Source organism: Nocardioides sp. (assembly GCF_036267815.1).
Lineage (GTDB): Bacteria > Actinomycetota > Actinomycetes > Propionibacteriales > Nocardioidaceae > Nocardioides.
In genome coordinates, this window is sequence record NZ_DATAVI010000001.1 from 1 (window position 1) to 52,258 (window position 52,258).

The window sequence follows — 52,258 nt, forward strand, 5'->3', positions numbered from 1 at the left end:
CGAGCTGTGGAGCTTGCTGACCGCTGCGCTGGCGAGCGAGGCGAGCCTTCTGGCGCCGCGTGACGTCGGTCGCGCCATCGACCTGGTGACCCAGTCCGCCACCAACCAGGCCGAGCATGGGCTGCCGCCCAACCTGGTGACCGAGGCGAACCTGTGCAACTGGTACTGGCTGGCGGGCCACTGGGAGGAGCTGGACGAGTTCCTGACCACCTCGGCCCTCCTTGCGACCGAGACGTCGCTGATGGCCAAGGTCGCGGCGGGGGCTGATCACCTCTTGGTCTGGGCCGGCCTGCGTGAGCGGCGGCTCATCGAGAAGTACCCGGGAGAGCAGGCGCCGGCCCTGCCGGGCATGGCGGCCATCGAGCAGTCCCGTCTGCTCTGTGCGTCGCTCTCGAGGCGAGACCACGCGGCTGCTGTCGAGCTGGCGAAGGGAATGATCGCCGCGGAGCTGGAGATGAGCGGCGTCAACGAGGACCTGCACGTGTACTGGCCGCTCGCCCTGTGCGCGGTCCTCGAGGCCGACGACATGGACGCCTTGCGTGAGCTGCTGGACGGGCTCGCGCCGTACCAGGACAAGGCCCTGCCGCTCGCAGTGCGTGGTCACCGCCGGGTCGGGCAGGCGCTGCTCGACATGCGGGCCGAGACGCCGGACGACGACGCGATCGTGGCCAGCCTGGAGGCCGGCATCGCGGAGCTGGCCGGTGCCGGCAGTCTCGTCTGGCAGGCCCATGCCGACGAGGACCTCGCCGCGTGGCATCTCTCCCGGGGCCGCGCCGAAGGAGCCGAGCCGCACTTCGTCGCTGCCCGGGCGACGTACGTCGCGCTGGGTGCGCGAGACTGGCTCGCGAGGCTGGACGCGCTCGAAGCGGGTCTGCCTGCTCGCAAGAGGTCGGGAGGCTGAGTGGCCGCTCAGCGACCGCGCATCTGCCCGCGCATCCCCTTCATCGACGTCGGGATCGGGCCCTTGGGCATCGGCAGGATCGGCCGGGAGGCGTCGATGGCCTTCAGCCGCGCCAGGATGTCGGTGATCTCGGCAGGCTGCACCTGGCGCTTCATCTTCTGCACGTGGCGGGCGAGCTTGGGCAGTGGCACCTGGCCGTCGTCCTTGCCGACGACGATCTCGTGGACCGGTGTGTCGACGGCCACCCGCTCGTGCCGCTTCCGCTCGGCGGACAGCAGCCCCTTGAGCCGGGCCGAGCTGCCCTCTCCGACCAGCAGGATCCCCGGGGGCCCGATCACGCGGTGGACGACGTCCTGCTGCTTGGTGAACGCGATGGCGTTGTCGACGTGCCAGCCGCGCTTGAGCAGCCCGAGCGCGCCGGCGGCGGCGCCGACCTGGCCCTCCATCTGGCCGTAGACGGCCCTCTGAGCCCGGCGGGAGAAGACGGTCAGCCCGGCCAGGGTGGCCAGCATCAGCGCGCCGACGATCGTCACGACGAGCCCGATCACGCTGTTGCGGCCCACGATCAGCCAGAAGACGGCGAAGCCGACGACGAGTCCGACGAGGCCGGCCCCGAGCACCCAGCGCCCGATGGTCGGGTCGGACTTGCGGGCCATCTGGTAGGTCTGGGCGAACTGCTGGCGACGCTTGAGGGCCGGCGGTTCGGCCGGCTTGGGGGTGGCGCTCTTGGCCATGCGGCGATGCTCCGTGGACGTGTGTTTGGGGTGTCGGTCAGGCGGGCGTGCGCGCCGCCATCGCCTGACGGTACAACCGACCCGCTCGGTACGACGAACGCACCAGAGGTCCGGACATGACTCCGGAGAAGCCGATCTCCTCGGCCTCGGCGGCCAGCTCGACGAACTCCTCGGGCTTGACCCACCGCTCGACGGGGTGGTGGCGGGCCGAGGGGCGGAGGTACTGGGTGATCGTGACCAGCTCGCAGCCGGCGGCGTGGAGGTCGCGCAGAGCCTGACTGACCTCCTCGCGCGTCTCGCCCATGCCGAGGATCAGGTTGGACTTGGTGACCAGCCCGAAGTCGCGCGCCGCGGTGAGCACGTCCAGCGAGCGGTCGTAGCGGAACGCCGGGCGGATCCGCTTGAAGATCCGCGGCACGGTCTCGACGTTGTGCGCGAGCACCTCCGGCCGGCTCTCGAAGACCTCGGCCAGCAGGTCGGGCTTGCCGTTGAAGTCGGGGATGAGGTTCTCGACACCGGTGGCGCCGCCGTCCAGGTCGGCGGTGAGCTCGTGGATCGCGCGCACCGTCTCGGCGTACAGCCAGGCTCCGCCGTCCGGCAGGTCGTCACGGGCGACGCCGGTGATCGTGGCGTACTTCAGGCCCATCGTCTGCACGCTCTCGGCGACCCGGCGGGGCTCGTCGCGATCGAGCGGCTGTGGCTTGCCGGTGTCGATCTGGCAGAAGTCGCAGCGCCGGGTGCACTGGTCGCCGCCGATGAGGAACGTCGCCTCGCGGTCCTCCCAGCACTCGAAGATGTTGGGGCAGCCGGCCTCCTGGCACACCGTGTGCAGGCCCTCGGACTTCACCAGGCCGTGCAGCGCGCGGTACTCGGGGCCCATCTTGGCGCGGGTCTTGATCCACTCCGGCTTGCGTTCGATGGGGGTCTGCGCGTTGCGGACCTCCAGGCGCAGCAGCCTGCGGCCGTCGGGGGCGATGTCGGCGCCGTCGGTGTTCGATCCTGTCGAGACCAGAGTCACCCGTCCATCGTACGTGGGCGCTCATCGGGTCGAGTGCCTGAGCCCGCGGCAGGGCGCGGCAGGGCGCGGGGAAGAGGCACACGGCCCGGAGCCGTTGTCAGAAGCGACGGTAAGGAGTAACTTACGGTAAGTCATGACTGACCAAACAGCCCTCGTCCTCGCGGCCCTCGCGGACCCGACCCGGCGGGAGATCTTCGAGCGCGTCGCGTCCCGGTCACGAGCCGTGGGCGAGCTCGCGAGCGAGCTGCCGGTCAGTCGCCCGGCCGTCTCGCAGCACCTCAGAGTGCTCGCCGAGGCGGGGCTCGTGACCGCTCGTGCCGACGGCACCCGGCGGGTCTACGAGCTGGACCCGCAGGGGCTCGCCGGTCTGCGTGACTACCTCGACGGCTTCTGGAGCCGCTCGCTGGCGGCGTTCGCGAAGGCCGCCGGCCGGGCGTCGACCATCCACGACAAGGAGCAGAGATGAGCGCCGGTACCAGCACCTCGGTCCACGCGAGCACCACCGTGGACCTGCCGATCCAGCAGGCCTTCACCCTGTTCACCCGTGACATCGGCACCTGGTGGAACCCCGACCACCACATCATCGACACGCCGTACAGCCACATGGTCTTCGACGGCTTCGTCGGGGGACACGTCTACGACGTGGGCACCGACGGCAGCGAGTGCCGCTGGTCGCGGGTGCTGGTCTACGAGCCGCCCCGCCGGGTCGTCTTCAGCTGGGACATCGACACCCAGTGGCATGTGGAGACCGATCTGGCGCGGTGCAGCGAGGTCCACGTGACCTTCTCCGAAGACGGGTCGGGCAGCACGACCGTGTCACTGGAGCATCGCCACCTCGACCGGCACGGTGAGGGGTGGGAGAGCCTGGCCGCGTCGATCAGCGGCGGATGGCAGTCCGACGTACTCGACCTGTACGCGGCGGCGGCCGCCCGGTCCTGAGGTCGGGCGCGCCGGACGGCCGGGCGGTCAGCCCGGCAGGCCCAGCACCGGGATGCGGGGCTCGCGTCCCGGCTCGGGGCGGGCGTCGTAGTCCGCGGTCGCGGCGTACGGCGTCCACGCCAGCAGGTCCGCGAGGTGACGCCGGACGCTCGGCAGGACCTCGGTGACGGTCACCTCGCGTCCGAGCTCGGCGCTCAATGAGGTGACGCCCGCGTCGGCGATGCCGCACGGGACGAACCGGTCGTACCAGCTCAGGTCGACGTCGCAGTTCAGCGCGAAGCCGTGCATGGTCACGCCCCGGCTCACCCGGATGCCGAGCGCGGCCACCTTGCGCTCGGGGCGGGTGGCGTCGGCGCGCAGCCAGACGCCGCTGCGGCCGGGGACCCTGGCGGCCCCGATCCCGACGTCGGCGCACACCCCGATCAGGGCCTCCTCGACGCGCCGTACGTAGTCGACGACCTTGACGTGGTCGGGCAGGCGCACGATCGGGTAGCCGACGAGCTGGCCCGGGCCGTGGAACGTGATCATCCCGCCGCGGTCGACGTCGATCACCGGCGCACCGCCAGGATCCAGGGGCCGGTCACCGGGCGCGGTGCGCTTGCCCGCGGTGAAGACCGGCGGATGCTCCAGGAGCCAGACGGTGTCGGGATCGAGGCCGGTGGCGACACGGTCGTGAAGGCGTCGCTGGGCCGCCCACGCGGCGAGGTAGTCGACGGCCTCGCCGCCGAAGCCGCCCTCGCGGAAGACCGGACCGCTCACCTCGTCGACTCTAACGCGTGGCCGACGAAGGCCAGCTGCTCGGGCATCATCCGCGTCCAGTACGCGGCGTCGTGCCCGCCGTCCTCGAACGTGGAGGTGACCGGACGCGTGAACCCCGCGACGTACGCCTTGTCGTCGGGATAGAAGGGATCCTCCGACCCGCAGTCGACCCGCACCCGCATCCCGTCGAGCTGGCGCTGCCGGCCGAAGACGGTGTAGCGGTGGTACTCCGCCGCGCTGGAGAACCCCGAGGCCGAGTAGGTGTCGGGGTCGCTCCAGATCGCGGCGCTCAGGACTGCCACCGCCGGCACCCGGGCCCGGCCGACGATCGGGGCGAGCCGCAGCGCGCCGTAGCCGCCCATGGAGTAGCCGTGGAAGGCCACCCGGTCGGTGTTCAGCCCCCGCCTGGCCAGCAACGGCAGGAACTCCCGGACGACCATCGCGCCGGCGTCCTCGCCGTCGGGACGCGGGTGCCAGTACGTCGTACCACCGTCGACCGTGGCGACCGCGAAGCGCGGCACGCCGCCGGCGACAGCCGCAGGCAGGAACCGGTCGACACCGAGCTCGTCGACGAACGACCGATGGGTTCCGCCGAGGCCGTGCAGCGCCACCACGACCGGCAGCGGCTCCGGACTTGGGCCGGGGTAGATCACCGACCAGCCGGTCTCGGCCCCGAGGCGCAGCCGGGAGACGAAGGACCCGCTCACGACGAGTCCCGGCGCGACGTCGGGGATGTGGCCGGCCGGACCTGTCTGGCCCAGGACCCGCCGCAGACGTGCCCGGCCCGGCAGCCGGCCTTCGTCGACCGCGACGCCCGCCGCCGCCGCTGCGACAACGGCGCCACCTGCTCCGGTGATCAGCCGGCGGCGGGTGAGGGTCACGCGCCCACCCTAGGTGCCTGTGGACAACGTCTGCGGGGGACCCTCCGGTGACGCCACAGTGGTGGGATGCGGACTCGGACGCTGGTGTTGCTCGCGACCCTGACCACCGTCGTCGCCGTCTGGGCCGCGGGTCTGGTGCGCGGGGGAGGCTCGCCGGACCCCGTGCGCGCCGCGGTGGTCTCGCCCGTCGCGGGGGGCGCGACGACGCGGCGCGTGCCGGAGGCGCGGGCGGTGCGGGTCCTGCACCGGTGGGAGGCCGCCCGCGCCGCCGCCTGGAGCACGACGGACGCCCGCGCGCTGGCGCGGCTGTACGTCGCGGGCTCTCGCACCGGGCACCTCGACGTCGACGCCCTGGCCGGGTGGCGACGGCGCGGGCTCCGCGTCACCGGCCTGCGGGAGCAGGTCTCGTCGATGCGCCTCGTGGTCGAACGTCGGAGCCGGATCGTCGTCGACCTGACGGTGCGCACCGTCGACGGCGTCGCGGTCGGGCGGCGTGGCGCCAGACGGCCGCTGCCGAGCAGTGCGTGGTCCAGCGTGCGGCTCGAGCTGCGTCGTACGCACGGCTCCTGGCGGGTCGTCGAGGCCTCCGCGAGCCGCCGTTCCCACCCGGCGACCTGACCCACCCCCTGGCGCTTCGGGGCTGTCAAATCCCCCGCTTCAGCGGGGGAGTTGACACTTCTTGGGGGTTGCAGCGGCCAATAAGTGCCAAATCCCCCACTGAAGCGGGGGATTTGACACCCGGCTCAGCCAGCCGGGGGGAGGGCCGCGGCGAGGACGGCGGAGACGTCGTGGTCGCGGAACTCGTAGCCGTCGTCGAGCAGGGCCTGCGGCACGAGGTTGACCGATCCGAGGAGCTCGGGGGCGAGCGGCCCGGCGCCCAGCCGGATCGCCACCGACGGCACCGGCAGGAACGCCGGCCGGCGTACGGCGTGGGCGAGGGCCCGGGTGAACTCCGCGTTGGTGGGCGTGCGAGGGCAGCAGAGGTTGACCGGGCCGTGGGCGCTCTCGCTCTCGGCGAGATGGACGACACCGCCGATCCAGTCGCGCAGCGACACCAGCGGGAAGTACTGCCGACCGCTGCCGACCCTGCCGCCGAGACCGGCCAGGAAGAGCCGCCGTAGCGTCCGCAGCGGCTCGGACGCGCGGTCGATCACCGGAGCGGTGCGCAGCACGCACACCCGCGAGCCGGCGTCGACGGCCGGCCGCGCGGCCGCCTCCCAGACCCGGGTCACCTCGGTCATCAGGGTGTGGCCCCGACTGTCGCCCGCCTCGGTGACGCGGGCATCGCCGTGGTCGCCGTAGACGGCGATCGCGTTGCCCGCGAGGAACGCCGGGGTGTCGCCGGACCGGGCGATCGCCTCGGCGAGGGTGCGGGTGGTGCTCACGCGCGACTCGCGCAGGTTGCGTGCCCATCGACGCGAGTGCGGGTTGCCGATCGTGGGGCTGCCCGCGAGGTTGACCACCAGGTCGGCCGCGTCGACCACGGCCTGGTCCACCGCGCCCGCCGCGGGGTCCCACCGCGACTCGTCCGGAGCGGCCGGCTCACGGCGTACCAACGACGTGACGTGGTGGCCCCGCTCGCGCAGGGCCGTCGTCAGGTGCCGGCCGAGGAATCCGGAGGTTCCTGCGACGACGACTTCCATGCGATCCGCCTCTCCGTTGGGGTCAACCCCGGACGCCGTCAGACCCAGCCGCGCTCAGACCTCGAACTGGCCGGCCTCCAGGCGCGCACGGACGTCGCCGAGGAAGCGTGCGGCGTCCGCGCCGTCGACGAGCCGGTGGTCGTAGGTCAGCGCGAGGTAGACCATCTGCCGGACGGCGATCGTCTCTCCGAGGTTGGCGTCGTCGATCACGACGGGCCGCTTGACCACCGATCCGGTGCCGAGGATGGCCACCTGCGGCTGGTTGATGATCGGGGTGTCGAACAGCGCACCGCGGCTGCCGGTGTTGGTCAGCGTGAAGGTGCCGCCGGACAGCTCGTCGGGGGTGATCTTGTTGGTGCGGGTCCGCTCCGCGACGTCGGCGATCTTGCGCGCCAGCCCGGCGATCGACAGGTCTCCGGCGTCCTTGACCACCGGTGTGAGCAGCCCGCGCTCGGTGTCCACGGCGATCGCGAGGTTCTCGCGGTCGTAGTAGGTGACCTCACCCTTGTCGGTGTCGATCGCGGCGTTGAGGCTCGGGTGCTCCTTGAGCGCGTCGATGGCGGCCTTGGCGAAGAACGGCATGAACGACAGCTTCACGCCCTCGCGAGCTGCGAAGTCCTCCTTGACGGAGTCGCGCAAGCGCGAGATCCCGGTCACGTCGACCTCGACCACGGTGGTCAGCTGGGCACTGACCTGCAGCGACTCCACCATCCGCTGGGCGATGACCTTGCGCAGGCGCGACATCGGCTCGGTCTTGCCGCGCAGCGGTGAGGGAACGGGCGCACCGGGTGCCACCGGGGCGCTGGGAGCCGCCGGAGCCGGGGTGGCGGCCGCCGCGGCCGCCGCGGCCGGCCGGGTCGGCGTGGTGTCCTTGCCCTGCGACTGCGCGGCGTCCAGGACGTCCTGCTTGCGGATGCGCCCGCCCACGCCGGTGCCGGTGATGGCGGCGAGCTCGACGCCGTGCTGGGCCGCCATCTTGCGCACGAGCGGAGTGACGTACGACGCGGACTCGCGTCCGCCTCCGGTCGGGGCCGGCGCCTCGGCCGCCTCGGGACGAACCGGCGCCTCGGGCTCCGCTGCCGGCTCCGGCTCGGGCTCGGGCTCGGGCGCGGCGGCAGCCTCGACCGGCGCCTCGGGCTCCGGCTGGGCTTCGGGCTCCGGCTGGGCTTCGGGCTGGGCCTGCCCGGTGTCGCCCGAGTCGTCGCCCCCGGCGTTGCTCGGGGCCGCGTCGGCAGAGCCGATCACCGCGAGCTCGGCGCCGACGTCGACGGTCTCGTCCTCGCTCACCTTGATCTCCAGCAGGGTGCCCGCGGCGGGGGAGGGGATCTCGGTGTCGACCTTGTCGGTGGACACCTCCAGCAGCGACTCGTCGGCGGCCACCTGGTCGCCGACCTGCTTGAGCCATCGGGTGACCGTGCCTTCGGTGACGGACTCGCCGAGCTCGGGAAGCCGGACGATCGTCTGCTCACCGGAGGTCCGGGCCGCACCGGTGACGGCCTCTGCCACCTCCTCACGCGGCGCCTCCTGCGACTGCTCCGGCTCGGCGGACTGCTCGGCGGGCTGCTCCGGCTCGGCAGGGGAGTCTGCCGCCTCGGCCTGCTCGTGGGCATGGTCCCGCTCGTCGGCCTCCTCGTCGAGGGGCGTGGCCTGCCGGTCAGCCGCCGGCTCCGCGTCGGGCGCCGCCTGGCCTGAGTCCTCGCCCGAGTCCTGGCCCGAGTCCTGGGGCCCGGCGTCGTCCGACGCCTCGTCCGCCGACCCGATCAGGGCCAGCACCGCGCCGACGTCGACGGTGTCGTCCTCGTTGGCCCTGATCTCCAGCAAGGTGCCGGCGATCGGGGAGGGGATCTCGGTGTCGACCTTGTCGGTCGAGACCTCCAGCAGCGGCTCGTCGACCGCCACCTGGTCGCCGACCTGCTTGAGCCATCGGGTGACCGTGCCCTCGGTGACCGATTCGCCGAGCTCGGGGAGGTTGACTTCGGTGGCCATGTGGGTGGGGGCCCTTCCTGGTCTGGGTGCGTCGTGCCGGGTCGGCCTGACCGGGAGGTCAGGAGTGGGCGTGCAGGGGTTTGCCGGCCAGGGCCAGGTGGGCCTCGCCGAGAGCTTCGTTCTGAGTCGGGTGGGCGTGGACGAAGGGGGCGACGTCCTCGGCGTACGCCTCCCAGTTGTAGATGAGCTGGGCCTCGCCGATCAGCTCGCCGACGCGGTCGCCGACCATGTGCACGCCGACCACCGGCCCCTCGCTGCGCCGGACCAGCTTGACGAAGCCCTGGGTCATCAGGATCTGGCTCTTGCCGTTGCCGGCGAGGTCGTAGGTCACGGTCTCGACCGCGTCGGCGCCGTACCTCGCCCGCGCGGTCGCCTCGTCCAGCCCGACCGAGGCCACCTCGGGGTGGCTGTAGGTGACGCGCGGGATCCCGGCCTCGTCGATCGGTGCCGGCGAGAGCCCCGCGATCTCCTCGGCGACGAGGATGCCCTGCTGGAAGCCGCGGTGGGCGAGCTGGAGCCCGGGGACGATGTCGCCCACGGCGTACACGCCGTCGAGGTTGGTCCGGCAGCGCTCGTCGGCGAGGACGAAGCCGCGCTCCATCGCGACGCCCTGCTCGGCGTACCCGAGCGCGTCGGTGGTCGGTCCGCGCCCGACGGCGACCAGCAGCAGCTCGGCCTCCAGGACGTCGCCGCCCTCGACCGTCACGGCGACGCCGTCGTCGGTGACCTTCAGGCTCTGGAACGGCGTGCCGGTGCGGACCTGGATCCGGCGCTTGCGGAACGCGCGCTCCAAGGCCTTCGACGACGCCTCGTCCTCGACCGGGACGAGGCGCGGCAGCGCCTCCACGATGGTGACCTCGGACCCGAAGCTCGCCCAGACGGAGGCGAACTCGCAGCCGATCACGCCACCTCCGAGGACCACGACCGACCTCGGGACCCGGTCGAGCCGGAGCGCGTGCTCCGAGCTCAGCACCCGGTGACCGTCGATGTCGAGACCCGGCAGGCTGCGGCTGAAGGAGCCGGAGGCGAGCACGAGGCTCTTGCCGGAGTACGCCGTCGCCTCACCCGACTCGGTCGCGGTCACCGTCACCTCGTGGGGACCGGTCATCCGACCCTCCCCCTGGAGGATCGTGACGCCCCGGCCCTTGACCAGGCCGGTCAGGCCCTTGAAGAGTCGCTCGACCACCTTGTCCTTGTAGGCGTTCACCCCGGCCATGTCGACACCCTCCAGGGCGGCGTTGACCCCGAACCTGGCCGACTCGCGGGTCTGGTCGGCGATCTCGGCGGCGTGCAGGAGGGCCTTGGTCGGGATGCAGCCGACGTGGAGGCAGGTGCCGCCGAGGTTGCCCTTCTCGACCAGGCCGACCGACAGACCGAGCTGAGCCGCTCTCAGAGCGCACGCGTACCCACCAGAACCTGCCCCGAGAATGAGTACGTCGAACTCGCCGTCGGTCACACAGTCATCCTTGCACTCCTGGCCAGGCGGGTCGCAAGGAGGCGGCACGCATCAGGCGACCGTCGGGAGATGGCCGGGTGCGCTCGGGTCACCGGGCATCATGGCTCCATGAAACTCTTCGGACGCGGCCGTGGGCCCCGCTTCCGTCGACCCGGCGCGGACGCTGCCCGGACCGGGTCGACGCGGGTGCGTGCCTCGAGTGGGGACGACGAGCAGCACCTGGACTCCTTCGTCTCCTCCCGGGAGGGCGTCGAGGGCTTCGTGGAGCCCCGCACCGCGGTCAGCGACGTCACGCTGCTGCTGGTCGCGTGGGACGGCGAGTACACCCGGCGCCGGGTCCCGTCGGCCGACTGGGCCTACCGGTTCTGCCAACGCCGCGGCGTGCGTGCCTACGAGGCCGGCGTCGTGGGGATCCCGACCCGGATGCGGGAGTACATCAAGCGTCAGAAGGAGCGGGAGTCAGGGAGCTGAGCGTACGGGCGTAGTCGACCAGCGTGCTCAGGGCGAAGCCCGTCCCGCCCGGCGTCCAGTGCCCGTTGGCGAGGCCGGGGTTGAACCCCGGACCGGCGATGTCGAGGTGGGCCCAGGGCCGGCCGTCGGTGAACTCGCGCAGGAAGGCAGCGGCGAAGAGCCCGCCGCCCCAGCGGTTCCAGTCGTGCTGGGCGAGGTCGGCGACCTTGCTGCCGCGCACGCGGTCGACCACGTCCGGCGGCATCGGCATCCGCCAGTGCTTCTCGCCGCTCTCGCGCCCGGCCTCGACCAACGCCGCCACGACCGGGCCGCTGCCGAACACCGCGCCCACCCGGGTGCCCAGCGCCTGCACCATGTGGCCGGTCAGGGTCGCCACGTCGACGATCACGTCGGGTTCCTGCTCCACCGCGCGCTGGAGCCCGTCGGCGAGCACCAGCCGCCCCTCGGCGTCGGTGTTGAGCACCTCGACCGTCGTGCCGCCGTAGATGGTGAGGACGTCGCCGGGACGCATCGAGCTCCCCGAGACCATGTTCTCGGCCAGGCAGGCGTACGTCGTGACCCGGAGCGGGAGCCCGAGCCGCGCGATCGCCAGGGTCGCCTGGACGACGGTCGCGGCTCCGGCCATGTCGCACTTCATGGTCTCCATGCCGGGAGCGGTCTTGATGCTCAAGCCGCCCGAGTCGAAGGTGATGCCCTTGCCGACCAGCGCGAGGTGGGCCACGGCCTCCGCAGGCGAGTAGCGCAGCTCGACCAGCCGCGGTGGGGCACTCGAGCCCCCGCCCACGCCCAGGAGCCCTCCGCACCCGAGCTCCGCGAGGCGGGTCTCGTCGAGGACCTGCACCTTGACCTTCGCCCCTTTGGCCGGTCTGACCGCCTTGACGGCGCCGGAGATCTCGTCGGCGAACACCGGCGGGGTGAGGTCTCCGGCCGGGGTGTTCACCCAGTCGCGCACGGCGAGCACGGCGTCCGCCACGACCTGGGCCTCCTCGAAGGCGGTGGCCACCTCCTGACGGCGGGCCACCGGGCTGAGCACCGTCACCGTGCCCGCGCCCTTCTCGGCCGCCTTGGACTGGTAGCGGGTGAAGGAGTACCCACCCAGGAGGTATCCCTCGAGGACGTTGCGGACCAGGCCCGCGTCACCGGCGGGAAGCGCGAGCGCGACGGAGGCGGCGTTGCCAGCCGACCGGGCCGCGACGCCGGCCGCGCGGCGGCAGGCGAGGAGCTCGGCCGCCCGGTCAGCGGGCTGCTCGCCGAGACCGACCACCGCCAGCAGCGAGGTCGCCACCTTGCCGGCGCCGGGCACCCTGGCGACCTCGCCGGCCTTGCCGGTGAAGCCGAGGGTGCTGAGCAGCGGCCGCAGCGACCGCCCGAACGCCGAGGCCACGTCCTCGGCACCGTCGGCGAGGGTGAGACCCTGGGGATGCTTCCAGGCTCCGACCACCACGACGTCCGCCCGGGTCTTGGCCGGGCTCGCGCCCCGCAGGTGGTAGCTGGTCACCGGCTCACCCTAGTCATCGCCCAGGACGCCTCCGGAGTCACCGCCCGGGTCGTCGGGCCGCTCAGCGCGCCCGCGGGGGTCCGCGCCAGGGGGTCCGGACCGGTGTAGGTTCGCGATCATGGTCGACGACACCGCCGACGTGTCGGCCCCAGCCATCGCCGAGGAGGCGGGTGCCGCCGCCGGGGCCGGGGGCCCCGCTCTGCTCCAGTCGCCCCTGCACGACCGGCACGTCGCGCTCGGCGCGAAGTTCGCGGCGTTCGGCGGCTGGTCGATGCCGTTGGAGTACCCCAGCGGGGTCGTCAAGGAGCACACCGCGGTCCGTGAGGCGGTCGGGGTCTTCGACGTCAGCCACCTCGGCAAGCTGATGGTCACCGGGCCGGGGGCGGCGGCGTACGTCAACCTGGCCCTGACCAACGACCTGGGCCGGATCCGGCACGGGAAGGCGCAGTACACCCTGTGCTGTGACGCCGAGACCGGTGGCATCGTCGACGACCTGATCGCCTACTTCCACGACGACGAGCACGTGCTGCTCGTCCCGAACGCCGCCAACTCCGTCGAGGTCGCTCGGCGCCTGGCCGCCCAGGCGCCCTCCGGGGTCAAGGTGCTCGACCACCACCGGCAGTACGCCGTGCTGGCGGTGCAGGGCACCAGGTCGGACGAGGTGCTCGACGCGCTGGGCCTGCCCTCGGGACACGAGTACATGTCGTTCCAGGAGGCGGAGTTCGAGGACACCGGCGTGGTGGTGTGCCGCACCGGGTACACCGGAGAGCGCGGCTACGAGCTGATCGCGCGCAACGAGGTCGCCGGGACACTGTGGGACCGCCTGCTCGACGCCGGCCGGTCCCTCGGGATCGCGCCGTGCGGGCTGGGCGCGCGCGACACGCTGCGCACCGAGATGGGCTACCCGCTGCACGGTCAGGACATCACCCTCGACGTGACCCCCAACCAGGCGCGGCTCGGCTGGGCAGTCGGCTGGAAGAAGGACGCGTTCTGGGGGCGCGACGCGCTGGTCAGGGAGAAGGAGGCCGGACCGCGGCGGCTGCTGCGCGGACTGCTCGCACTCGAGCGCGGCATCCCGCGGCCCGGCATGATCGTGAGCCTGACGGCGGACGTGCCGTTGTGCGAGATCACCTCCGGGACCTTCTCGCCCACGTTGCGCAAGGGCATCGGGATGGCGCTCGTGCCGTCGTTCGTCGACCCGGAGGCCGAGCTCGGCGTGCAGATCCGCACGCGCCGCGAGATCTTCTCCTCCACCAAGCTGCCGTTCGTCGACACCTCAGTGCGGGAGTCGTGAGGCGCAGATGAACCTTCCCGAGCAGCCGGCGACGTTCCGTCCGCCGTCGCCCGCGGAGCGGCCGTGGTGGTGGCGGCTGCTGGACGCGGCCGGTGCCGAGGTGCGGGTGCCGGAGGAGTACTCCGACCAGCGCTTCGTCTCGCAGGCGGACGCCGAGTCGTGGGTCGGCGAGGTCTGGGCCGAGCTGTCGGCGGCCGGAGTGGACGCGGTCACCCTCGTCGAGCACGACCGAGAGGTCTACGGCCCGATGTCGCTGTCTGCGTGAGGTCCGCATGACCGCCGTGCCGGAGCCCGTCGTCGCGGTCTGCTCGACGTTCCTGGGCGCCGTGCCCGACGACCTGGTGACCGGTCTCTACCTGCGCGGCGGCCTGGCGTTCGGTGAGTGGGTCGAGGGCCACAGCGACGTCGACTTCACCGCGACGCTCGGTCGTCGTCCGACCCCCGAGGATGTCGCGACGCTCCGGACCGCGCACGAGGAGGTCGCGGCGGCGCACGGCGGCTCGCCGTACCTCGACGGGACCCATGTGCTCGTCGACGACCTGAGGCGTCCGCCTCAGGACTGCCCGGACGCGCCCGACGTGCACATGGGGACGTTCTCCGACGCGGGCCGCTTCGACCTGAGCCCGGTGTCGTGGCACGAGCTGGCCCGCCACGGCGTCGCGGTGCGGGGACCTGCTCCCGACACCCTGGGCATCTGGACCGACGACGACGTCCTGCGCGACTTCACGCTCACCAACCTCGACACGTACTGGCGCGGGCAGGCCGCGCAGTGCCGGGCCAACCCGGCCGGCGCGTCCGTGCCCTACGCCTGCGAGTGGGTGGTGCCGGGCGCGGCACGGTTGGACCACCTGCTGGTGACCGGTCAGCAGACCGCCAAGTCACGCGCGGCGTGGTGGGGCCTGACCTTCTACCCCGAGGAGTTCCACCGGGTGCTCCGCGAGTCGCTGGCGATCCGCGAGGGTGCCTTCGGGCCGCAGTACGCCGACCCGCTGGAGCGGGCCCGCGACGTGGCGGCCTTCGCGACCCACGTCGTGGCTCAGTGGGAGCCGACGACGCCGAGCTCGCCCACGGGGATCTCCGCGTCGACCCGGTTCCCGAGCGGCGCGAGCGGGCAGGCCCAGGCGGGGTCGTAGGCGCAGGAGGGGCTGTAGGCGAAGTTCAGGTCGACCACCCACAGGTCGCCCTCATGGCCCAGGTCGGCTCCCTTGACGGTGTCGAGGAGGTAGCGGCCGGCCCCGTAGGTCGTGCGCCCGGCGGTCGCGTCGCGCAGCGGCACGAAGAACCCGTTGCCGTAGGACCCGAGCCACCACACGTCCAGCTGTCCGACGTCGGGGACGTCGAAGCGTCCGGCGCGCTCGAACGGGACGACGCCGTCGGTGCCGGTGGTGTAGTCCCACCGCTCCGCCTCGGCGGGCTCGAGGGGGAGCAGGAACCGGTATGCCGGGTCGTAGGGGGCGTGCCGCAGCTCCTGCCCGGCCTGTCGGGCGCTGGCCGGGTGCTGCTCGAACAGCGTGGTCCGGCGCGCGACCCACGCGGCGTGGCCGGCGGCGAGGTCGCGGTTGGCCCGGACGTCGGCGTAGAGGTCGTGGACCTCGCGGCGCCACGAGGCGACGTGCTGGGACCAGTCGAGGAGCTCGGACATGTCGGCCAGCATGGCAGGCGAGTCCGGCAGGACGTGGTCCGGCGGGTCGTCGCGCGGGGCGCTGCACTTTGGACCGCGCGAGCGCCGCCTGCTGTCGATCGAGGTCGGGGCCGGCATATCTGCACAAGGCCTCCGCGAGGTAGGAGTTCACCGACTCGCCGCCCTCCAGGGCGCGGATCCGGGCGCGGCGCAGAGTCTCGGGGCCCACCGAGATGGTGAGGTTGGTCATGCCTGTGGTCTACGCCGTCAACCGGTGCAGCACGGGACTCGTGCTACACCGGAGCCAGGGAGGTCTCGGAGTCTCCCGCCGCTGCCGGGCCGTCCAGACCGATGCCCTCGCGCTCCAAGAACCGCTCCGCCAGGTGGACCGAGGGGTGCATCCCGGCCACGGCCAGGACGGCGACCCCCGCGATCACCAGCCAGCCGGCACCCGGCAGGGCGGCCGGGTGCCAGGACATGGCCAGGAACGTGTACGCCGCAGGAGCCCAGCGGCCGCCGAGCGTGCTGAAGACCTCGGCGACCCCGCCGTACTCCCCACGGCGGGCGGGATCCATCAGCTTGGCCTGGAACGCCCAGCTGGCCCCGGAGATGTAGAGCTCGGCTCCGGTCACCGCGACGTGGCCGAGCCACACCAGGAAGATCGTGAGGAAGCCGGCGGTGCTGTGGGTGGCCATGGTGATCAGGCAGGCGACCACGAAGAAGACCCCCGAGATCCGCACCGAGCGCAGGGCGTCGGACAGGGTCGCGACGCCACGCGAGGTGTAGGCCGGCAGGAAGATGCAGAGCACGGTGTTGGTGCCGAACAGCCAGGCCAGCAGCCAGTGCGGCGCGTCGGTGGCCTGGACCAGCCACAGCGGGATCACGACGTTGAGCAGCACCTGGTTGGTCCACAGGGTGCCGTTGCACATGCTGGCCAGCATCCAGCCGACGTTGTGGAGCGGGCCGCGTCCCCGCGGCGCGGGCGCGGGCTCGGCATCGGCCGCGGTCGCGGTCGCGATGTCGTGGGGCGCGCGGGGAAGGCGTGCGATGAAGACCGCGTTCACGAGCCCGACCGCCAGGGTGAACAGCGGCATCCACCGCATCACGGTCAGGTCGTCGAAGGCGAGCGCGATCCCGCCCACGATCGCCCCGAGGGTGAAGCCGACGTTCAGGGCGGAGTACATGTAGGCCTGGGTCGCGACGCGCTCGTCCTCGGGCATCACGTCGAGGATGTAGGCGTTGCGGCCGGCACCCCCGGCGTTCTCCACGATCTCGAAGACCACGACCATCGCGAGATAGCCGACGAAGCTGTCGATGAAGGGCCACGCCGCGAACATCAGGGCGGTCACCATCGCCCCGGCGGCCCACATCCGCTGGGGCCCGAAGCGGTCGGTCAGCTTGCCGGCGGGGTAGGCGACCAGGAACGACACGACCCCGGCTACGGTCAGGCCGAGCCCGACCTGCGCAGCCCGGAGGCCGACGACCTCGGTGAAGAAGACGGCCGAACCGGTGAGGAAGGTGCCCTCGGCGGTCGCGAACAGCAGTGACTGCATCGCCAGCCGCCGCGAGAGCGGCGTCGGCGGGACGAGTCGTCGCAGTGACTGTCCGAGACGTGGCACGGAGCCATCTGACCAGGAACCACCCCCGGTCCTCACCCCATTTCGGTCGCCGATCCCGCCGGTGCCGCGGTGACCGGGTCAGCCAGGAGTGGCTAGCGTGCCGTCATGCGCCGCTTCTCCCAGGTCGACGTCTTCTCCTCCGAACCGCTGGCCGGCAACCCGGTCGCGGTGGTCCACGACGCCGACGGGCTGGACGCCGCCCAGATGCAGAGGTTTGCCCAGTGGACCAACCTCTCCGAGACGACGTTCCTGCTGCCGCCGTCGGACCACGCCGCGGACTACCGGCTGCGCATCTTCACCCCGGGCGGCGAGCTGCCGTTCGCCGGGCACCCGACCATCGGCAGCGCTCATGCCTGGCTCGAGGCGGGGGGAGCGCCGAGGTCCGCCGTGGAGCTGGTGCAGGAGTGCGGGGCGGGGCTGGTCCGCGTCCGCCGCGGCCAGCGGCTCGCCTTCGCGGCGCCGCCCCTGCTGCGGGAGGGTCCCGTCTCGGCCGAGGAGCGGGTCGCGGTGCTGACCGCGCTGGCGCTCACCGACGACGACGTCGTCGACCTCTCCTGGGGCGACAACGGGCCGGGCTGGGTCGTCGCGCTGCTGAGGGACGCGAGCGCCGTGCTCGCCGTTCGACCCGACTGGTCGTCGTTCGGCGACCTCGACATCGGCGTCGTCGGGGCCTACCCGGCCGACTCGCCCTGCGCGGTCGAGGTGCGCGCCTTCAGCCCCGGCCTCGGTGTCGTGGAGGACCCGGTGACCGGCAGCCTCAACGCGAGCATCGGCCAGTGGCTGGCCGGCGACCGGCTGCCGACGTCCTACGTCGCCTCCCAGGGGACCGCACTCGGCCGGGCCGGGAGGGTGTACGTCGAGCGGGACGGCGACACCGTCTGGGTCGGCGGCGACGCCACGACGACGGTGTCGGGCACCGTCGAGCTGGGCCCCTGACCAACCGCGAGATCCGCAGCGCGTGGGGTACCCAGACCGTCGGCGCACCGCCCTAGATTGACCTCATGCAGGTCTACCTCGATCTCCTCCAGCGGATCCTCGACGACGGGGTCGAGAAGTCCGACCGCACCGGCACGGGGACGCTGAGCGTGTTCGGCCACCAGATGCGCTTCGACCTGCGTGAGGGCTTCCCCCTGGTGACGACCAAGCGGGTCCACACCCGGTCGGTGTTCGCCGAGCTGCTGTGGTTCCTGCGCGGCGACACCAACGTCAAGTGGCTCCAGGACCGCGGGGTCACGATCTGGGACGAGTGGGCGGACGCCGACGGCGACCTCGGCCCGGTCTACGGCTACCAGTGGCGATCGTGGCCGGCGCCCGACGGCCGGCACGTCGACCAGATCTCGCAGGTCGTCGACCAGCTCCGTCGCGACCCCGACAGCCGGCGCCACATCGTCTCGGCGTGGAACGTCGCCGACATCCCGCGGATGGCCCTCGCGCCCTGCCACACGATGTTCCAGTTCTACGTCGCCCCGGCCGACGACGGCCCCGGTCGGCTCAGCTGCCAGCTCTACCAGCGCTCGGCCGACGTGTTCCTCGGCGTCCCGTTCAACATCGCGTCGTACGCCCTGTTGACCCACATGGTCGCCCAGGTGGCCGGCCTGCGCGTGGGCGACTTCGTGCACACGCTCGGCGACGCCCACCTCTACACCAACCATCTCGACCAGGCGCGCCTCCAGCTCGAGCGCGAGCCACGCCCGCTGCCGACCTTGTGGCTGGACCCGTCCGCGACCGACATCGACGGCTTCGACCTCGAGCACATCTCCGTCGACGGCTACGACCCCCACCCGGGCATCAAGGCTCCCATTGCCGTCTGAGCCCGCGTCGCCCGATCGGGGGCGGCTCACCCTGGTCGCGGCCTACGCCGCCAACCGCGTCATCGGCGACCACGGACGCATCCCGTGGCACCTCTCGGAGGACTTCGCCCACTTCAAGGCCACCACGATGGGGGGTGTGCTGGTGATGGGCCGCGCGACGTACGACTCGATCGGCCGGCCGCTGCCGGGCCGGACCACGGTGGTGCTGACCCGCGACCCCGCGTGGTCCGCCCCCGGGGTCCTGGTGGCGCACTCCCTCGAGGACGCCCTGGCCCTGGCAGCCGGTCAGCCGGGCGAGACCTTCGTCGTCGGGGGTGCGCAGGTCTACCGGCAGGCGCTCCCGCTGGCCACCCACCAGATCCTCACCGAGGTCGACCAGTGGCCGGAGGGCGACGTGACGTTCCCGGAGCTCGACGCGGGGTGGGTCGAGACCCGGCGCGAGCCGCGCGACGGGTTCAGCTGGGTGTGGTGGGAGCGACGATGAGCGCGCGGCTCTCGATCGACCCGACCTCGGGCGACGCGCCGTACGAGCAGATCCGCTCCCAGATCGCCAGGCAGGTCGCGACCGGAGACCTGGCCGCAGGCGCCAGACTGCCGACGGTGCGCGCTCTCGCCGCGACCCTGGGCATCGCGGCCAACACCGTGGCTCGCGCGTACCGCGAGCTGGAGCATGCCGGAGTGGTCACGACGCGTGGCCGCAACGGCACCGTGGTCAACGGCGACGACGGCGACCGGGCTGCCAAGGAGGCGGCCGCGGCCTACGCCGACGCGATGCGTTCGCTCGGCGTCCGGCAGGATGAGGCACTCGAGCTGGTCAGGCGAGCCCTCGACCGGCCCGTGAGCAGCTGACACGTCCGTTCGGTCAAGGGGAGGCGCCGTGCTCGTGCACGACGAGGTCCGCGACGCGCTGGCCGAAGGCCGCGCGGTGGTCGCACTGGAGAGCACGATCATCAGCCACGGCCTGCCGAGGCCCGACAACGCGAGGCTGGCTCGGGAGTTCGAGCTGGCCGTGCGTGACGGGGGCGCGGTGCCGGCCACGGTGGCCGTGATCGACGGCCAGGCACGCGTCGGCCTCGACGACGACGCCCTGCAACGCCTGGCGAGCGACCCGGACGCGGTCAAGGTCAGCGTGCGGGAGCTGGCCGCAGTGGCCGCCCGGGGCGGCGTCGGCTCGACCACGGTCGCCTCGACCGCCCATCTCGCGGCGGGCGCGGGCATCACCGTCTTCGCCACCGGGGGGCTCGGCGGCGTCCACCGCGGCGCGCAGGAGACCTTCGACGAGTCGGCCGACCTGACGACGCTGTCGCGCACCGGCGTGCTGGTGGTCTGTGCCGGCGTGAAGTCGATCCTCGACGTGGGGGCGACCCTCGAGCGGCTGGAGACGCTCGGCGTGGGCGTGCTCGGCTACCGCACCGACCGGTTCCCCGGCTTCTACCTCGCCGACTCGGGCTACGACGTCACCTGGCGGGTCGAGTCGCCGCCCGAGGTGGCGGCGATGCTGGCAGCGCGTGACGGCGTGGGCACCCGCGACCTCGGGCTCGTCCTGGCCAACCCGATCGCGTCCGTCGACGAGCTCGACCGCCCGCTTCACGACCGGCTCCTGGAGTCCGGCCTGGCCGCGGCCGAGCGCGACGGGGTGCATGGCAAGGACGTCACGCCGTACCTCCTCGACTGGTTCCATCGCGAGAGCGACGGCGAGTCCCTGCGGGCGAACGTCGCGCTGGTGCGGGCCAACGCGAGACTCGCCGCGGAGGTCGCCACCGCCTACGCCGGGCTGGTCTCGCAGCGATGACCTTCTTCTGTCTGGGCGACCTGATGGTCGACGTCGTCGCGCGCCTGTTCGGCCCGCTGGCCGAGGGCTCCGACAGCCCGGGCGTCATCTCCTACGTCGGCGGCGGCTCCGCGGCGAACACCGCGGCGTGGCTGTCCCGGGTCGGCGAGAGCGCGACGTTCGTCGGGGCGATCGGAGACGATGCCGCGGGCCAGTCGCAGGTCGAGAGCCTGCACCGGCTCGGTGTCGACGTCAGGTTCCGCGTGGACCGGACGCGGCCGACCGGCACCTGCCTGGTGCTGGTGGCCCCGACCGGGGAGCGGACGATGGTGCCGGACCCGGGCGCCAACCTGGCGCTCCTGGAGCACGACGTGCCGGCCGACGAGTTCCGGCCGGGCGACCACCTGCACGTCTCGGGCTACGCGCTGCTGCGTGACTCGCGTGACGCGGCGCTGCACGCGATGGCGGCGGCGACCCGCGCCGGGTTGACCGTCTCGGTCGGCGCCGCCTCCGCCGCACCGCTCCAGCTGCTCGGGGCCGAGGAGTTCTGGCGGATGGTGCCCGCCGACGCCCTGGTCTTCGCCAACGAGAAGGAGGCCGGCGTGCTCGCCGGGGCCGGCGAGACAGCGGGCGGGACGCCGACCCTGGCACGCGCGCTGGCCGGTGGCTCACGGCAGGCGGTCGTCACCGCAGGCTCCGGCGTCGCGGCCTGGAGCAACGGCGAGGCCGACTCCGCCCTCGCCGCCGAGCCGCTGGAGCGTCCGGAGCTCGATACCACCGGCGCCGGCGACGCCTTCGCGGCCGGCTTCCTCGCCGCGCGTGCCCGCCAGGCCGCCCCCGAGGTCTGCCTGCGCGACGGGCACGCCCTCGCCGCCGCGGCGTGCCGGACCACCGGCGGCCGCCCCGAACCCCGATGAGGCGCCGCAGCTCCTGCCCTGCCGCCCCGTCTTGCGGACCTCTTCCTGCCGGAAAGCGCGGAAGAACGACGCCGGCCACCGGCGTGTCGCTGTCGTTCTTCCGCGCTTTCTCCCCGCCGGCGGCCGTCAGCGTCACCAGCGGTGGCGTTCGACGGCCTTGGCGCGTCGCGGCCGGCCGGTCGGGCCCCCGGCTCCGGCACGCCTCGGTGAGGGCGATCGGGGTCGGCCCCGGGTAGCCTGACCCGCATGACGGCCCCGGCGCCCTTCGGGCGGATGCTGACGGCGATGGCCACGGCATTCACCGACGAGGGCGCGGTCGACCTCGACGCGACGGCGGCGATCGCGGTCCACCTGGTCGAGCACGGCCACGACGGCGTCGTGGTCAGCGGCACGACGGGGGAGAGCCCGACGTGCAGCGTCGCCGAGACCGGCGACATCCTCCGCGTGGTCAAGGACGCCGTGGGCGAGCGCGCGCGGGTCGTGGCCGGCGTCGGCAGCAACGCGACCGCCCACAGCATCGAGCTGGCCCGGCAGGCCGAGAAGCTCGGCGCGGACGCCCTGCTGCTCGTCGCGCCGTACTACAGCAAGCCGGGGCAGGCCGGCGTCGTGCACCACTTCCGGCAGGTCGCGGCGGCGACCGGCACGCCGGTGATCCTCTACGACGTGCCGGGGCGCACCGGCACCCCGATCAGCGTCGAGACCTACGAGCGGGTCAAGAGCGACACGGTGGTCGCGGTCAAGGAGGCCGTCGGCGACTTCGCCCGCGGCGTCCGCCTCCAGGAGCTGGGCTACGCCGTCTACAGCGGCGACGACGTCAGCAACCTCGCCTGGCTCGCCCACGGCGCCAGCGGGGTGATCAGCGTGGTCGGTCACGTGGCCGGTCATCAGCTCCGCTCCCAGATCGAGGACTTCCTCGACGGCAACACCACCGCGGCCCGCAAGACCTATGACCGGCTGATGCCGGCCACCCAGGCCATCATGGGCGTCCCCAACTACGGCGCGACCACGGCGAAGGCCTGCCTCCAGCTGCTCGGCGTGCTGGACAACCGGAACGTCCGAGGTCCGCTCGTCCCGCTGACCGACGAGGAGGTCGCCGCGCTGCGCGCCGGCCTGGAGGCCTCGCACCTGCTCTGACCTGAACCGACCTGAAGCTCGCGTGCCCATCAGCCCGACCCCGCAACGACCCAGCAACGACCCAGTAACGACCCAGCCCCGACCCAGGAAGACAACCCCTTGAGCCATCCGCATCCTGAGCTCTCCGCGCCGGCCGACCTGCCGAAGGGGGGCTTGCGGATCTATCCCCTCGGTGGCCTCGGGGAGGTCGGCCGCAACATGACCGTCTTCGAGTACGACGGGCGGCTGCTCATCGTCGACTGCGGGGTGCTCTTCCCCGAGGAGTCCCACCCGGGTGTCGACCTGATCCTCCCGGACTTCGACGCCATCCGCGACCGCCTTGACAAGGTCGAGGCCCTGGTGCTGACCCATGGCCACGAGGACCACATCGGCGCCACGCCGTACCTCCTGCGCGAGCGCGGAGACATCCCGCTCGTGGGCTCCGAGCTCACGCTGGCGCTGCTGGACTCCAAGCTGCGCGAGCACCGGCTCAAGGAGACCGTGCACCACAAGGTCGCCGCGGGAGACCGCCTGACGCTCGGTCCCTACGAGCTGGAGTTCGTCGCGGTCAACCACTCGATCCCCGACGCGCTCGCCGTGTGCATCCGGACCGGCACCGCCACCGTCCTGCACACCGGCGACTTCAAGATGGACCAGCTCCCGCTCGACGGCCGGATCACCGACCTCCGGTCGTTCGCGCGCCTGGGTGAGGAGGGCGTCGACCTGTTCCTCACCGACTCCACGAACGCCGAGGTCCCCGGCTTCACGACCGCCGAGAGGAACATCGGCCCGGTCCTCGACTCGGTCTTCACCGGCAACGACCAGCGGATCATCGTCGCCTGCTTCGCCTCCCACGTCCACCGGGTGCAGCAGGTGCTCGACACGGCCGTCCGACACGGACGCAAGGTGGGGTACGTCGGTCGGTCGATGGTGCGCAACATGGGCATCGCCCAGGACCTCGGCTACCTCCACGTCCCGGCCGGGGTCATGGTCGACGCCAAGGACCTCGCCGACCTCGCTCCCGAGCGTCAGGTCCTGATCTCGACCGGGAGCCAGGGCGAGCCGATGTCGGCGCTGAGCCGGATCGCCCAGCGCAACCACAGCTTCGTGCACATCGAGGAGGGCGACACCGTCATCCTCGCCAGCTCGCTGATCCCCGGCAACGAGAACGCCGTCTACAAGGTGATCAACGGCCTGACCCGGCTCGGAGCCAACGTGGTGCACAAGGGCAACGCGCTGGTCCACGTCTCCGGACACGCCAGCGCGGGCGAGCTGCTGTACGCCTACAACATCGTCAAGCCGCGCAACGTGATGCCGGTCCACGGAGAGTTCCGGCACATGAAGGCCAATGCCGAGCTCGCTCGCGCGACCGGCGTGGAGAACGTCGTGATCGCCGAGGACGGCGTCGTCGTCGACCTCGTCGACGGCGTCGCGAGCATCGCCGGCAAGGTCAGCTGCGGCTACGTCTTCGTCGACGGCGAGAACATCGGCGACATCACGGAGTCCGACCTCAAGGACCGCAGGATCCTGGGCGAGGAGGGCTTCGTCTCGGTGATCGTGGTGATCGACTCGGTCAGTGGCAAGGTGTCGAGCGGGCCCGAGATCCACGCCCGCGGCTTCGCCGAGGACGACCGCGCCTTCGACGGCATCAAGCAGCCGATCATCGACGCCCTCGACCAGGCGATGCGCGACGGCACCAACGACACCTACCAGCTCCAGCAGGTCGTACGACGCGTGGTCGGCCGCTGGGTCAACCGCGAGCTGCGCCGTCGTCCGATGATCATCCCGGTGGTCATCGAGGCATAGTCGCCGACGCCCCTGGCGTCGGTCACACGCGCTTGGTGCCGGAGTCCTCGAACGCCATCGCGCGCTGAAGGGCTGCGGCGCGCAGCTCCTCCGCGATCGCCACCGGGCCGCCGAGGGCGCGGGCGTTCATGGAGGCCTGCGCGGCCTCCTCGACCACGCCCCCGACCAGGACGGCGAGCTCGGGCGTCCGGTGGAAGACCAGGACACCGTGGTTGGCCAGCAGGACCGCGGGGTTGCCGGGACGAACCGCGGCGCGGATCTCGGCCACGGCCTGGTCCGAGCCGCGGGGACCGTAGCCCGCGACCGGGACGCCGTCGGCCAGTCCGAACATCGCGAGCGCCTCGATCCACACGTCGATCGGCTGCCGGGCGACGGCGTACGCGGTGGCGCACGGCGAATGGGTGTGGATCACGCAGCCGACGTCGTCGCGGTCGGCGTACATCGCGGTGTGCATCGCGACGACTGCTGCCTGGATCGGGGGGAGCGTGCCCTCGACGAGGGTGCCGTCGAACGCCACCCGCGCGATGCCACCCGACGTCAGCCCCTTCAGGGAGGGGGCGGAGGTGAAGTACATCTCGTCGGCGTCGGGCACCCGGATGCTGACGTTGCCGTGGCCGTTGGCGGAGATCGCCCCACTCGCCACGACAGCGGCGGCGGTGTCGACCACGCGGTCCACCAGGTCGGGCTGCATGGGAAGCTCCTCTCGCCGGCCTGGCCCGGACCCTACTCGGCCTCCTCGTCCACGCGGTCGATCGCGCGAACGCCGTCGATCCCGCCGAGGACGTTCGAGGCCTGGTGGACGCCGCGGCCGCTCAGCGTCAGCAGGACGCCGACCTGGTCGCGATCGGCCGGGCTGAGGGACTGGCCGAGGATGCGTTCGGCTCCGGGCGCGTCTGCCGACATCGCCGTCAGCGTCCAGCCACGGGTGCTGCACTCGTGCAGCAGCTGGCGCAGCACGCCCTGGCTGTCGAGGTACACGACGTGGAGCCGCGTCGAGCCGCCCAGGGATCCGGGCAGCCTGGCGACCAGCGCGGTGAACCCGATCACGATCACGAAGTGCAGCGCGGTCACGGTGACCGCGAGCTGCCACAGGCCGGCCCCGGCGGCCATCCCGATCGCCGCGGTCTCCCAGACGGCCGCGGCGGTGGTCAGTCCGCGGATGGCGCCCTGCCGGGTGATGATCAGCCCCGCGCCGAGGAAGCCGATGCCGGAGACGATCTGGGCGGCGACCCGTGACGGGTCCAGGACGACGTGGCTCGCGAGCACGTCCTGGAACCCGTACTTGCTGATCAGCAGGATCAGCGCGGACGACGTGCCGACGATGGTCTGGGTGCGGATCCCCGCGCTCTTGCCGCGCAGCTCACGCTCGAGCCCGACGAGAGCCGAGAGCCCGAACGCCACCAGCAGCTCGAGGATCTGGGTCGTGGTGGACGCCATGCCTTCTCCGTTTCCTGTCAGACGATGCTGAAGCCGTCGGGGAGCCGGTGGCGACCGGTCAGGGCCAGCAGCAGGGTCGGTCCCCGGCCCGATCGGACCGCCACCTGCGCGGCGAGGGTCGAGGCGTCGACGAGCGGGTCGTCGGCGAACCCGGGGTCGACGCCGGTGGCGACGGCGATGTCGAGCCCGTGCACGACCAGCTCGAAGGTGCGCGTCCGGAGGTACTCGTCGAGCCGCATCCCGCCGGCGATCGTGGTCATCGCGTACGACGCGTCGTACGCGGGCAGCTTGGCGTGCACCCGGGCCGCGAGCTCCCGGACGTACGTCGCGGGGTCCTCGCCCAGGGCGAGCCCGGCCTGGCGCCCTCGTTCGAGGACGGCGTCACCGCCGCCCGCGAGCGTCGCCGCGATGGCGAGGTAGTAGTCGGCGGCACGGGGGAGGGCGACCTCCGCGGCCGGCTGGTCGAGATAGGTCTCGACGGTCGTGAGGGAGCGTGCGGCGTGTCCGACCAGCGCACGGAGGTCCCAGGCCCCGAGGCCGGGTCCCGCCAGCTCGGCGACCGGGATCCGCGCCACCTGGTCGACGTACGACTCGGAGGCCGAGAGGAACGCGGAACGGCTGTCGCCCATGTGCTCCATCATGACCGGCAGGTGCCCGGCCCCCGCCGGCGGAGGGGCCGTCACCCAGTCTGCTGCGGTGCTGTGCAGGGTCGTGCCCTCTCGAGCGGTGTCCGTGCCCCCCGTGCCCCCCGTGCCCCCCGTGTCCTCCGTGCCCGGAGGGGTGCCGGCGCAGGTACGCACGGTAGCTGTGCACGCCCTCGGGGGGACGGGCTGGGAAGCGATCGCTCAGGTAGCCCCGATCACGCCGCCGACGATCAGGGCCTGGCCGAGGTGGTAGGTGACCATCACGGCCACCGGCGCCCAGGAGATCGGTCGGACGAAGCGGTTGACCGCCAGGAGGGAGTCGCTGGCCGCGAAGACGCCTGCTCCCAGGGCCACCAGCGGCTCGCCGGTGTCGAAGGCGACGATCACCATCGCGCCGATCACCAGGGTGTAGAGCGCCACCGGCGCGGCGAGGGCCCACCCGGAGCGCAGGAACGTCGCCGGGGCGACCTGCCGGGTGGCCAGCAGGCAGACCAGCAGCACGGCCCAGGAGACCCACGCCCAGCCCGCGGGGTCGATCCCGAGCTTGGCGAAGCTCGCGACGTAGGCCAGGTGCCCCACCAGGAAGGCCGCCAGCCCGAGCCGGAACCGGGTCTCGGAGTCGTCGAGCAGGAAGACGTCCCCGATCATGCCGAGCACCAGGGCGACCAGCAGCCAGGCACCGGCCGCGCTGTCGGTCGCCCCGAGCACCAGGGCGGCCAGGATCAGCGCGGCCAGGGTGGCGGGCTTCGCCCACGTCTCGGTACGCCGGTCGCCCCGGGACACGGCGTACCAGTCGGTGACCGCACACACGGCGGGCAAGGCCCAGATCAGCTCCACACCCGCAGCATGGCAGCAGAGCAGCACTGTCGGCGCGGCGTGCCAGGCTGACGCCCATGAACGTGAGCGAGCTCCTGACCGACGCGCTGGGCCGGGTCCGAGAGCAGATGCCGGGGGTCGTCGCCGGGCTCGGCGACGACGAGCTGGCCTGGCGGCCCGACCCCGAGGCCAACTCGATCGCCTGGCTGATATGGCACCTGAGCCGGATCGAGGACGACCATGTCGCCGGCGCAGCCGGCAGCGACCAGGCGTGGCTGGCCGACGGCTGGGCCGACCGCTTCGGCCTGCCCTTCGACGACCACGAGCACGGCTACGCGATGACCGCTGCCGACGTGGGGAAGGTGCGGGCCACCGGCGACCTGCTGGCCGGGTACTACGAGGCGGTCGCCGCCCGCACTGCGGCGTACGTCGCGACGCTGGCGCCCGACGACCTCGACCGCGTCGTCGACGAGGCGTGGGACCCACCGGTCACCCTCGGCGTCCGGCTGGTCAGCGTGGTCAACGAGGTCAACGCCCATCTCGGTCAGGCACAGTACGTCCGCGGTCTGCTCGAGCGGCAGCCGTAGGGGTCGCCCAGGTCGCGATCCGGATGCCGGAGACACCGCAAACCCGTGTGCGGCGTGTGATCCGTGTGACGGGAGTGACAGTGACCTAGGGTCGAGACCATGGCGACCCGTACGTCTTCCCCGCCGGGTTCGCGCAGCCGGAGCAAGCCCGCTACGCGATCTCGGAGTACGACCAAGAAGCGATCCCGCACGTCCTCGGCACGCAGACGGCGTCCGGCGCCCCGAGCGGTCCGCTCGGGGCGCGGTCCGGTCCTGCGGCTGTTCGCGGCGCTGGGACGCGGGGTCGCCGCGATCTGGCTGGGCATCGCGCACGGGATCGGCGCGGTCGCGCGCAAGGTCGGCAAGACGGCGCACGACCTCGAGCCCGAGCACCGTCGCGACGGCGTCGGGCTGTTCCTGCTCGGCCTCGCCGTCGTCTGCGCCGCCGCGGTGTGGTGGCAGCTGCCCGGCGGCCTGATGCACGGCACGCGCACCGTGGTGGCCGGCTCGGTGGGCGAGGTGGGCTGGCTGGTGCCGCTGATCCTGGTCTGGACCGGCTGGCGCACGATGCGCGACCCCGAGGCCAGAGGGCCGGCGGGCCGCCAGGTCGTGGGCTGGGTCGCCCTGGGCTTCGGCGTGCTGGGCACCGTGCACATCGCGGCGGGCAACCCCGCGCCGGTCAACGGCGACTCCTCCGACCTCCAGAACGCCGGCGGGGCCATCGGGTACGTCGTGTCCAGCCTGCTGCTGGACCTCCTGCGCTCGACGTACGTCGTGGTGCCGCTGCTGCTGCTGCTCGCACTCTTCGGGATCCTCGTGGTCACCGCGACCCCGGTCTACCAGGTGCCGGTCAAGCTCGCCGCCTTCCGCGACCGGATCCTCGGTCGCCCGCCCGTCGCCGAGGACGACCTGCCGGCGAACGGCATTCGCAGCCACCGCCGTGGGCTGCGGCCCGACGAGGAGATCGACCCCGACATGGGGGACCCCGCCTACGACTCCCCGGTGCTCAGCGACCGCGAGCTCAGGCGCCGCCGCAAGCGCGGCGAGATCGGCGACACCCGGGCCGGAGACACGGGCGCGACGCAGGCCATCGCCGTGGTCGACGCGCACTCCGACCATGGGCCCGACACCAGGTCCGACGTCGGGTCCGACCCGGCAGACACGGCGGCAGACCTCGTGGCGCCGCCGCACACCCCGCTGCCGCTGCGCGCCGAGCAGCTCGAGCTGTCCGGAGACGTCGTCTACTCCCTGCCCGGCAACGACGTCCTGCGGCCGGGCTCCCCGCACAAGCCGCGCTCGCGAGCCAGTGACGGCGTCGTCGGGCGGCTGACCCAGGTGCTCGAGGAGTTCGGCATCGACGCCCAGGTCACCGGCTACACCCGCGGCCCGACAGTGACCCGGTACGAGGTCGAGCTCGGCCCGGCGGTCAAGGTCGAGAAGGTCACCGCGCTGTCCAAGAACATCGCCTACGCGGTGGCCTCCGCCGACGTCCGGATCCTCAGCCCGATCCCGGGGAAGTCGGCGATCGGCATCGAGATCCCCAACTCCGACAAGGAGATCGTCTCGCTGGGCGACGTGCTGCGCTCCACCACGTCGCGCTCCGACCACCACCCGCTCGTGGTCGGGCTGGGCAAGGACGTCGAGGGCGGCTTCGTGGTCGCGAACCTCGCGAAGATGCCGCACCTCCTGGTCGCCGGCGCCACCGGCTCGGGCAAGTCGAGCTTCATCAACTCGATGATCTGCTCGCTGCTGATGCGCTCGACCCCCGACGAGGTGCGGATGATCATGATCGACCCCAAGCGGGTCGAGCTCAACTCCTACGAGGGCATCCCGCACCTGATCACCCCGATCATCACCAACCCGAAGAAGGCCGCCGAGGCACTGGCCTGGGTGGTGCGCGAGATGGACCTGCGCTACGACGACCTCGCCAACTTCGGCTTCCGTCACGTCGACGACTTCAACAAGGCGGTCCGGGCGGGCAAGGTCAAGGTGCCGCCAGGCAGTGAGCGCGAGGTCGCGCCGTACCCCTATCTGGTGGTCGTGGTCGACGAGCTCGCCGACCTGATGATGATCGCGCCGCGAGACGTCGAGGACGCCGTGGTGCGGATCACCCAGCTGGCGCGAGCGGCAGGGATCCACCTGGTGCTGGCCACCCAGCGGCCGAGCGTCGACGTGGTCACCGGCCTGATCAAGGCCAACGTGCCCTCGCGGCTCGCCTTCGCCACCTCGAGCCTGGCCGACAGCCGGGTCATCCTCGACCAGCCCGGCGCGGAGAAGCTGGTCGGCCAGGGCGACGGGCTGTTCCTGCCGATGGGCGCCTCGAAGGCGGTGCGCGTGCAGGGCTCGTGGGTCACCGAGGCCGAGATCCATCAGGTCGTCGCGCACTGCAAGAAGCAGCTCACGCCCACCTACCGCGAGGACGTCACGGCGCCCCAGCAGAGCAAGCGCGAGCTCGACGACGACATCGGCGACGACCTCGACCTGGTCATCCAGGCGGTCGAGCTGGTCGTCTCGACGCAGTTCGGGTCCACCTCGATGCTCCAGCGCAAGCTCCGGGTGGGCTTCGCCAAGGCCGGCCGCTTGATGGACATCTTGGAGAGCCGCGGCGTCGTCGGGCCGTCGGAGGGCTCGAAGGCCCGCGACGTGCTGGTCAAGCCGGACGAGATCGACAGTGTGATCGCCACCCTGCAAGGGGAGATCGGGGCCTGAGATGACCATCGACAGCGACTACGACAGCGACTACGACGACGCGGAGCGGGAGCCTGGGCTCGGCGCGGCGTTCGGTCCGCAGACCGAGCCCCAGGGCGACCAGACGCCGGTCGAGACGATCGGCGAGCCGGCCAGCCACCCCGAGCAGCTGGTCGAGGTACGCCGTCGCACCGGCCTTGCCGCATCGCTGGGGGCGGGAGCCTCCTTGGTCGCCGTCGCCTACCTCGCGCGAGCCGCGGCCGGCGGCGGAGCCCTGGACTGGGTGGTCGGGGGCGTGCTCGCGATGGTCGGTGTCGCCTACCTCGTCTCCCTGCTCGACGCTCGCACGCCGCTCCTGGTCGCCGACGAGCTCGGCGTCCGCCTCCGCCTGGGCCGGACCTGGGTCGGCCTGCCCTGGGGCGGCATCGACGAGGTCGAGCTCCAGGGGCGACGCCGGTGGTGGCGCGACGGGCTTCTCACGGTCCGCACCCACTACGTCCAGCGGGTGCTCGAGGACCTCGATCCCGGCGCCCGCCGACTCGCCCGCGTCAACCGCCGCCTCCACCACGCGCCGCTCGCGCTCCCGCTCGGCCTGGGCACCCGCGTCCTCGGCGGCCGACCCGACCTGGCTGCCGCCCTGCGGACCCTCTCCGCCGGGCGCGCACCGGTCACCGAGGTCGTGCCGCAGGTCGTCGTCGAGGCGGACGTCGAGGTCCCGGAGCTGCTCACGGAGCCGGTGCTCCAGGCGGCGCACCGGGTCGGCGAGCCAGACGCCGTCACCCTTCCCGAGCCCGTTGTCGGGTCGGTGGTGGAGCCGGTGGTCCAGCCGGTGGTCGAGCAGGTGGTCGAGCCGGTCCAGCCGGTCGTCCAGCCGGTGGACCAGCCGGTGGCCGAGTCGGAGGGAGGGGGGCTCGAGACCCGGGGCCGCCGACTGCCCGACCCCCGACCGGCGATGGCCAACCTCATCGGCGTGCTGGCCGCTCGCCTCGAGCGGGGCCGGCGCTCGCGCGTCGAGGCGCTCGACGTCGACGACGCGGCCCACCTGCTCGAGGAGCTGCCGTCGCCGCCTCCGGAGATCCTGGCCAGCCCGACGCCCGCGCCGAGCCGCGCCACCGTCGCCGCCCGGCGAACGGAGGTGCGGCACGAGGTGCAGGCGCCCCTCCCGGGCCGCAGCAAGGAGGACCCGCCGCTCGGGGCGCCGTTCGCCGAGGACGAGCCGGGCGAGGACACCCGGCTGTGGTCGGCCCTGGCCGATGTTCCGCTGCTCCTGGACGACGAGGCGCCCATCGGGCAGGCCCCGGCCCCTCCCGTGATCGGGCCGCAGCTCGCGGCCGCTCGTGAGCGGCTCGGTCTCGACGTCGACGAGCTGGCCGATCGCACCAGGATCCGACCCCACGTCATCGAGGCGATCGAGGTCGACGACTTCGCGGCCTGCGGCGGCGACTTCTACGCCCGCGGTCATCTGCGGACGCTGGGTCGGGTGCTCGGCGTCGAGGCGGCGCCGATGCTCGTCACCTACGACGAGCAGTACGCCGACGCCCCGATCGACCCCCGCCGGGTCTTCGAGGCGGAGCTGGCCGGTGCCGGCTCGATGCGCTCCACCCGCGGCGGTCCCAACTGGTCGGTGCTGGTCGCCGCCGTCATGGCCCTGGTCCTGTGCTGGTCGGTGGCCAGGCTGGTGACCGGAGGTCCGGGTCGAAGCCCCGATGTGGCGGTCCTGAGCGGGTCGGGGGGCACCCACCACAGTCGCTCGGTGCTGTCGGCCCCGGTGCCGGTCACGCTGACGGCGGCCGGGGGCGGAGCCCGGGTGGTGGTGCACGACGGTCTCGGGAAGCTGGTCTTCGCGGGCGACCTCTCCTACGGGCAGAAGCGGACGGTACACGTCTCGGCACCCGTCCGGATCCAGTCCACGGACGGGTCGGTCCGGGTGACGGTGGATGGGAAGGACCGCGGGCGCATGGGGCCCGCGGGTCACCCCACCTCCCGCACCTACCACTGACCCACACCGCCACCTCCACCGCCCACCCCCACCGCCCACCCCACCGACCCGTCACAAAAGGACAGCCGAATCACGCCGAGTCGTCATATGCCGACTCGGCGTTGCTGTTCCTTTGTGACGGGTCGGTGGCGGGCGGGTGCACTTTTGTGACGGGTCGGTGGGGGTGGCCGGGGGTGGGCGGCATACTCGACGTCGATGACCACTTCGATCACCGTCGCCCTGGTGACCCTCGGCTGCGCGCGCAACGACGTCGACTCCGAGGAGCTGGCCGGCCGGCTCGCGGCTGACGGGTTCCGCCTGGTCGACGACCCGGCCGACGCCCAGACGGTGGTGGTCAACACCTGCGGCTTCGTCGACGCGGCGAAGAAGGACTCGCTCGACACGCTGTTGGCCGCCTCCGACCTCAAGGGCTCGGGGACGACGCAGGCCGTGGTCGCGGTCGGGTGCCTGGCGGAGCGGTACGGCAAGGAGCTGGCCGACTCGCTCCCCGAGGCCGACGCCGTCCTCGGCTTCGACGACTACCCCGACATCGCCGCGCGACTGAGGTCGGTGCTGGCCGGTGAGGCACATGTCGCCCACGTGCCGCGCGACCGGCGCACACTGCTGCCGATCTCGCCGGTGGACCGGGACGCCACCACGGTGTCGGTGCCGGGCCACGGTGCGGTCGCGAGCGCGGTCACGCCGGCGTCGACGGACGCCGTGGGTCTCTACGCTCCGGCGAGCGGTCCGCGGCCGGTACGCCGTCGTCTGGCCGGCGGGCCCATGGCCCCGCTCAAGCTGGCCAGCGGATGCGACCGCCGGTGCTCGTTCTGCGCCATCCCGAGCTTCCGGGGCTCCTTCGTCAGCCGGCGACCGACCGAGGTGCTCGCCGAGGCACGCTGGCTCGCCGGCGAGGGAGTGCGCGAGGTCTTCCTCGTCAGCGAGAACAGCACGTCGTACGGCAAGGACCTCGGCGATCTGCGGCTGCTGGAGACGCTGCTGCCCGAGCTCGCGGCGGTCGAGGGTCTCGCGCGCATCCGGGTCTCCTACCTGCAACCCGCCGAGACCCGGCCGGGCCTGGTCGAGGCGATCGCCACGACGCCTGGCGTCAGCCGCTACTTCGACCTGTCCTTCCAGCACGCCAGCGCCGCCGTTCTCCGGCGGATGCGCAGGTTCGGCGACCCGGAGTCCTTCCTCGACCTGCTCGCGCGGATCCGCGCCCTGAGCCCCTCTGCCGGCGTGCGGTCCAACGTCATCGTGGGCTTCCCGGGCGAGACCGAGGCCGACGTCGAGACGCTCTGCGACTTCCTGGTCGGCGCCCGCCTCGACGTCACCGGGGTGTTCGGCTACTCCGACGAGGAGGGCACCGAGGCAGCCGGCATGGTCGGCAAGCACGACGACGACGAGATCCGGGCCCGGGTCGAGCACGTCTCGGACCTCGTCGAGCAGCTGACCGCGCAGCGTGCCGAGGAGCGCATCGGCGAGGACGTCGTGGTCCTGGTCGAGTCCCTCGACCCGGCCGACGACGGGGCGGTCGCCGAGGGGCGGGCCGACCACCAGGGTCCGGAGGTCGACGGCACCACCCGGCTGCTGCCGGGCGGGAGCCACCGGGTGGGCGACCTGGTCCCGGCGGTCGTGGTTGCGGCCGAGGGTGCCGACCTCGTCGCGGAGCCCCGCCGATGAGCGAGCAGGCGGCCACGGTGGGCAACTGGAACCTGCCCAACGTCCTGACCGGAGTGCGGGTCCTGCTGGTCCCCTTCTTCGGCGTCGCGCTGCTGCACGGCGGTGGAGACTCGATCCTGTGGCGGTGTCTGGCCACGCTGGTGTTCGCGATCGCGATGGTGACCGACAAGGTGGACGGCGACATCGCGCGCTCGCGGGGCCTGGTCACCAACTTCGGCAAGATCGCCGATCCCATCGCCGACAAGGCGATGACCGGCATGGCCCTCATCGGCCTCTCGGTGGTCGGCGACATCTGGTGGTGGGTGACCGTCGTCGTCCTCGTGCGCGAGTGGTCGGTGACCCTGCTGCGCCTGTCGATCCTCCAGCGGGTGGTGGTCGCGGCGGCGCGGAGCGGGAAGATCAAGACGGTCCTCCAGGCCGTGGCGCTGACCAGTCTGTGCCTGCCCCTGCGCCAGCTGCACGACCCGCTGCACGGCACGGGCGTGGTCCTCTTCCACCTCGGCGAGGTGGTCCTGGCAGCTGCCGTCGCGATGACCCTCTGGTCGGGCTTCGAGTTCTTCCGCGACGTGTGGCGACAGCGGGCCACGATCCGCGGCACGTGACGTTCACCGATCGGCCACCTGGGCCTGGTGACGTCGGGGGTGGGCCGTATTAGTGTGCCGGGCACAGGTCGTCGGCACCGGCGCTCTCGACTCTCGGCTCTCGGCTCTCGGAAGGACCCCCCGTCCATGTTTCGTCTGACTCGTCCCCAGCGACCCCTGCTCGCGTCTGCTCGCGCCCCCCGGCCCCCAGCCCGGGCCTGGCGGCGGGCCAGGCCCCGGTCGCTCTTCACCCTGGTCTCCTCGGGTGCGCTGGTCCTGGCGGGCGGCGCCCTTCTCGGGCCGGCCCAGGCCAACCCGACCGGCACCGGCCTGGTGATAAGCGAGGTGTACGGCGCCGGCGGCAACAGCGGCGCGACGTACGACGCCGACTACGTCGAGCTCGACAACCCGACCGACGCCGCGATCAGCGTGGCCGGTGACTACATCCACTACCGCTCGTCAGGAGGCACCAGCGGCGGCACGCCCGCTGCCCTGTCGGGCAGCGTGCCGGCCCACGGCCACTACCTGATCCAGATGGGTGCGGCCTCGGCGACCAACGGCGCGCCCCTGCCGACGCCGGACGCGGGTCCCTTCACGTTCAGCCTGGCCGCGGCCGGCGGCCAGGTGTTCCTGCTCGACACGCCCAACGCGATCACGACCTCGGGCGACATGGCCGGCGTCGCCGGCGTCGTCGACATGGTGGGTGCCAGTGGCGCGACGTCGTTCGAGACCAAGGCGGCGAACGCCGCGGCCACGACCACCCAGTCGCTCCAGCGCAGCGCCTCGGGGGCCGACACCGACGACAACTCCGCCGACCTCAGCGCCCAGCCGGCCGACCCGCAGGACACCGGCGGCGGCACCCCGCCGCCTCCGCCGACCCAGCACACGATCGCCGAGATCCAAGGCACCGGCGCCACCTCGCCGCTGGCGGGCGACACGGTCATCACCCAGGGCGTGGTCACCGCGGCCTACCCGACCGGCGGCTTCTTCGGCTACGTCATCCAGACCGACGGCACCGGCTCGGGCACCGACGCGACCCCGGGTGCCTCCGATGCCGTGTTCGTCTACCAGCCGACCGGGGCGATCTCGGTCAAGGTCGGCGACTACGTCCAGGTCACCGGCAAGGTCAGCGAGTTCAGCGGCCTCACCGAGCTCAGCGTCGCGTCCTCCGACGTGCAGGAGCTGGGCCCGCCTCCGCTGGGCGGGGTCACGCCGCTGTCGATCGCCTATCCGACGACCGACGCCGGGCGCGAGGCGCACGAGAGCGAGCTGATCGCGCCGACCGACCAGCTCACCGTCACCGACAACTACTCCACCAACGAGTACGGCGAGATCGAGCTGGCCACCGGCAACCACCAGCTGGTCCAGCCGACCGACCTCTACCCCGCGAGCGACACCGCCGACATCGCCCAGGTCGAGGCGGACAACGACGCGCGAGCGGTGACGCTGAACGACGGCTCGAGCTGGAACTTCCTGACCACCGACAAGAACACCCCGATGGCGTGGCTGACCCCGGACAACCCGGTCCGGATCGGCTCCACCGCGACGCTCCGGCAGCCGATGATCCTCGACTACCGCAACGGGTTGTGGGAGCTCCAGCCGACCAGCCAGGTGACCGGTGACGGACACCAGTGGGCCACCTTCAGCGACACCCGGACGCCGAACCAGGCGCCGCGCGCGGTCGGCGGAGACCTGCGGCTGGCGACGTTCAACGTGGAGAACTTCTTCCCGACCTCGGCTGCCGACTACGACGCCCAGGTGGGCGACCCGAACGCGTGCTCGGCGTACACCGACCGCGACGGCAACCCCATCGACGTCAACGAGTGCGTACCGAACGGTCCCCGTGGAGCGTGGGACTCGACCAACCTCCAGCGTCAGCTGGTCAAGGAGGTCTCGGCGATCAACACGATGAACGCCGACGTGGTGTCGCTGGAGGAGATCGAGAACTCCGTCCAGTTCGGCAAGGACCGCGACGACGCGCTCTCCAAGCTCGTCGACGCGCTCAACGCCGCCGCCGGCACCACCCGGTGGGCCTACGTCCCCTCGCCGGACCCGGCGGACCTGCCGCCGACCGCGGAGCAGGACGTCATCCGCACCGCGTTCATCTACAACCCCGCCAAGGTCGAGCCGGTCGGCGCGCCGATCGTGCTCTCGAACCAGTCCGACCCCGGCGAGCCCTTCGCCAACGCCCGTGAGCCGCTGGCCCAGGAGTTCAAGCGCAAGGGCGCCCTGGACTCCGACGGGTTCCTGGTGATCGTCAACCACCTGAAGTCGAAGGGCGACAGCACCCCGCCGGCGACCGGCGACAACGCCAACGGCCTCCAGGGCGCGTTCAACGGCGACCGGGTCCGACAGGCGCACGCCCTGGTCGACTTCGCCGACCAGCTCTCGGCCGAGCGCGGCACCAGCAAGGTGTTCCTGGTCGGTGACTTCAACAGCTACACCCAGGAGGACCCGATGCAGGTCCTCTACCAGGCGGGCTACGTCAACCAGCCCAGTGACGACCCGAAGGACGTCAGCTACGAGTACGACGGCCTGGCCGGGTCCCTGGACCACGTGCTGGCCAGTCCGGCCGCGACGAAGATGGTGACCGGACGCGACGTCTGGCAGATCAACGCCGAGGAGTCCGTCGGCTTCGAGTACAGCCGCTACAACTACAACGCGACGCTGCTCTACCAGCCCAACCAGTTCCGGGCCTCCGACCACAACCCGGAGCTGGTCGGACTCGCGGCGCCGTACTCCCAGGAGCAGGCCAAGGTGACCGTGACCGCGACGCCGAGCCGGCTCCAGAAGAGGAAGGACCGCTCGCGCATCGACGTCACGGTGTCGGCGGCGCAAGCCACCCCGACCGGCTTCGTCGCGCTCCTCGTCGGCAACCAGCAGCTGGCGCTGCTGCCGCTGGTCGACGGGCACGCCAGCCTGACCACGGGGACCTTCCCGAACGCCGGCAGGCAGGTCGTCGGGGCGCTCTACCTCGGCGACCGGGTGACCAAGCCGGCGGTGGGAGCCACCACGCTGACGGTCACCAACGGCAACCCGAAGTAGGCCGCCTGCTCGTCAGCCGCGATGGTCGGCAGCGTCTCGTAGCCGCACGGCCGCCTGAACGAGTGTCAGGTGGCTGAGCGCCTGCGGGAAGTTGCCGATCATCCGGCCGTGGCGCGCGTCGTACTCCTCGGAGAGCAGCCCGACGTCGTTGGCCAGGTCGCAGAGGCGGTCGAACAGCGCGCGGGCGTCGTCGAGGCGCCCTGCCTCGGCGTAGGCCGAGACCAGCCAGAACCCACAGGCGAGGAACGGGTGCTCGTCACCGGCGAGACCGTCGACCCCCGATGACGTGCGGTAGCGCAGCAGCAGCCCGTCTCGCATGAGGTCGCTCTCGATCGCGTCGATGGTGCCGAGCATCCGAGGGTCGTCGCCGGCGACGAAGCCGACGATCGGCAGCATCAGCAGGGCGGCGTCCACCTCGTGGGTGTCGTAGTGCTGCACGAAGGTGTTGCGGTCCTCGTCGAACCCCCGCGTGAGCACCTCCTCGCGCACCTTGTCGCGCAGCTCGCGCCACCGGTCGACGTCGCCGTCCAGCCCGTGCCGCTCGACCGCATTGACGGCCCGGTCGAACGCGACCCAGACCATGACCCGGGAGTGGGTGAAGAGCTGCTTCTCGCCCCGGACCTCCCACAGACCGTTGTCGGGCTCCTGCCAGTTGTCGGCGAGGTGGTCCAGGAGCACGCACTGGAGGCTCCAGGCGTCATCGGTCTGGCCGAGCTCGGACTCGCGAGCGGCGTCGAGGGCCAGCATCACCTCGCCGAAGACGTCGGTCTGCTCCTGGTCGACCGCGCCGTTGCCGATCCGGACCGGCCGGGAGCCGGCGTAGCCGGCGAGCTCGTCCACGTCGACCTCGGTGAGCCGGCGCCGGCCGTCCACCGCGTAGAGGATCTGGATGTCGGCGGGGTGCCCGGCCACGGCCCGCAGCAGCCAGTCGCGCCACAGCCGCGCCTCCTCGATGGCCCCCACCGCGATCAGCGAGGTGACTGTCAGTGAGGCGTCGCGCAGCCAGCAGTAGCGGTAGTCCCAGTTGCGCTCGCCGCCCGGATCCTCCGGCAACGAGGTGGTCGGCGCCGCGACGATGCCGCCGGTCTCGGCGTGGGTCAGCAGGTGGAGCGTGAGCAGGGAGCGGCGCACGACGTCGGCTCGGGGCACGCCGCTCAGGTCGAGCCGCGCGACCCAGTCGATCTCGTCGTGGATCGTCTCGTCCACCAGGGCCGGGTGGGGAGCAGGGATGTCGCGGTACGACGGGAGCCAGGTCATGGCGAAGGTCAGGATCTGGCCCGCCCGCACCTCGAACTCGTCCACGTGCCGGCGTCCCTGTGCCCGCGGGAGCCGCGGCCCGCGGAGGACGAGCTGGTCCGGCCCGGCCACGGCGACGATCGCCCCCTCGCCCTCGCTCCTGCGGCCGCCGCCGGCGCCGTCGCGCACGTGGCGGATCCAGGGCTCGGCGGTGCCGTAGTCGAAGCGCACGAGCCACTCGTGGCGCATCTGGACCCGGCCCTCCACCCCGGTCACGCGGCGGATGACGTCGACCCGGCCGTCCCCGGTGGGCATGACGTCGAGCAGCGTGACCACGCCCGACTCGGTGGTGAACGTCGTCTGAAGGGCCGCCGAGTCGTCGACGTAGGCGCGGCTGACGTCGTACTCACCGACCGGGCACAGCTGCCAGCGCCCGTTGTCCTCGTCCCCGAGCAGGGCCGCGAAGCACGCCGGTGAGTCGAACCGCGGCACGCACAGCCAGTCGATCGAGCCGTCGCGGCCGACCAGGGCGGCCGTGGAACGGTCGCCGATCATCGCGTAGTCCTCGATCGGCCGGCTCACGAACCAAGAGTGCCCGAGATGGCTAGGGTCGAAACCCATGAGCCCGCTGCGACGACCGGCGTCGAGACGTCCCGACGCCACCGACGCGCTCGCGCTGCTCGCCGCGGCCGACGCGACCCTGGCCACCGTCGAGTCGCTGACCGGTGGCCGGCTGGCCGCCGCGGTCACCTCCGTGGCGGGAGCCTCGGCGAGCTATCTGGGCGGCTTCGTGACCTATGCGACCGAGCTGAAGGAGGCCCTGGTCGGCGTTCCGCACGACCTCGTCGAGCAGTACGGCGTCGTCTCGGCCGAATGCGCGCGGGCGATGGCGCAGGGCTGTCGCGTGGCCACCGGGGCGACCTATGCCGTCGCGACCACGGGGGTGGCCGGGCCCGACTCGCAGGAAGGAAGGCCGGTGGGCACGGTCTTCGTGGGCATCGCCGGGCCCGACGGCACCAGGTCGCTGGCCATGGAGCTGGTCGGCGACCGGCACCAGATCCAGGACCGGGCGTGTCGGGAGGCGCTGTCTGCGCTGTGTGAGACGCTGCGTGGGAATCCCGGCGGGGAACAACCCCCGCTCGGGTAGCGTTCGACCCAAGGATCGCGGGCGACAAGGCACGAAGGAGGACCCCATGGCGCTGTTTCGCCGGCTGCTGGGCGACGTCCTGCGTGAGCGCCGTCTCGAGCAGGGCCTGACCCTGCGCCAGGTCTCGGCCGAGGCGCGGGTGAGCCTGGGCTACATCTCGGAGATCGAGCGCGGCCAGAAGGAAGCGTCCTCGGAGTTGTTGGCCTCGTTGTGCTCGGCGCTGGAGGCACCGCTGTCCGAGGTGCTCCGCGACGTGTCCGAGGCCGTGGCGGTCGAGGAGGCCGCGACCGCTCCGACCCCGTTGGCCGGCCGCCGCCAGGTGGTTGCGTCGGTGTCGTCGGCCGCTTGAGAGCCCGGGCCGAGCCGTGACCGAGACGCCCGCACCGAGCCAGGAGCCCCGGCCACCACTGCCGCCGTTCTCGCACGACGAAGCCGTCGCGAAGGTCCGCGCCGCGGAGAACGGCTGGAACACCCGCGACCCCCAGCGGGTCTCGCTCGCCTACACCGCCGACAGCCGCTGGCGAAACCGGTCGGAGTTCTTCGGGGGGCGTCCCGCGATCGTGGAGTTCCTGGTTCGCAAGTGGGCCCGCGAGCTCGACTACCGGTTGATCAAGGAGCTGTGGGCCTTCGGGGACGACCGGATCGGCGTGCGCTTCGCCTACGAGTGGCACGACGCCGACGGCGCGTGGTTCCGGTCCTACGGCAACGAGAACTGGCAGTTCGCCGACAACGGCCTGATGGCGCGACGCCACGCGAGCATCAACGACCTGCCGATCGCCGAGACCGACCGGCTCTTCCGCTGGGACGACTCCGGCCCGCGTCCGGCCGACCACCCCGGCCTGAGCGACCTGGGACTCTGACCCGCGCCGCTCCCGCGTCGGGGCAGGACGAGGGCGAGCCGGACAACTCCAGATCGCATGCGGTCGTCCCAGGGGAGAGTCCCACAGACAGAGCCGCCTGCTGCCGACCGTGGCGCTCGGGCTCTGCGTGGCCCTGACCGCCTGCGGTGCTGGTGGCCAGCCGGGCGGGGCCCCGCACGCGGCACCGGTCGCGGCCCTCTCCTCGGCGACCCCGGGCCCCCCGTCACCCGCCCCGGCAGCCACCTTCGCCCGCCCCAGGCGGGCGTGCCGCTGCCGGACGGCTTCGTGCCGCGGCGGCTGCGCCCCGGCCAGCGGCCGCCGGAGTTCGTCGTGGTCAGCTTCGACGGCGTCGGCCGGCACGAGCAGTGGCAGCACTGGATGTAACGACGGCCTCTACCGCCGGTCGTTGCGGGGCAGCCGGGCACCGGTCCTCTTGGGCAACCACGTCAACGACTGGAACCACGACGCCTACCGCGACGCCCTCACGTCGTTCGTGCTCCGCACCTCGGGCAGGCGCACACCGGGCGCGTGCCCTTCCGCGACCTCGTCGCGTGGCTCGAGGTGCAGCGGCCCGCGACGGTGGCCCGCCTCAACCAGGGCGCTGGCACTGCGGGCAGTGGAAGGTGACCCGCGCTCGACCGGCGTCCCCGATCGCCGTCTCGACGATCGGCGTGCCGCAGCGACGACAGCGGCGGCCCCGACGCCCGTAGACCCAGGTGTTCTGCCCCCGTCGGAGGTCGCCGGTGGTCGACTGGACTGCCCGGCGCCGGTTGGCCTCGAGCAGCTCGTGGGCCAGCACGACCAGGCGATGCAGGTCGGGGATCCGGTCGAGCGGCGTCAGCGGGTCGACGCCCACCAGGAAGCAGAGCTCGTTGGCGTACATGTTCCCGATCCCGGCCAGCCGGGTCTGGTCGAGCAGGGCCTCCTTGACCGGGCGGTCGCGCTGCTCGAGGAGGCGACGGACCGCCTCGGCGGGGTCCCAGCCGGGACCGAGGAGGTCGGGTCCGAGGTGCCCCACCACGCGCGACTCCTCCTCCCGGGCCAGGATCTCGACGAGCCCGAGCTGGAAGCCGATGGCCACGACCTCCGGGGTCGCGAGGACGACCCGGGCGGTGTGGGCCGGACGCGGCCAGCGCTGGCCGGGCGCCACGACCCGCCAGCCGCCCTCCATCTTCAGATGGGTGTGCAGGGTCCAGCCCCGCTCCGCGTCGATCCGGGTCAGCAGGTGCTTGCCCCGGGAGAGGGTCTCGGCAACGACGCCACCGCTGAGGTCCCACGCGGCGTAGGCCGGCACCCGGACGTCGGTCAGTGTCAGCGTCCGGCCGCTCAGCGCACGGTCGAGCAGGCGTGCGGCCCGCCACACGGTGTCGCCCTCAGGCACCGCCGCTCACCTTCACCCGCGCAGCCGCAGGCCACGCGGCGTCGAGATGAAGCCGGCCGCGTCGAGCGCCTCGCGCAGGGGTGTCGAGCCAGCACCGAGCAGCTGCTCGCCGTCGGCCTTCTCTACCGTCAGCCGGCCCAGCGCGCCCCGGCGTACGGCGTCGGCCAGCGAGAGCGCGGCGGCCCGGAGCCGGGCCGGCTCGTCGGACCAGGTCAGCAGGGTGCGCCCACCGCGCTCGACGTAGAGAGCGAGCGCGCCGTCGGTCAGCACGACGAGCGAGCCCGCCTTGCGCCCCGGCCGATGACCACCCGAGGTCTCGCGCTCCGGCCAGGGAAGTGCTGCTCCGAAGGGATTCGCCGGGTCGGTCGCGGCCAGCGTCACCGCCGCCGGCTTCTCCGCACCGTCTCGGGTCGAGGCGGTCGAGGCGTCGGAGAACGTGCGCAGCCGGTCGACGGACCCGGCGGTCCCGAACTGGGCCGCACCCAGGCCCTCGACGAAGTACCCCCGCCGGCAGCGGCCGGAGTCCTCGAAGGCGGAGAGGACCTTGTAGACGGCGGCGAAGCCACCGGCGACGCGCTCGGCGGCGACCGCGCCGCGAGTCACCACCCCGTATCTCTCGAGCAGGTGCTCGGCGGTGGCGTGGGTACGGCGGGTGGGATCGGCATCGGCCCCGGGCACCAGCGACCAGCGCCCGGTGGTCGTCGCCGGCGCGGGCCGCACGCCGGACCTGGCGGGCCGGGTCGACCGTGGACGGGGCGCGGCCCGGCGGGGCCGGTGACTGCCGGCTCCGGACCCGGTCAGCGCCCGCAGCGGGGCGAAGGTGTCGTTGGTGACGCGGCCCGCCCAGACGAGGTCCCAGACGGCCGCAGCGAGGTCGCGGTCGCTGCCGCCGATGGCCGACTGGAGCTGTCGGAAGAACCACGCGCCGCCTGGAGCGAGCGCATCGAGGACGGCGCCATGCAGCTCGCCCGTGGGTTCCTCGGCGACCGGCTCGGCCTGAGGGAGGGTGAGAGCGGCCTGGTCGGCGAGGTGGAGCGAGACCCAGCCGTCGGTGCCGGGCAGGCTCGCGTGGCCCACCCAGGTGACCTCGCCCGACGCCGTCAGCTCGTCGAGGAGACTCGGCTCGTAGTCGCTGACCCGGCTGGGCAGGATCAGCGACTCCCACGCCGAGGCCGGGGCCGGGTATCCCGCGAGCTGCTCGAGGACCCGGAGCACGCCGTCGATGCCGTGCGGCCCGCCGCGCGGACGGGCGACGTGCTGCCAGGCGAGCAGGAAGCGGCCGAGGGCGGCCGGCTCGACCGGCTCCACCTCGCGGCGCAGCCGGGCCAGCGAGCGTCGGCGCAGGAGCCGGAGCACCTCCGCGTCGCACCACTCCGCGCCCGATCCGGACGGCCGGAACTCGCCCTCCAGCACTCGGCCGTGGGAGCCGAGACGCGACAGGGTGTGTCGGACGACGGCGGTGCCCAGCCCGAGCCGGGTCGAGACGTCACCGACGGTGAACGGGCCGTGGGTGCGGGCATAGCGGCTGACCAGGTCGGCCAGCGGATCGTCGACCGGCTCGGTGAACGCGTCGGGGACCCCGGGCGGCACCGGCACCCCGAGCCCGTCGCGGAGACGTCCGACGTCCTCGATCGCCGCCCAGCGCTCCTCGCCGGCCATCCGGACGGCGACCGCGCGGCGGGCGTCGGCCAGCGACGTGAGCCACTCGACCACGCCGGCACCGTCGATGCTGCGCTCGGCTGCCTCGTCGCTGGTGACCGGGCCGAGCCAGCGCAGCAGGTCGGCGAGCCCCTCGGCGTCGCGGACGCGGCGCTCCGGGTGGGTGCGCTGGAGGGTTGCCTCGACCTCGGCGAGCACCTCGGGGTCGAGCAGCTCGCGCAGCTCGGCGCGGCCGAGGAGCTCGGCGAGCAGGCCCTGGTCGAGGGCCAGTGCGGCGGCGCGCCGCTCGGCGATGGGTGAGTCACCCTCGTAGACGAACTGCGCGACGTACCCGAACAGCAGCGTGCGTGCGTACGGCGACGGCTGGTGGGTGTCGACGTCGTGGATGCCGACCTCGCGCTGCTGCACGCGCCGCATCAGCCCGACCAGCGCGGGCAGGTCGTAGACGTCCTGGAGACACTCCCGCACGGCCTCGAGCACGATCGGGAACGACGGGTACTTCACGGCCACCTCGAGCAGCGCTGCGCTGCGCTGGCGTTGCTGCCACAGCGGGGAGCGGCGGCCGGGGTCGCGGCGAGGCAGGAGCAGGGCGCGGGCGGCGCACTCGCGGAACCGGGATGCGAACAGCGCCGACCCGCCGACCTCCTGGGTCACCAGGTCGTCGATCTCCTCGGGCTCGAAGGCGATCACCTCGCCGGTCGGAGGGTCGGCGTCGGTGTCGGGGATGCGGATGACGATGCCGTCGTCGGAGGCCACCGCCTGGCCGTCCACGCCGTACCTCTCGCGCAGCCGGGCGTTGACGGCCAGGGCCCAGGGCGCGTGCACGGGGGTGCCGTACGGCGAGTGGACCACGAGGCGCCAGTCGCCCAGCTCGTCGCGGAACCGCTCGACCACCAGGGTGCGGTCGCTCGGGAGCACTCCGGTTGCCTCGGCCTGCTCGTGGACGTAGTCGACTAGGTTGCCCGAGGCCCACGCGTCGAGCCCGCGGTCGCCGGCCGCCGCCACCGCGGCCTCGCGCGTGGCCGAGGCCAGGTCTCGGGTGAAGGCCCCGATCGCCTCGCCCAGCTCGGCCGGCCGACCGAGCGTGTCGCCCTTCCAGAACGGCAGTCGCCCGGGCACGCCCGGCGCCGGCGTGACCAGCACCCGGTCGTGGGTGATGTCCTCGATCCGCCAGCTCGTGGCGCCCAGCGCGAAGACGTCGCCGACCCGCGACTCGTAGACCATCTCCTCGTCGAGCTCGCCGACCCGCCGCCCCGGACCCTCGCCCCCGACCAGGAAGACCCCGAACAGCCCGCGGTCGGGGATCGTCCCGCCGCTGGTCACGGCCAGGCGCTGCGCTCCGGGTCGGCCGGTGAGCTGCCCGCCGACCCGGTCCCATACGACGCGGGGACGAAGCTCGGCGAACTCGTCGCTGGGGTAGCGCCCGCTGAGCAGGTCGAGGGTGGCGTCGAAGGCGGTGCGGGGGAGCCCGGTGTACGACGCGCAGCGACGGACGGTGTCGAACAGGTCGTCGACCGACCAGGAGTCCATCGACACCGCGGCGACGACCTGCTGGGCCAGCACGTCGAGCGGGTTGGCGGGGATGCGCAGGGCCTCGATCCGGCCCGACCTCATCCGCTCGACGGCGACGGCCGTCTGGGCGAGGTCGCCGCGGTGCTTGGGGAAGAGCACCCCCCGGCTCACCTCGCCGACCTGGTGTCCCGCGCGGCCGACCCGCTGGAGCGCACTGGCGACGCTGGGTGGCGACTCGATCTGGATCACCAGGTCGACCGCCCCCATGTCGATGCCGAGCTCGAGGCTGCTGGTGGCGACCACGCACGGGAGGCGACCGCGCTTGAGGTCGTCCTCGATCAGCGCCCGCTGCTCCTTCGACACCGATCCGTGGTGAGCCTTGGCCATGACCGGGGTGGCGGCGTACGACGTGCCCGACTGCGCCATGACCTGCGCCGGGGGAGGGCCGTCGTCGTCGACCGCGGCGCCGGCGCGCTCGGCGGCAATCTCGTTGAGTCTGGCCGTGAGCCGCTCGGCCAGGCGGCGTGAGTTGGCGAAGACGATCGTCGAGCGGTGCTGCTCGACCAGATCGGCGACGTGGCTCTCGACATGGGGCCAGATGGAGGAGGCGGAGGTGGTCTCGTCGTCCTCGCCCTCGGAGCCGTGGTCGGCCTGCCCGGGCTGGGTCATGTCCTCGACCGGGACGACGACGCGGAGGTCCCACTCCTTGGCGGACTCCGGCGCCACGACCTGGACCGGGCTGGCCCCCCCGAGGAAGCGCGCGACCTGGTCGAGCGGACGCACCGTGGCGGACAGGCCGATGCGCTGCGCCGGCTTCGGCAGCAGGGCGTCCAGGCGCTCGAGGCTGAGACCGAGGTGGGCGCCACGCTTGGTGCCGGCCACGGCGTGCACCTCGTCGACGATCACGGTCTCGACCTGGGCCAGGCTCTCCCGCGCGCGGCTGGTCAGCATCAGGAACAGCGACTCCGGCGTCGTGATCAGGATGTCGGGAGGAGTGCGCGCCAGCGTGCGGCGCTCGCCGGCAGGGGTGTCGCCCGAACGGATTCCGAGCGTGACGTCCGGCAGGCGCCCAGCCGCCCCGGCACCGAGACGCTCCGCGGTCTGCCGGATGCCGGTCAGCGGCGCGCGCAGGTTGCGCTCGACGTCGACGGCGAGCGCCTTCAGGGGCGAGACGTAGAGCACCCGCGTGCCGCGTGGTCGTCGCTGGGGCCCGCTCGGCGCGGGCTCGGTGAGCAGGCGGTCGATCGCCCAGAGGAACGCCGAGAGCGTCTTGCCCGACCCGGTGGGCGCCACGACCAGCGCATGACGCCCGGCGGCGATCGCCTCCCAGGCGCCCGACTGGGCCGGCGTGGGCCGCGCGAACGCGGCCTCGAACCAAGCCTTGGTGGGCGCGCTGAAGCGGCGCAGCGGATCGGCCTGCTCACTCACGGCGACCATCCTCGCTCAGCCCACCGACAACGAGCCACGGCCCGTCGTCTGCCGCCGACGCCGTGGTGGTTTCTCTCCGCAGCTGTGGGCTCCGAGCGCCCGCGTCCCAGCACGTGCCTGACTACTGGCTCAATGAGCACGCTCGTGCTCATTGAGCCAGTGCTCGGGTAGCTCCTCCGTGGCCAGTCCTCGGTCGCCGGCTGGGTCGTCGTGACCCCTTGGGCCGGGTGTGAACCGCGGGCCGCTACGGTGGTCGCGTGTTCCCAGCACTCGGTCGACTGGCCACACGCCACCCGTGGTACGTCGTGATCGCCTGGATCGTCGCCTCGGTGCTGATCGTGCTGACCGCGCCGAAGCTGAGCTCGACGGCCGACCAGTCGGAGTTCCTGCCGTCGAAGTACGAGTCGATCCGCGCCTCCAACCTCCAGACCGAGGCCTTCCCCCAGCAGAACGCCGTGGGAGCCCTCGTCGTCTTCGACCGCACCGACGGCGCGGCGCTGACAGCGGCCGACCTGGGCACGGTCAAGAAGGTCGTCGCCGAGCTCGACGCCAAGGTGCCCGCCGTGTTCTCCGGCGTGGTCGCGCAGCCGCCGTCGCAGAACAAGCTGGTCCAGATCGCGGTCGCCGGGATCGGCAAGGACAAGAACCCCTACGAGCCCGATGCGATCGACGGCGCCAAGCAGCTGCGGGCCGATGCCCACGCCGACGTGAGGGGCACCGACCTCACGGTCGGACTGACCGGGGCCGCGGCCCAGGCCCTCGACTCGCAAGATGCGTCGTCGAAGGCCGAGGCGATCGTCGGGCTGACGACGCTGGGCCTGATCCTGCTGCTGATGGTCGTGATCTTCCGCAGCGTGATCCTGGCGCTGTTCCCGCTGCTGGTCATCGGCCTGGTCTCGCAGGTGGCCGTCGGGCTCATCGGCGCCGCCAACAAGGCCTTCGACCTCAAGACCGACAGCTCCATCCAGGTCATCCTGATCGTGGTGCTGTTCGGCATCGGCACCGACTACATCTTGTTCTTCCTGTTCCGATATCGCGAGCGGCTGCGCCTCGGCGAGGACCACAAGGTGGCCGTGGCCCAGGCGATCCAGCGCGCCGGCGAGGCGATCATGTCCGCCGGTGGCGCCGTGATCGTGTCCTTCATGGCGCTGATCCTCAGCTCGCTGGGGATCTTCAAGTCGATCGGCCCGGCGCTGGCCATCGCGGTCGCGGTGACGGTGGTCGCCGCACTCACGCTGGTGCCCGCGGTGGTCTCCCTGCTCGGCACCCGCGTGTTCTGGCCATCCAGGGCCTGGAAGAAGGAGCCCACCTATGCGCGCTTCGGCGCGATCGGCCGGTCCCTGGGCCGCCGTCCGGGGACGTACGCCGCCGCGTCGGGGATCCTCCTCGCGGTGCTCGCGATCTTCGCCCTCCAGTTCAACCCCAACTTCGACCTCGGCGACTCCGGGGCGCCCAAGACGGTGGAGTCCTCGGTCGCCCTCAAGACGCTGGAGAAGGGCTTCCCGCCCGGCGCCACCGACCCGACGGTCGTGCTGCTCCACTCCACCGACGGCAAGCCCCTCGACAGCACCGAGACCGCGACGTTCGCCACCGAGCTGGGCAAGGCCGACGGCGTCGGCTCGGTCGCGCCGGCGCAGCTGAGCCCGGACCGGCAGACGGCGTCCTACAGCGTGGTGCTGGACGCCGACCCGACCTCGGATGCGGCGCTGGACGCCATCAAGGGGCCGGTGCGCGACGCGGCCCATGCGAACGCCCCGCCCGGCACCGAGGCCCTGGTCGGCGGTACCACCTCGGTCTTCGCCGACTTCCAGAAGGCGATGAACCGCGACTACAAGGTCGTCTTCCCGGTGGCGGCGATCGTGATCGCGATCATCCTGGCCCTGCTGCTGCGCAGCCTGGTGGCGCCGTGGTACCTCATGGTGTCGGTCGGGCTCGGCTTCGGCGCGACCCTCGGGGCGGCGGTGATCGTGTTCCAGCACCTCCAAGGTCACTCCGGGCTGATCTTCCTGCTGCCGATCTACATCTACCTCTTCGTGGTCGCGTTGGGCACCGACTACAACATCTTGATGATCGCCCGCCTCCGCGAGGAGGCCCGCGAGGGCAAGGACGCGCGGACCGCCGCCGCCGAGGCCATCACCCACGCGGGACCCACCGTGGCAGCCGCCGGCCTGATCCTCGCCGGCACGTTCGCCTCGCTGATGCTGGGCGGCAACTCCCTGCTCACCGCGCTGGGCTTCTCGATCTCGTTCGGGATCGCCGTCGCGGCGTTCGTGATGGCGATGTTCTTCACCCCGGCGATCACCGCGCTGATCGGGCACGCGGCGTGGTGGCCGGGACACGGAGACGAGCGGCGCGACCCCGCCTAACGCCGGGTGCCGGACGCCTCGCTGAACACGGCATCGGCCTCCACCTCGACGACCCAGCGAGGGTCGAGCAGCCCGGCGACGACCACCATCGTGCTGGCAGGTCGTACGTCGCCGAACACCTCCCCGTGCACGGCTCCGACAGCGTCCGCGATGTCGGCGCTCACGACGTACTGCCGGGTGCGGACGACGTCGGCGGGGGTCGCACCGAGCTCCGCCAGCGCCGCAACGACGATCTCCCAGCACCGCCGCGCCTGGGTGGCCGGGTCGGGATCGACCTGGCCGTCCGGCCAGACCGGGGCCGTGCCGCTGACGACCACCGTCCGGCCCACCCGGACGGCACGGCTGAACCCGATCGACTCCTCGAACGGCGAGTCCGAGCGCGCATGCCGGCGGTCCAGGCGTTTCATGGCATCACGCTAGCGCCGCGGCCGACGGGCGAGGGATCTCGGTGGCGTCGATGTCGGAGGTCGTTTGTAGGGTCGGTGACCGTGCCCTCCGACTCCGCCGCCGCGACCAGCGACCCGATGATCAGCGCCCGCGGGCTGCGCAAGTCGTTCACGAGCCGCGAGGGTGCGATCGTCGAGGCGGTCAAGGGCATCGACATCGACGTGCGGCGCGGGGAGGCCTTCGGCTTCCTGGGCCCCAACGGCGCGGGCAAGTCCTCGACGATGCGGATGATCGCCGCCGTCTCGCCCGTCACCGGCGGAGAGCTGCGCATCCTCGGCATGGACCCCGCGGAGCACGGCCCGGCGATTCGCTCGAGGCTGGGCGTCTGCCCCCAGGAGGACACCCTCGACAACGAGCTGAACGTCTTCGACAACCTCTACATCTACGGGCGGTACTTCGGGATCGCCAAGCGCGAGGTGCGCCGGCGCGCCGACGAGCTGCTGGACTTCGTCCAGCTCGGCGAGAAGCGCGACGCCAAGGTCGAGAGCCTGTCGGGTGGGATGAAGCGGCGCCTGACGATCGCCCGCTCCCTGATCAACCAGCCCGACATCCTGCTCCTCGACGAGCCGACGACCGGCCTCGACCCGCAGGCCCGCCACATCCTGTGGGACCGCCTCTTCCGGCTCAAGCAGGAGGGGGTGACGCTGGTGATCACCACCCACTACATGGACGAGGCGGAGCAGCTGTGCGACCGGCTGGTGGTCATGGATCGCGGCGTCGTCGCGGCCGAGGGCTCGCCCTCGGAGCTGATCAGCCGCTACTCCACCCGCGAGGTGGCCGAGCTGCGCTTCCCGGTCGGCGACCACGAGGCGACCGCGGAGAAGGTCGCCGACCTCGGTGACCGGGTCGAGGTGCTGCCCGACCGCCTCCTGGTCTACGCCGCCGACGGCGAGCACGTGCTGGAGCAGGTGCACGCGCGCGGTCTGCGCCCGGTGGCGACGCTCGCGCGCCGTTCGACGCTGGAAGACGTCTTCCTGCGACTGACCGGACGGACGCTGGTGGACTGATGGCCTCGACCAGCCCGGCAGAGGTCACCTCGGCGCCCTTCCGCGACGACCGCGCCCTCACGGCGTGGCAGGGCGTCGGCCGCCAGCTCGACTACCACTGGACGGTCTACAAGCGCACCTGGAAGTCGTCGGCGGTGAGCTCGTTCCTCTCGCCCCTGCTCTACGTGGTGGCGATGGGCGTGCTGCTCGGCCGGTTCGTGCACGTCAGCCCGGCCCGGCTCGAGGGCGCCACGTCGTACCTCGCCTTCATCGTGCCGGGCCTGATCGCGGCCCAGGCGATGCAGACGGCGCTGTTCGAGACGACGTACCCGGTGCTGGCCGGGATCAAGTGGCACAAGAGCTTCTGGGCGCAGCTGGCCACCCCTCTGGCGACCCGCGACCTGGCCAACGCGATGTTGGCGTTCGCGATGTTCCGGGTGGCGACCACCTGCGGGGTCTACTTCCTGGTGATGGCGCCCTTCGGCGTCTTCGCGACCTGGTGGGGTCCCCTGCTCGCGTGGCTCGCCACCGTCCTGGTCGGGATGGCGTTCGCGACCTGGACCTTCGCCCTGAGCGCGCGGGTCGAGGGTCCCGACTCGTTCGGGCTGGTGTTCCGGCTGGGGATGATCCCGCTGTTCTTGTTCTCCGGGTCGTTCTTCCCGATCAGCAACCTCGGGCCGGTGCTCGCCTGGGTCGCGCGCTGCACCCCGCTGTGGCACGGCGTCAGCCTGACCCGGATGCTCTGCGTCGACGACGTCGACCCGACCACCGCTGCGGTCAACGTCGCGGTGCTCACCTGCCTGCTCGTGGTCGGCTGGTGGCTGGCCGTGGCGTCGCTGCGCCGGAGGCTGGCGACATGAGCGCGCCGACCGACGCGTCGGTGAGCACCCGGTCCCCGCTGCGGCCCTGGGAGGGCACCGGGCTGCTGGTCCTGCGCAACTACCTCACCTACAAGCGACAGTGGAAGCTGTTCGCCACCGGGTTCCTCGAGCCGGTCTTCTACCTGCTCTCGATCGGGGTCGGGGTCGGCAAGCTGGTTCACGCCTTCGACCTCAACGGCCACTCGGTGCCCTACGCCGAGTTCGTGGCACCGGGGATGCTGGCCGCGTCCGCGTTCAACGGTGCGCTCCTCGACTCGACGTTCAACGTCTTCTTCAAGCTGAAGTTCGAGAAGCTCTACGACCAGATGCTCGTGACCCCGCTGACCACGGGCGACATCGCTCGGGGAGAGATCCTGTGGGGGCAGCTGCGCGGTGCGTCGTACTCTGTCGCCTTCCTGGTCGTCATGTGGGCGCTCGGGCTCGTGCACTCGTGGTGGGCGGTGCTGGCGCTGCCGGCGACGCTGCTGATCGGCTTCGCCTTCAGCGCGGTGTGCATGGCCGTGACGACGTGGATGAAGTCCTGGCAGGACTTCGACAAGATCACCCTGGTGCAGCTGCCGATGTTCCTGTTCTCGGGCACGTTCTTCCCGGTCACGACCTTCCACGGCGTCCTGCGGATCGTCGTCGAGTGCACCCCGCTGTATCGCGGTGTCGTGCTGTGTCGCGAGCTGACCACCGG

The 52,258-nt window shown here is 72.4% G+C and carries 47 protein-coding genes; 29 read left to right on the forward strand and 18 right to left on the reverse strand.

Translation table 11 applies throughout. The annotated features are described in order from the left end of the window. Positions 1-901 (forward strand): hypothetical protein (locus VHW64_RS00005; RefSeq protein ID WP_329648438.1); only part of this gene is annotated, 901 nt, incomplete at its 5' end. Positions 902-909: 8 nt separating this feature from the next. Here the strand turns inward: VHW64_RS00005 and VHW64_RS00010 are convergent. Together VHW64_RS00010 and lipA are read right to left on the reverse strand one after the other, a co-directional pair. Continuing rightward, positions 910-1,635 (reverse strand): DUF4191 domain-containing protein, encoded by a 726-nt coding sequence (locus VHW64_RS00010; RefSeq protein WP_329648439.1) that lies wholly within the window; start codon positions 1,633-1,635, stop codon positions 910-912. A 37-nt stretch (positions 1,636-1,672) separates the two neighbouring features. Further along, complete coding sequence (gene lipA / locus VHW64_RS00015) at positions 1,673-2,647, reverse strand: lipoyl synthase (RefSeq protein ID WP_329648482.1); 975 nt, start codon at positions 2,645-2,647, stop codon at positions 1,673-1,675. A gap of 139 nt (positions 2,648-2,786) precedes the next feature. Between lipA and VHW64_RS00020 the strand changes: the two genes are divergently transcribed. Both VHW64_RS00020 and VHW64_RS00025 read left to right on the forward strand, forming a co-directional pair. After that, positions 2,787-3,119, forward strand: a complete 333-nt coding sequence (locus VHW64_RS00020) for a metalloregulator ArsR/SmtB family transcription factor (protein ID WP_329648440.1) — start codon at positions 2,787-2,789, stop codon at positions 3,117-3,119. Then, positions 3,116-3,592 (forward strand): SRPBCC family protein, encoded by a 477-nt coding sequence (locus tag VHW64_RS00025; protein ID WP_329648441.1) that lies wholly within the window; start codon positions 3,116-3,118, stop codon positions 3,590-3,592. Before VHW64_RS00020 ends, VHW64_RS00025 begins: the two co-directional genes overlap by 4 nt. A 27-nt stretch (positions 3,593-3,619) precedes the next feature. Here VHW64_RS00025 and lipB read toward each other — a convergent pair whose 3' ends face one another. Further along, a complete protein-coding gene (gene lipB / locus VHW64_RS00030) occupies positions 3,620-4,351 on the reverse strand; it encodes a lipoyl(octanoyl) transferase LipB (protein ID WP_329648442.1) in 732 nt (243 codons plus the stop codon). After that, positions 4,348-5,232 carry an alpha/beta hydrolase gene (locus tag VHW64_RS00035; RefSeq protein ID WP_329648443.1) on the reverse strand — a complete coding sequence of 295 codons (885 nt, stop codon included), beginning with the start codon at positions 5,230-5,232 and terminating at the stop codon, positions 4,348-4,350. The genes lipB and VHW64_RS00035 overlap by 4 nt, the downstream gene beginning before the upstream one ends. 66 nt (positions 5,233-5,298) lie before the next feature. On the opposite strand from VHW64_RS00035, the gene VHW64_RS00040 reads away from it, so the two are divergent. After that, positions 5,299-5,850 carry a hypothetical protein gene (locus VHW64_RS00040; RefSeq protein WP_329648444.1) on the forward strand — a complete coding sequence of 184 codons (552 nt, stop codon included), beginning with the start codon at positions 5,299-5,301 and terminating at the stop codon, positions 5,848-5,850. Between the two features lie 125 nt (positions 5,851-5,975). Here the strand turns inward: VHW64_RS00040 and VHW64_RS00045 are convergent, their stop codons facing one another. From VHW64_RS00045 to lpdA, 3 genes are read right to left on the reverse strand one after another with little or no spacing between them, the layout of a single operon-like run. Continuing rightward, entirely contained in the window at positions 5,976-6,875 is a 900-nt protein-coding gene (locus VHW64_RS00045; RefSeq protein WP_329648445.1) for a TIGR01777 family oxidoreductase, read from the reverse strand. 54 nt (positions 6,876-6,929) lie between these two features. Continuing rightward, a complete protein-coding gene (sucB, locus tag VHW64_RS00050; protein WP_329648446.1) occupies positions 6,930-8,861 on the reverse strand; it encodes a 2-oxoglutarate dehydrogenase, E2 component, dihydrolipoamide succinyltransferase in 1,932 nt (643 codons plus the stop codon). A gap of 58 nt (positions 8,862-8,919) precedes the next feature. Next, a complete protein-coding gene (gene lpdA, locus VHW64_RS00055) occupies positions 8,920-10,317 on the reverse strand; it encodes a dihydrolipoyl dehydrogenase (RefSeq protein ID WP_329648447.1) in 1,398 nt (465 codons plus the stop codon). Between the two features lie 108 nt (positions 10,318-10,425). Between lpdA and VHW64_RS00060 the strand changes: the two genes are divergently transcribed. Beyond that, entirely contained in the window at positions 10,426-10,788 is a 363-nt protein-coding gene (locus VHW64_RS00060; RefSeq protein ID WP_329648448.1) for a hypothetical protein, read from the forward strand. Here VHW64_RS00060 and VHW64_RS00065 read toward each other — a convergent pair. Beyond that, on the reverse strand, positions 10,754-12,286 hold the full coding sequence (locus tag VHW64_RS00065) for a leucyl aminopeptidase (protein WP_329648449.1): 1,533 nt from the start codon (positions 12,284-12,286) through the stop codon (positions 10,754-10,756). The two genes, VHW64_RS00060 and VHW64_RS00065, sit on opposite strands and share 35 nt — an antisense overlap. 118 nt (positions 12,287-12,404) lie before the next feature. Between VHW64_RS00065 and gcvT the strand changes: the two genes are divergently transcribed. From gcvT to VHW64_RS00080, 3 genes are read left to right on the forward strand one after another with little or no spacing between them, the layout of a single operon-like run. Continuing rightward, the gene (gcvT, locus tag VHW64_RS00070; protein WP_329648450.1) at positions 12,405-13,580 is read left to right on the forward strand and encodes a glycine cleavage system aminomethyltransferase GcvT; all 1,176 of its coding nucleotides are present in this window, start codon (positions 12,405-12,407) and stop codon (positions 13,578-13,580) included. A gap of 7 nt (positions 13,581-13,587) precedes the next feature. Beyond that, complete coding sequence (locus tag VHW64_RS00075) at positions 13,588-13,845, forward strand: hypothetical protein (RefSeq protein WP_329648451.1); 258 nt, start codon at positions 13,588-13,590, stop codon at positions 13,843-13,845. Between the two features lie 7 nt (positions 13,846-13,852). Continuing rightward, positions 13,853-14,713 (forward strand): aminoglycoside adenylyltransferase domain-containing protein, encoded by an 861-nt coding sequence (locus tag VHW64_RS00080; protein WP_329648452.1) that lies wholly within the window; start codon positions 13,853-13,855, stop codon positions 14,711-14,713. On the opposite strand, the gene VHW64_RS00085 is transcribed toward VHW64_RS00080, so the two are convergent. Both VHW64_RS00085 and VHW64_RS00090 read right to left on the reverse strand, forming a co-directional pair. Further along, a complete protein-coding gene (locus VHW64_RS00085; RefSeq protein WP_329648453.1) occupies positions 14,617-15,222 on the reverse strand; it encodes a DUF1684 domain-containing protein in 606 nt (201 codons plus the stop codon). The two genes, VHW64_RS00080 and VHW64_RS00085, sit on opposite strands and share 97 nt — an antisense overlap. 272 nt (positions 15,223-15,494) lie before the next feature. Continuing rightward, positions 15,495-16,820, reverse strand: a complete 1,326-nt coding sequence (locus tag VHW64_RS00090) for an MFS transporter (protein WP_329648454.1) — start codon at positions 16,818-16,820, stop codon at positions 15,495-15,497. Between the two features lie 105 nt (positions 16,821-16,925). Between VHW64_RS00090 and VHW64_RS00095 the strand changes: the two genes are divergently transcribed. The 8 genes from VHW64_RS00095 to VHW64_RS00130 all read left to right on the forward strand — a co-directional run bounded on the left by VHW64_RS00095 (position 16,926) and on the right by VHW64_RS00130 (position 24,238). After that, positions 16,926-17,756, forward strand: coding sequence for a PhzF family phenazine biosynthesis protein (locus VHW64_RS00095; protein ID WP_329648455.1), 831 nt, complete (start codon positions 16,926-16,928; stop codon positions 17,754-17,756). 65 nt (positions 17,757-17,821) lie between these two features. After that, complete coding sequence (locus tag VHW64_RS00100) at positions 17,822-18,631, forward strand: thymidylate synthase (protein WP_329648456.1); 810 nt, start codon at positions 17,822-17,824, stop codon at positions 18,629-18,631. Further along, the gene (locus tag VHW64_RS00105; protein ID WP_329648457.1) at positions 18,621-19,115 is read left to right on the forward strand and encodes a dihydrofolate reductase; all 495 of its coding nucleotides are present in this window, start codon (positions 18,621-18,623) and stop codon (positions 19,113-19,115) included. Before VHW64_RS00100 ends, VHW64_RS00105 begins: the two co-directional genes overlap by 11 nt. Continuing rightward, the gene (locus tag VHW64_RS00110; protein ID WP_329648458.1) at positions 19,112-19,480 is read left to right on the forward strand and encodes a GntR family transcriptional regulator; all 369 of its coding nucleotides are present in this window, start codon (positions 19,112-19,114) and stop codon (positions 19,478-19,480) included. Before VHW64_RS00105 ends, VHW64_RS00110 begins: the two co-directional genes overlap by 4 nt. Positions 19,481-19,508: 28 nt before the next feature. Beyond that, positions 19,509-20,423 carry a pseudouridine-5'-phosphate glycosidase gene (locus tag VHW64_RS00115; RefSeq protein WP_329648459.1) on the forward strand — a complete coding sequence of 305 codons (915 nt, stop codon included), beginning with the start codon at positions 19,509-19,511 and terminating at the stop codon, positions 20,421-20,423. Continuing rightward, complete coding sequence (locus tag VHW64_RS00120) at positions 20,420-21,319, forward strand: carbohydrate kinase family protein (RefSeq protein ID WP_329648460.1); 900 nt, start codon at positions 20,420-20,422, stop codon at positions 21,317-21,319. The genes VHW64_RS00115 and VHW64_RS00120 overlap by 4 nt, the downstream gene beginning before the upstream one ends. 246 nt (positions 21,320-21,565) lie before the next feature. Further along, positions 21,566-22,453 carry a 4-hydroxy-tetrahydrodipicolinate synthase gene (gene dapA, locus VHW64_RS00125; RefSeq protein ID WP_329648461.1) on the forward strand — a complete coding sequence of 296 codons (888 nt, stop codon included), beginning with the start codon at positions 21,566-21,568 and terminating at the stop codon, positions 22,451-22,453. 99 nt (positions 22,454-22,552) lie between these two features. Then, positions 22,553-24,238 (forward strand): ribonuclease J, encoded by a 1,686-nt coding sequence (locus tag VHW64_RS00130; RefSeq protein ID WP_329648462.1) that lies wholly within the window; start codon positions 22,553-22,555, stop codon positions 24,236-24,238. A gap of 22 nt (positions 24,239-24,260) precedes the next feature. Here VHW64_RS00130 and VHW64_RS00135 read toward each other — a convergent pair whose 3' ends face one another. The 4 genes from VHW64_RS00135 to VHW64_RS00150 all read right to left on the reverse strand — a co-directional run bounded on the left by VHW64_RS00135 (position 24,261) and on the right by VHW64_RS00150 (position 27,156). Further along, positions 24,261-24,929 (reverse strand): class II aldolase/adducin family protein, encoded by a 669-nt coding sequence (locus tag VHW64_RS00135; RefSeq protein ID WP_329648463.1) that lies wholly within the window; start codon positions 24,927-24,929, stop codon positions 24,261-24,263. 32 nt (positions 24,930-24,961) lie between these two features. Continuing rightward, positions 24,962-25,675 (reverse strand): MgtC/SapB family protein, encoded by a 714-nt coding sequence (locus VHW64_RS00140; RefSeq protein ID WP_329648464.1) that lies wholly within the window; start codon positions 25,673-25,675, stop codon positions 24,962-24,964. A gap of 17 nt (positions 25,676-25,692) precedes the next feature. Beyond that, positions 25,693-26,304 (reverse strand): maleylpyruvate isomerase N-terminal domain-containing protein, encoded by a 612-nt coding sequence (locus tag VHW64_RS00145; protein WP_329648465.1) that lies wholly within the window; start codon positions 26,302-26,304, stop codon positions 25,693-25,695. A gap of 216 nt (positions 26,305-26,520) precedes the next feature. Beyond that, on the reverse strand, positions 26,521-27,156 hold the full coding sequence (locus VHW64_RS00150) for a lysoplasmalogenase (protein ID WP_329648466.1): 636 nt from the start codon (positions 27,154-27,156) through the stop codon (positions 26,521-26,523). Between the two features lie 56 nt (positions 27,157-27,212). Between VHW64_RS00150 and VHW64_RS00155 the strand changes: the two genes are divergently transcribed. The 6 genes from VHW64_RS00155 to VHW64_RS00180 all read left to right on the forward strand — a co-directional run bounded on the left by VHW64_RS00155 (position 27,213) and on the right by VHW64_RS00180 (position 37,676). After that, positions 27,213-27,722, forward strand: coding sequence for a mycothiol transferase (locus VHW64_RS00155; RefSeq protein WP_329648467.1), 510 nt, complete (start codon positions 27,213-27,215; stop codon positions 27,720-27,722). A 99-nt stretch (positions 27,723-27,821) separates the two neighbouring features. Continuing rightward, positions 27,822-30,410, forward strand: a complete 2,589-nt coding sequence (locus VHW64_RS00160) for a DNA translocase FtsK (RefSeq protein WP_329648468.1) — start codon at positions 27,822-27,824, stop codon at positions 30,408-30,410. A gap of 1 nt (position 30,411) precedes the next feature. Continuing rightward, the gene (locus tag VHW64_RS00165) at positions 30,412-32,388 is read left to right on the forward strand and encodes a helix-turn-helix domain-containing protein (protein ID WP_329648469.1); all 1,977 of its coding nucleotides are present in this window, start codon (positions 30,412-30,414) and stop codon (positions 32,386-32,388) included. 207 nt (positions 32,389-32,595) lie between these two features. Next, complete coding sequence (locus VHW64_RS00170) at positions 32,596-34,050, forward strand: MiaB/RimO family radical SAM methylthiotransferase (protein ID WP_329648483.1); 1,455 nt, start codon at positions 32,596-32,598, stop codon at positions 34,048-34,050. Beyond that, positions 34,047-34,652 (forward strand): CDP-diacylglycerol--glycerol-3-phosphate 3-phosphatidyltransferase, encoded by a 606-nt coding sequence (gene pgsA / locus VHW64_RS00175; protein ID WP_329648470.1) that lies wholly within the window; start codon positions 34,047-34,049, stop codon positions 34,650-34,652. Before VHW64_RS00170 ends, pgsA begins: the two co-directional genes overlap by 4 nt. Positions 34,653-34,778: 126 nt before the next feature. After that, entirely contained in the window at positions 34,779-37,676 is a 2,898-nt protein-coding gene (locus tag VHW64_RS00180; protein ID WP_329648471.1) for an ExeM/NucH family extracellular endonuclease, read from the forward strand. Between the two features lie 12 nt (positions 37,677-37,688). Here the strand turns inward: VHW64_RS00180 and VHW64_RS00185 are convergent, their stop codons facing one another. After that, positions 37,689-39,494 carry a glycoside hydrolase family 15 protein gene (locus VHW64_RS00185; RefSeq protein WP_329648472.1) on the reverse strand — a complete coding sequence of 602 codons (1,806 nt, stop codon included), beginning with the start codon at positions 39,492-39,494 and terminating at the stop codon, positions 37,689-37,691. A gap of 37 nt (positions 39,495-39,531) precedes the next feature. On the opposite strand from VHW64_RS00185, the gene VHW64_RS00190 reads away from it, so the two are divergent. Genes VHW64_RS00190 through VHW64_RS00200 form a run of 3 tightly spaced genes read left to right on the forward strand, consistent with a single transcriptional unit; the run spans position 39,532 to position 40,919 of the window. Beyond that, positions 39,532-40,059 (forward strand): CinA family protein, encoded by a 528-nt coding sequence (locus VHW64_RS00190; protein WP_329648473.1) that lies wholly within the window; start codon positions 39,532-39,534, stop codon positions 40,057-40,059. Between the two features lie 46 nt (positions 40,060-40,105). Next, positions 40,106-40,408 (forward strand): helix-turn-helix transcriptional regulator, encoded by a 303-nt coding sequence (locus tag VHW64_RS00195; RefSeq protein WP_329648474.1) that lies wholly within the window; start codon positions 40,106-40,108, stop codon positions 40,406-40,408. A 16-nt stretch (positions 40,409-40,424) separates the two neighbouring features. Further along, positions 40,425-40,919: a nuclear transport factor 2 family protein gene (locus tag VHW64_RS00200; protein ID WP_329648475.1), complete on the forward strand. Its 495-nt coding sequence runs from the start codon at positions 40,425-40,427 to the stop codon at positions 40,917-40,919. Between the two features lie 589 nt (positions 40,920-41,508). On the opposite strand, the gene VHW64_RS00205 is transcribed toward VHW64_RS00200, so the two are convergent. Together VHW64_RS00205 and VHW64_RS00210 are read right to left on the reverse strand one after the other, a co-directional pair. Continuing rightward, positions 41,509-42,300, reverse strand: coding sequence for a DNA-formamidopyrimidine glycosylase family protein (locus tag VHW64_RS00205; RefSeq protein ID WP_329648476.1), 792 nt, complete (start codon positions 42,298-42,300; stop codon positions 41,509-41,511). A gap of 12 nt (positions 42,301-42,312) precedes the next feature. Beyond that, a complete protein-coding gene (locus VHW64_RS00210) occupies positions 42,313-46,908 on the reverse strand; it encodes an ATP-dependent helicase (protein ID WP_329648477.1) in 4,596 nt (1,531 codons plus the stop codon). Positions 46,909-47,156: 248 nt separating this feature from the next. Between VHW64_RS00210 and VHW64_RS00215 the strand changes: the two genes are divergently transcribed. Beyond that, positions 47,157-49,265, forward strand: a complete 2,109-nt coding sequence (locus VHW64_RS00215; RefSeq protein ID WP_329648478.1) for an MMPL family transporter — start codon at positions 47,157-47,159, stop codon at positions 49,263-49,265. Here the strand turns inward: VHW64_RS00215 and VHW64_RS00220 are convergent. Further along, complete coding sequence (locus tag VHW64_RS00220; RefSeq protein ID WP_329648479.1) at positions 49,262-49,672, reverse strand: RidA family protein; 411 nt, start codon at positions 49,670-49,672, stop codon at positions 49,262-49,264. The genes VHW64_RS00215 and VHW64_RS00220 overlap by 4 nt on opposite strands. A gap of 117 nt (positions 49,673-49,789) precedes the next feature. On the opposite strand from VHW64_RS00220, the gene VHW64_RS00225 reads away from it, so the two are divergent. The 3 genes from VHW64_RS00225 to VHW64_RS00235 form a co-directional block, all read left to right on the forward strand. After that, positions 49,790-50,719: an ABC transporter ATP-binding protein gene (locus VHW64_RS00225; protein ID WP_329648484.1), complete on the forward strand. Its 930-nt coding sequence runs from the start codon at positions 49,790-49,792 to the stop codon at positions 50,717-50,719. Then, complete coding sequence (locus VHW64_RS00230; protein WP_329648480.1) at positions 50,719-51,558, forward strand: ABC transporter permease; 840 nt, start codon at positions 50,719-50,721, stop codon at positions 51,556-51,558. Before VHW64_RS00225 ends, VHW64_RS00230 begins: the two co-directional genes overlap by 1 nt. Next, positions 51,555-52,258, forward strand: a 704-nt coding sequence (locus tag VHW64_RS00235; protein WP_329648481.1) for an ABC transporter permease, incomplete at its 3' end; no start/stop codon positions are given. The genes VHW64_RS00230 and VHW64_RS00235, both read left to right, overlap by 4 nt.

Coding starts and splice junctions, on each gene's coding strand:
- VHW64_RS00045 (WP_329648445.1), bottom strand. CDS start 6,875: ATGGAAGTCGTCGTCGCAGGAACCTCCGGATTCCTCGGCCGGCACCTG.
- VHW64_RS00155 (WP_329648467.1), top strand. CDS start 27,213: ATGAACGTGAGCGAGCTCCTGACCGACGCGCTGGGCCGGGTCCGAGAG.
- VHW64_RS00110 (WP_329648458.1), top strand. CDS start 19,112: ATGAGCGCGCGGCTCTCGATCGACCCGACCTCGGGCGACGCGCCGTAC.
- VHW64_RS00140 (WP_329648464.1), bottom strand. CDS start 25,675: ATGGCGTCCACCACGACCCAGATCCTCGAGCTGCTGGTGGCGTTCGGG.
- VHW64_RS00085 (WP_329648453.1), bottom strand. CDS start 15,222: ATGTCCGAGCTCCTCGACTGGTCCCAGCACGTCGCCTCGTGGCGCCGC.
- VHW64_RS00100 (WP_329648456.1), top strand. CDS start 17,822: ATGCAGGTCTACCTCGATCTCCTCCAGCGGATCCTCGACGACGGGGTC.
- VHW64_RS00145 (WP_329648465.1), bottom strand. CDS start 26,304: ATGGGCGACAGCCGTTCCGCGTTCCTCTCGGCCTCCGAGTCGTACGTC.
- VHW64_RS00080 (WP_329648452.1), top strand. CDS start 13,853: ATGACCGCCGTGCCGGAGCCCGTCGTCGCGGTCTGCTCGACGTTCCTG.
- sucB (WP_329648446.1), bottom strand. CDS start 8,861: ATGGCCACCGAAGTCAACCTCCCCGAGCTCGGCGAATCGGTCACCGAG.
- VHW64_RS00160 (WP_329648468.1), top strand. CDS start 27,822: ATGGCGACCCGTACGTCTTCCCCGCCGGGTTCGCGCAGCCGGAGCAAG.
- VHW64_RS00025 (WP_329648441.1), top strand. CDS start 3,116: ATGAGCGCCGGTACCAGCACCTCGGTCCACGCGAGCACCACCGTGGAC.
- VHW64_RS00020 (WP_329648440.1), top strand. CDS start 2,787: ATGACTGACCAAACAGCCCTCGTCCTCGCGGCCCTCGCGGACCCGACC.
- VHW64_RS00060 (WP_329648448.1), top strand. CDS start 10,426: ATGAAACTCTTCGGACGCGGCCGTGGGCCCCGCTTCCGTCGACCCGGC.
- VHW64_RS00075 (WP_329648451.1), top strand. CDS start 13,588: ATGAACCTTCCCGAGCAGCCGGCGACGTTCCGTCCGCCGTCGCCCGCG.
- VHW64_RS00230 (WP_329648480.1), top strand. CDS start 50,719: ATGGCCTCGACCAGCCCGGCAGAGGTCACCTCGGCGCCCTTCCGCGAC.
- gcvT (WP_329648450.1), top strand. CDS start 12,405: ATGGTCGACGACACCGCCGACGTGTCGGCCCCAGCCATCGCCGAGGAG.
- VHW64_RS00190 (WP_329648473.1), top strand. CDS start 39,532: ATGAGCCCGCTGCGACGACCGGCGTCGAGACGTCCCGACGCCACCGAC.
- VHW64_RS00120 (WP_329648460.1), top strand. CDS start 20,420: ATGACCTTCTTCTGTCTGGGCGACCTGATGGTCGACGTCGTCGCGCGC.
- VHW64_RS00225 (WP_329648484.1), top strand. CDS start 49,790: ATGATCAGCGCCCGCGGGCTGCGCAAGTCGTTCACGAGCCGCGAGGGT.
- VHW64_RS00165 (WP_329648469.1), top strand. CDS start 30,412: ATGACCATCGACAGCGACTACGACAGCGACTACGACGACGCGGAGCGG.
- VHW64_RS00095 (WP_329648455.1), top strand. CDS start 16,926: ATGCGCCGCTTCTCCCAGGTCGACGTCTTCTCCTCCGAACCGCTGGCC.
- VHW64_RS00210 (WP_329648477.1), bottom strand. CDS start 46,908: ATGGTCGCCGTGAGTGAGCAGGCCGATCCGCTGCGCCGCTTCAGCGCG.
- VHW64_RS00195 (WP_329648474.1), top strand. CDS start 40,106: ATGGCGCTGTTTCGCCGGCTGCTGGGCGACGTCCTGCGTGAGCGCCGT.
- VHW64_RS00180 (WP_329648471.1), top strand. CDS start 34,779: ATGTTTCGTCTGACTCGTCCCCAGCGACCCCTGCTCGCGTCTGCTCGC.
- VHW64_RS00135 (WP_329648463.1), bottom strand. CDS start 24,929: ATGCAGCCCGACCTGGTGGACCGCGTGGTCGACACCGCCGCCGCTGTC.
- VHW64_RS00010 (WP_329648439.1), bottom strand. CDS start 1,635: ATGGCCAAGAGCGCCACCCCCAAGCCGGCCGAACCGCCGGCCCTCAAG.
- pgsA (WP_329648470.1), top strand. CDS start 34,047: ATGAGCGAGCAGGCGGCCACGGTGGGCAACTGGAACCTGCCCAACGTC.
- VHW64_RS00040 (WP_329648444.1), top strand. CDS start 5,299: ATGCGGACTCGGACGCTGGTGTTGCTCGCGACCCTGACCACCGTCGTC.
- VHW64_RS00220 (WP_329648479.1), bottom strand. CDS start 49,672: ATGAAACGCCTGGACCGCCGGCATGCGCGCTCGGACTCGCCGTTCGAG.
- dapA (WP_329648461.1), top strand. CDS start 21,566: ATGACGGCCCCGGCGCCCTTCGGGCGGATGCTGACGGCGATGGCCACG.